The 57,671-nt window shown below is 68.1% G+C and carries 47 protein-coding genes (1 of these 47 running past the window's edge); 31 read left to right on the top strand and 16 right to left on the bottom strand.

Annotated elements, in window-relative coordinates:
- From NCO8_RS22750 to NCO8_RS22720, 6 genes are all read left to right on the top strand, one after another.
- Window positions 1–6,890, top strand: partial view of a hypothetical protein gene (locus NCO8_RS22750; RefSeq protein WP_157105046.1) — the 3' end only. 8,854 nt of this gene lie to the left of the window's left edge; only the last 6,890 of its 15,744 coding nucleotides appear in the window; its start codon lies off the left edge, out of view; the stop codon is at window positions 6,888–6,890.
- An 8-nt stretch (window positions 6,891–6,898) separates the two neighbouring features.
- Entirely contained in the window at window positions 6,899–8,806 is a 1,908-nt protein-coding gene (locus NCO8_RS22745) for a dynamin family protein (RefSeq protein ID WP_084457396.1), read from the top strand.
- A gap of 86 nt (window positions 8,807–8,892) precedes the next feature.
- Window positions 8,893–10,434: a dynamin family protein gene (locus NCO8_RS22740; RefSeq protein WP_084457395.1), complete on the top strand. Its 1,542-nt coding sequence runs from the start codon at window positions 8,893–8,895 to the stop codon at window positions 10,432–10,434.
- Window positions 10,435–10,500: 66 nt separating this feature from the next.
- A complete protein-coding gene (locus tag NCO8_RS22735) occupies window positions 10,501–10,818 on the top strand; it encodes a transposase (RefSeq protein WP_167353324.1) in 318 nt (105 codons plus the stop codon).
- A gap of 167 nt (window positions 10,819–10,985) precedes the next feature.
- Window positions 10,986–14,243 (top strand): IniB N-terminal domain-containing protein, encoded by a 3,258-nt coding sequence (locus NCO8_RS22725; RefSeq protein WP_176579733.1) that lies wholly within the window; start codon window positions 10,986–10,988, stop codon window positions 14,241–14,243.
- A 9-nt stretch (window positions 14,244–14,252) separates the two neighbouring features.
- The gene (locus NCO8_RS22720) at window positions 14,253–16,046 is read left to right on the top strand and encodes a dynamin family protein (protein ID WP_067642166.1); all 1,794 of its coding nucleotides are present in this window, start codon (window positions 14,253–14,255) and stop codon (window positions 16,044–16,046) included.
- A gap of 8 nt (window positions 16,047–16,054) precedes the next feature.
- On the opposite strand, the gene NCO8_RS22715 is transcribed toward NCO8_RS22720, so the two are convergent.
- Window positions 16,055–16,522, bottom strand: coding sequence for a MarR family winged helix-turn-helix transcriptional regulator (locus NCO8_RS22715; RefSeq protein ID WP_067642165.1), 468 nt, complete (start codon window positions 16,520–16,522; stop codon window positions 16,055–16,057).
- A gap of 84 nt (window positions 16,523–16,606) precedes the next feature.
- Between NCO8_RS22715 and NCO8_RS22710 the strand changes: the two genes are divergently transcribed.
- From NCO8_RS22710 to NCO8_RS22685, 6 genes are all read left to right on the top strand, one after another.
- Window positions 16,607–18,157 (top strand): DHA2 family efflux MFS transporter permease subunit, encoded by a 1,551-nt coding sequence (locus NCO8_RS22710; protein WP_067642164.1) that lies wholly within the window; start codon window positions 16,607–16,609, stop codon window positions 18,155–18,157.
- A 248-nt stretch (window positions 18,158–18,405) separates the two neighbouring features.
- Window positions 18,406–20,253 carry a molecular chaperone DnaK gene (dnaK, locus tag NCO8_RS22705; protein ID WP_067642163.1) on the top strand — a complete coding sequence of 616 codons (1,848 nt, stop codon included), beginning with the start codon at window positions 18,406–18,408 and terminating at the stop codon, window positions 20,251–20,253.
- The gene (grpE, locus tag NCO8_RS22700) at window positions 20,250–20,840 is read left to right on the top strand and encodes a nucleotide exchange factor GrpE (protein ID WP_067484265.1); all 591 of its coding nucleotides are present in this window, start codon (window positions 20,250–20,252) and stop codon (window positions 20,838–20,840) included. The genes dnaK and grpE overlap by 4 nt, the downstream gene beginning before the upstream one ends.
- Before the next feature lie 21 nt (window positions 20,841–20,861).
- Window positions 20,862–22,037, top strand: coding sequence for a molecular chaperone DnaJ (gene dnaJ / locus NCO8_RS22695; protein WP_067642162.1), 1,176 nt, complete (start codon window positions 20,862–20,864; stop codon window positions 22,035–22,037).
- Window positions 22,037–22,432 (top strand): heat shock protein transcriptional repressor HspR, encoded by a 396-nt coding sequence (locus NCO8_RS22690; protein ID WP_067484271.1) that lies wholly within the window; start codon window positions 22,037–22,039, stop codon window positions 22,430–22,432. Before dnaJ ends, NCO8_RS22690 begins: the two co-directional genes overlap by 1 nt.
- Window positions 22,433–22,840: 408 nt before the next feature.
- Window positions 22,841–24,010: a globin domain-containing protein gene (locus NCO8_RS22685; protein WP_067642161.1), complete on the top strand. Its 1,170-nt coding sequence runs from the start codon at window positions 22,841–22,843 to the stop codon at window positions 24,008–24,010.
- Window positions 24,011–24,017: 7 nt separating this feature from the next.
- On the opposite strand, the gene NCO8_RS30790 is transcribed toward NCO8_RS22685, so the two are convergent.
- The 4 genes from NCO8_RS30790 to NCO8_RS22665 all read right to left on the bottom strand — a co-directional run bounded on the left by NCO8_RS30790 (window position 24,018) and on the right by NCO8_RS22665 (window position 27,245).
- Window positions 24,018–24,716 (bottom strand): DUF4279 domain-containing protein, encoded by a 699-nt coding sequence (locus NCO8_RS30790; RefSeq protein ID WP_167353323.1) that lies wholly within the window; start codon window positions 24,714–24,716, stop codon window positions 24,018–24,020.
- Window positions 24,713–25,471 carry an FAD-binding oxidoreductase gene (locus NCO8_RS22675; RefSeq protein WP_067642159.1) on the bottom strand — a complete coding sequence of 253 codons (759 nt, stop codon included), beginning with the start codon at window positions 25,469–25,471 and terminating at the stop codon, window positions 24,713–24,715. Before NCO8_RS22675 ends, NCO8_RS30790 begins: the two co-directional genes overlap by 4 nt.
- A 17-nt stretch (window positions 25,472–25,488) precedes the next feature.
- Window positions 25,489–26,649, bottom strand: coding sequence for an FAD-binding oxidoreductase (locus tag NCO8_RS22670; protein WP_067484283.1), 1,161 nt, complete (start codon window positions 26,647–26,649; stop codon window positions 25,489–25,491).
- A gap of 158 nt (window positions 26,650–26,807) precedes the next feature.
- Complete coding sequence (locus NCO8_RS22665) at window positions 26,808–27,245, bottom strand: MarR family winged helix-turn-helix transcriptional regulator (protein WP_067642158.1); 438 nt, start codon at window positions 27,243–27,245, stop codon at window positions 26,808–26,810.
- A gap of 68 nt (window positions 27,246–27,313) precedes the next feature.
- On the opposite strand from NCO8_RS22665, the gene NCO8_RS22660 reads away from it, so the two are divergent.
- The 7 genes from NCO8_RS22660 (at window position 27,314) to NCO8_RS22630 (ending at window position 32,166) form a co-directional block, all read left to right on the top strand.
- Complete coding sequence (locus tag NCO8_RS22660; protein ID WP_067642157.1) at window positions 27,314–27,940, top strand: maleylpyruvate isomerase family mycothiol-dependent enzyme; 627 nt, start codon at window positions 27,314–27,316, stop codon at window positions 27,938–27,940.
- Window positions 27,941–28,045: 105 nt separating this feature from the next.
- Window positions 28,046–28,570, top strand: a complete 525-nt coding sequence (locus tag NCO8_RS22655) for a DUF3558 domain-containing protein (protein WP_084457399.1) — start codon at window positions 28,046–28,048, stop codon at window positions 28,568–28,570.
- 12 nt (window positions 28,571–28,582) lie between these two features.
- Window positions 28,583–28,963 (top strand): hypothetical protein, encoded by a 381-nt coding sequence (locus tag NCO8_RS22650; protein ID WP_067642155.1) that lies wholly within the window; start codon window positions 28,583–28,585, stop codon window positions 28,961–28,963.
- Entirely contained in the window at window positions 28,960–30,279 is a 1,320-nt protein-coding gene (locus NCO8_RS32795) for a hypothetical protein (protein ID WP_067642154.1), read from the top strand. The genes NCO8_RS22650 and NCO8_RS32795 overlap by 4 nt, the downstream gene beginning before the upstream one ends.
- Before the next feature lie 33 nt (window positions 30,280–30,312).
- The gene (locus tag NCO8_RS22640) at window positions 30,313–31,071 is read left to right on the top strand and encodes an ESX secretion-associated protein EspG (RefSeq protein ID WP_067642153.1); all 759 of its coding nucleotides are present in this window, start codon (window positions 30,313–30,315) and stop codon (window positions 31,069–31,071) included.
- A gap of 70 nt (window positions 31,072–31,141) precedes the next feature.
- Window positions 31,142–31,597, top strand: coding sequence for a helix-turn-helix domain-containing protein (locus tag NCO8_RS22635; protein ID WP_067642152.1), 456 nt, complete (start codon window positions 31,142–31,144; stop codon window positions 31,595–31,597).
- A 2-nt stretch (window positions 31,598–31,599) separates the two neighbouring features.
- Complete coding sequence (locus NCO8_RS22630) at window positions 31,600–32,166, top strand: PIN domain-containing protein (RefSeq protein WP_067642151.1); 567 nt, start codon at window positions 31,600–31,602, stop codon at window positions 32,164–32,166.
- Window positions 32,167–32,189: 23 nt separating this feature from the next.
- Here NCO8_RS22630 and NCO8_RS22625 read toward each other — a convergent pair whose 3' ends face one another.
- Entirely contained in the window at window positions 32,190–33,164 is a 975-nt protein-coding gene (locus tag NCO8_RS22625) for an NADP-dependent oxidoreductase (RefSeq protein WP_067642150.1), read from the bottom strand.
- A 183-nt stretch (window positions 33,165–33,347) separates the two neighbouring features.
- Between NCO8_RS22625 and clpB the strand changes: the two genes are divergently transcribed.
- The 7 genes from clpB (at window position 33,348) to NCO8_RS22590 (ending at window position 41,337) form a co-directional block, all read left to right on the top strand.
- On the top strand, window positions 33,348–35,921 hold the full coding sequence (gene clpB, locus NCO8_RS22620) for an ATP-dependent chaperone ClpB (protein WP_067642149.1): 2,574 nt from the start codon (window positions 33,348–33,350) through the stop codon (window positions 35,919–35,921).
- A gap of 61 nt (window positions 35,922–35,982) precedes the next feature.
- Window positions 35,983–36,774, top strand: a complete 792-nt coding sequence (locus tag NCO8_RS22615; protein WP_067642148.1) for a DUF5666 domain-containing protein — start codon at window positions 35,983–35,985, stop codon at window positions 36,772–36,774.
- A gap of 68 nt (window positions 36,775–36,842) precedes the next feature.
- On the top strand, window positions 36,843–37,976 hold the full coding sequence (locus NCO8_RS22610; protein WP_245655463.1) for a TtfA family protein: 1,134 nt from the start codon (window positions 36,843–36,845) through the stop codon (window positions 37,974–37,976).
- A gap of 48 nt (window positions 37,977–38,024) precedes the next feature.
- Window positions 38,025–38,831: an SDR family NAD(P)-dependent oxidoreductase gene (locus tag NCO8_RS22605; RefSeq protein ID WP_067642146.1), complete on the top strand. Its 807-nt coding sequence runs from the start codon at window positions 38,025–38,027 to the stop codon at window positions 38,829–38,831.
- A gap of 76 nt (window positions 38,832–38,907) precedes the next feature.
- Window positions 38,908–39,471 (top strand): orotate phosphoribosyltransferase, encoded by a 564-nt coding sequence (gene pyrE, locus NCO8_RS22600; RefSeq protein WP_067484319.1) that lies wholly within the window; start codon window positions 38,908–38,910, stop codon window positions 39,469–39,471.
- Window positions 39,472–39,538: 67 nt separating this feature from the next.
- On the top strand, window positions 39,539–40,597 hold the full coding sequence (locus NCO8_RS22595) for a beta-ketoacyl-ACP synthase 3 (RefSeq protein ID WP_067484322.1): 1,059 nt from the start codon (window positions 39,539–39,541) through the stop codon (window positions 40,595–40,597).
- Window positions 40,598–40,599: 2 nt separating this feature from the next.
- Window positions 40,600–41,337 carry a lysoplasmalogenase gene (locus NCO8_RS22590; protein ID WP_067642145.1) on the top strand — a complete coding sequence of 246 codons (738 nt, stop codon included), beginning with the start codon at window positions 40,600–40,602 and terminating at the stop codon, window positions 41,335–41,337.
- Here the strand turns inward: NCO8_RS22590 and NCO8_RS22585 are convergent.
- Both NCO8_RS22585 and fbaA read right to left on the bottom strand, forming a co-directional pair.
- On the bottom strand, window positions 41,291–42,409 hold the full coding sequence (locus NCO8_RS22585; protein ID WP_067642144.1) for a BTAD domain-containing putative transcriptional regulator: 1,119 nt from the start codon (window positions 42,407–42,409) through the stop codon (window positions 41,291–41,293). The two genes, NCO8_RS22590 and NCO8_RS22585, sit on opposite strands and share 47 nt — an antisense overlap.
- A gap of 31 nt (window positions 42,410–42,440) precedes the next feature.
- The gene (fbaA, locus tag NCO8_RS22580) at window positions 42,441–43,478 is read right to left on the bottom strand and encodes a class II fructose-bisphosphate aldolase (RefSeq protein WP_067484330.1); all 1,038 of its coding nucleotides are present in this window, start codon (window positions 43,476–43,478) and stop codon (window positions 42,441–42,443) included.
- Between the two features lie 172 nt (window positions 43,479–43,650).
- Here fbaA and NCO8_RS22575 point away from each other — a divergent pair, with 172 nt between their 5' ends.
- Window positions 43,651–44,352 carry a DedA family protein gene (locus tag NCO8_RS22575; RefSeq protein WP_371851925.1) on the top strand — a complete coding sequence of 234 codons (702 nt, stop codon included), beginning with the start codon at window positions 43,651–43,653 and terminating at the stop codon, window positions 44,350–44,352.
- A 5-nt stretch (window positions 44,353–44,357) separates the two neighbouring features.
- Entirely contained in the window at window positions 44,358–45,047 is a 690-nt protein-coding gene (locus NCO8_RS22570; protein WP_067484333.1) for a DedA family protein, read from the top strand.
- On the opposite strand, the gene NCO8_RS22565 is transcribed toward NCO8_RS22570, so the two are convergent.
- The 6 genes from NCO8_RS22565 to NCO8_RS22540 all read right to left on the bottom strand — a co-directional run bounded on the left by NCO8_RS22565 (window position 45,044) and on the right by NCO8_RS22540 (window position 50,048).
- Entirely contained in the window at window positions 45,044–46,132 is a 1,089-nt protein-coding gene (locus tag NCO8_RS22565; RefSeq protein ID WP_067642143.1) for a glycoside hydrolase family 76 protein, read from the bottom strand. The genes NCO8_RS22570 and NCO8_RS22565 overlap by 4 nt on opposite strands.
- A 181-nt stretch (window positions 46,133–46,313) precedes the next feature.
- Complete coding sequence (locus tag NCO8_RS22560; RefSeq protein WP_245655462.1) at window positions 46,314–46,994, bottom strand: TrmH family RNA methyltransferase; 681 nt, start codon at window positions 46,992–46,994, stop codon at window positions 46,314–46,316.
- A gap of 15 nt (window positions 46,995–47,009) precedes the next feature.
- Window positions 47,010–47,321 carry a DUF4190 domain-containing protein gene (locus tag NCO8_RS22555; protein WP_067642141.1) on the bottom strand — a complete coding sequence of 104 codons (312 nt, stop codon included), beginning with the start codon at window positions 47,319–47,321 and terminating at the stop codon, window positions 47,010–47,012.
- Between the two features lie 22 nt (window positions 47,322–47,343).
- On the bottom strand, window positions 47,344–48,300 hold the full coding sequence (locus NCO8_RS22550) for an alpha/beta fold hydrolase (RefSeq protein ID WP_067642140.1): 957 nt from the start codon (window positions 48,298–48,300) through the stop codon (window positions 47,344–47,346).
- Window positions 48,301–48,391: 91 nt separating this feature from the next.
- On the bottom strand, window positions 48,392–49,444 hold the full coding sequence (locus tag NCO8_RS22545; protein ID WP_067642139.1) for a fused (3R)-hydroxyacyl-ACP dehydratase subunits HadA/HadB: 1,053 nt from the start codon (window positions 49,442–49,444) through the stop codon (window positions 48,392–48,394).
- Between the two features lie 97 nt (window positions 49,445–49,541).
- Window positions 49,542–50,048, bottom strand: a complete 507-nt coding sequence (locus tag NCO8_RS22540) for an Rv0361 family membrane protein (RefSeq protein WP_067642138.1) — start codon at window positions 50,046–50,048, stop codon at window positions 49,542–49,544.
- A 2,976-nt stretch (window positions 50,049–53,024) separates the two neighbouring features.
- On the opposite strand from NCO8_RS22540, the gene NCO8_RS22535 reads away from it, so the two are divergent.
- Complete coding sequence (locus NCO8_RS22535) at window positions 53,025–53,459, top strand: DUF3151 domain-containing protein (RefSeq protein ID WP_067642176.1); 435 nt, start codon at window positions 53,025–53,027, stop codon at window positions 53,457–53,459.
- 67 nt (window positions 53,460–53,526) lie between these two features.
- On the top strand, window positions 53,527–54,636 hold the full coding sequence (locus NCO8_RS22530; protein ID WP_067642175.1) for an FUSC family protein: 1,110 nt from the start codon (window positions 53,527–53,529) through the stop codon (window positions 54,634–54,636).
- Window positions 54,637–54,645: 9 nt separating this feature from the next.
- Here the strand turns inward: NCO8_RS22530 and NCO8_RS22525 are convergent, their stop codons facing one another.
- Together NCO8_RS22525 and NCO8_RS22520 are read right to left on the bottom strand one after the other, a co-directional pair.
- Window positions 54,646–55,422 (bottom strand): site-2 protease family protein, encoded by a 777-nt coding sequence (locus NCO8_RS22525; protein WP_067642137.1) that lies wholly within the window; start codon window positions 55,420–55,422, stop codon window positions 54,646–54,648.
- Window positions 55,419–56,078: a hypothetical protein gene (locus NCO8_RS22520; protein WP_245655461.1), complete on the bottom strand. Its 660-nt coding sequence runs from the start codon at window positions 56,076–56,078 to the stop codon at window positions 55,419–55,421. The genes NCO8_RS22525 and NCO8_RS22520 overlap by 4 nt, the downstream gene beginning before the upstream one ends.
- 230 nt (window positions 56,079–56,308) lie before the next feature.
- On the opposite strand from NCO8_RS22520, the gene NCO8_RS22515 reads away from it, so the two are divergent.
- Window positions 56,309–57,598, top strand: coding sequence for an adenylosuccinate synthase (locus tag NCO8_RS22515; protein WP_067484365.1), 1,290 nt, complete (start codon window positions 56,309–56,311; stop codon window positions 57,596–57,598).
- Window positions 57,599–57,671: the final 73 nt, after the last annotated feature.

The raw sequence follows: 57,671 nt of genomic DNA, 5'->3' as shown, positions 1-57,671 counted from the left end.
ACGGTGGGCTGACCGGCATCGCGGGCGGGCTCATCAACGGCGACGTCACCGGCGACCTGCTCGACGTGACCGGCGGCCTGGCCAACGGTGACGTGACAGGTGACCTGGTCGACGGCGACATCACCGGCGTGGCAGGTGGCCTGATCTCCAACACGGGTGATATCGCCGGTGGCCTCGTGAACGGCGACTTGACCGGTGTCGCAGGTGATCTCACTGCCGGGCTGGTGAACGGCGACGTGGTCGGAGATGTCACAGGTGGCCTGGTGAACGGTGACGTCAGCGGTGATCTGCTCGACGTGGCCGGCGGCCTGGTCAACGGTGATGTGACCGGCATTGCGGGTGATCTCACCGCAGGCCTGGTGAACGGTGACCTGGTGGACGGCGATGTGACCGGCGACCTCATCGACGGCGGTCTCACCGGAATTGCCGGCGGCATTGTCAATGGTGATATCACCGGCGACCTTCTCGACAACTCCGGTGATATCGGCGGCCTGGTCGGCTCGATCACCGATAACGACATCATCGGTGTCGCAGGCGGACTCGTGAACGGCGACGTCGTCGATGACATCACCAGTGGCGATATCACCGGTGTCGCAGGCGATCTCACCGCTGGTCTCGTGAACGGCGATCTCGTCGGCGATGTGACAGGTGATCTGGTCGATGGTGATCTGACCGGTGTCGCCGGTGGAATCCTCAACGGGGACATCGTCGGTGACGTGACGGGCGACCTCGTCGACGGCGACATCACCGGCGGGCTGGTGAACGGCGACCTCGTCAACAACATCGGTGACGTGACCGGTGTGGCGGGCGGCCTGGTCAACGGCGACGTGGTCGGCGATGTGGTCGACGCGGGCGACATCACCGGTGATCTGGTCGATGGCGACCTGACTGGTATCGCGGGCGGAATTGTCAACGGGGACATCGTCGGTGACGTCACCGACAACGACATCACCGGCGACTTCCTCAACGATCTTTCGGCCGTCACCGGCGGCGTGGTCGACGGGGACGTGCTCAGCGACATCACCGGTGCCGCGGGTGGCGTGGTGAACGGCGACGTCACCGACAACGACATCGTCGCCGGTGTGGTGAACGGTGATGTGCTCAGTGGCATCACCGACAACGACGTCACCGGCGACCTCGTCGACAATGTGGGCAACGTGACCAACAACGGCGACGTGGCCAACCTGATCGGCCTTACCGGCCTGGCCGCCGCGGTCACCGGCATCGCGGGTGACGTGGGCACCGGCGACCTCATCGGAAACTTCGACCTGGCAGGCATGGCCGGCGACCTGTTCGACAATTCCGGCGACATCACCGGCGTCGCAGGCGGTCTCGTGAACGGCGACGTGGTCGGTGACGTCACCGGCAACGACGTGGTCGGCGGAATCCTCAACGGCGACATCACGAACACCGGCGACATCGGCAACCTGGTCGGCGACATCACCGGAGGCGACCTGACCGACGTCGGCAACATCACCGGCGACCTCGTCGACGGCGACCTCACCGGCATCGGCGCCATCGGCGACGTGACAGGCGATCTCGTGGACGGCTCGGTCGGTGACATCACCGGGGATCTGGTGGACGGGGGTCTGGTCGGCGACCTGACCGGCGTCGCAGGCGACCTCACCGGTGTCGGCTCGATCGGCGATGCAACCGGCGATCTCATCGACGGTTCGGTCGGCGACATCACCGGGGACCTGGTGGACGGCGGCCTCGTCGGCGACCTGACCGACGTCGGCAACATCACCGGCGACCTCGTCGATGGCGGCCTGGTCGGTGACCTGACCGGCGTCGCAGGTGATCTCAACGGCATCGGCGACATCACCGGTGATTTGGTCGACGGTGGTCTGGTCGGCGACCTGACGAACGTCGGCTCTATCGGCGACGTGACCGGCGGGCTCATCAACGGTGACGTGACGGGCGATCTTGTCGACGGTGGCCTGGTCGGTGACTTGACCGGGGTCGCCGGCGACCTGAACGGCATCGGCGACATCACGGGTGACTTGGTCGACGGCGGCGTCGTCGGAGATCTGACCGGGGTAGCAGGTGACCTGACCGGCGTCGCGGGCGATCTCAACGGCATCGGCGACATCACGGGCGACCTGGTGGACGGCGGAATCGTCGGCGACATCACCGACGTCGGCTCCATCGGTGACATCACCGGCGACCTGGTCGACAACGACTTCACCGACGTCGGCAATATCGCCGGAATCGTTGGTGATCTGACCGACGTGGGCAATGTCGGCGACGTCACCGGCGGCCTAGTCAACGGTGACGTGACCGGCGACCTGATCGACGGCAGCTTGGTCGGCGATATCACCGGAGACCTTGTCGACGGCGATATCACCGGCGATCTAATCGACAACGACTTCACCAACGTGGGCAACATCGCAGGCCTCGTAGGCGATCTGACCGACGTCGGTTCCGTCGGCGACGTCACCGGCGATCTCGTCGACACCGGTGACATCACCGGCGACCTGATCGACGGCAACCTCGTCGGTGACGTGGTCGGCGACCTGAACGACGTCGGTTCCGTCGGTGACATCACCGGCGATCTCATCGACACCGGCGATATCACCGGCAACCTGGTCGGCGATCTGACCGACGTCGGCTCCATCGGTGACATCACCGGCGACCTGATCGACGGCAACCTCGTCGGCGACGTGACCGGCGACCTCACCGACGTCGGCTCCATCACCGACTTCATCGACACAGGCGACATCACGGGCGACATCGTCGACAACGAACTCGTCGCCAATCTGACCGACATCGACGTGACCGGCGTTGCCGGTGACCTGACCAGCACGGTGGGCGACATGACCGGACCTTTGAGCGGTAACGACATCTCGGGCACGATCGGCGACATCCTCAGCGGCAATGGCGGCGGAGGCGGCGGGGGAGGTGGCGGCGGAACCGGTGACGTCACCTGGGTCGGCGACCTGGTGAGCATCACCGACTCGTTCAGCGACATCACGAATGTGTTCGGTGACTGGTCCAACATGATCGGCGACATCAGCGGCTCGTTCGGTGACCTGTCCGGCGCGTTCGAGAACCTGAACGTGAGCGACGTCTTCGGCGACGTGACCGGCGTGTCGGGCGATTGGTCCGCGATGATCGCCGGCCTGAGCGACAACGCGCTCGAGATCACCGGCTTCGGCAGCGGCGTGGTGAGCGAACTGGTGAACGTGTCCGGCGACTGGAACAACACGGTCGAGGGCATCACCGGCAGCTTCGGCGACGTGGTCGGCCTCGGCGGTGACGTGGTGAGCATCGGCGGCGACCTGGTCGGCTCGGTCGGAGGCATCGGCGGTTCGATCGGCGACGTCACCGGCTCGCTCACCGGCATCGGCGGTTCGGTCGGCGACATCACCGGCTCGCTCACCGGTGTCGCGGGCGACCTGACCGGTGTCGCGGGCGACCTGACCGGCGTCGCGGGCGACCTGACCGGCGTCGCGGGCGACCTGACCGGCGTGGCAGGCGACCTGACCGGCGTCGCGGGCGACATCACCGGCATCGGCGGCAACCTGTCCGATGTGTTCGGCGACGTGACCGGCTCCTTCGGCGACCTCACCGGCTTCGGTGGCGACGTCACCGGCTTCGTCGCCGACCTGACCGGCATCGGCGGTGACCTGACCGGCTCGGTCGGCGATCTCACCGCCTTCTTCGGAGACTTCACCGGTATCGCCGGTGACGTGGCCGCCTTCACGGGCGACCTGACCGGCACCTTCACCGGTGTCGGTGGCGACCTGATCGGCTCGGTCGGTGACCTCACCGGCGTCGGCGTGACCGGCGTCGTCGGCGAGGTGGTCGGCGATGTGACCGGCTCGTTCGGTGACATCACCGGCGCGACCGGACTGATCGGTGATCTGGATCTGGCGAACACGATCGGCGACGTGACCGGCTCGGTCGACGTCGGCGATATCGGTGGTGATGTGACCGGCGTCTTCGGTGACATCGCGGGAGATGTGACCGGAGTTGTCGGCGCGGTCGGCGACGTGACCGGGGTGGTAGGCGACCTTGACCTTGGAATTGGGGATGTGAGTGACATGGGTGACATCAATATCGGCGGCGAGAACAACATTTTCGGTGCGGGCCTCAACGATGTGAACGGCATCGGCGACAACTTCGGCGGCATCGCCGACAACTGGGAAGACGTGCAGATCCAGGGCATCGGCGGCCAGGTCGACGAATCGCTGAACAACTTCGGCGGCCTCGGCAACGGCGTGCTGGCAGGCGCTCTCGGCGAGGGCCTGGTCGGCGGCGACCTCACCGGAATCGGCGCCCACGATGTCACCGACGCGGTCGACGTCAACGACGTGTTCGACGGCGGTGTCGCCGGCGTGGCAGGCGGCGTCCTGAACGGCGAGGGCGGTCTGGCCGGCGCGGGCGGTCTGCTCAGCGGCAACGATGTCACCGATTTCGCCGACCTCACCGACATCACCACCAACGGCATCGGTGCCGCGATCGACGAGAGCTCGGTCCTCAACGACGTGGTCGACGGCGGCGTGGCCGGTGTGGCAGGCGGCGTCCTGAACGGCGAGGGCGGTCTGGCCGGCGCGGGCGGCGTCTTCAACGGCAACACCTTCGAGGACATCACCGCCAACGGCGTCGGCGCCGCGGTGGACGACGTGTCCGACGTGGTCGACGGCGGCATCCTGTCCGGCAACACCTTCGAAGACATCACCACCAGCGGCATCGGCGCGGCGATTGATGAGAGCTCGGTCCTCAACGATCTGGCGGCAGGCGACGGTATCGGCAACGGCAACGTGGTCGGCGGCATCGTCGGCGCGGTGACCGGCGACGGCGACGGCGGCTTGCTCGGCACCGGCGGCGTCCTCAACGGCGACGGTGGCCTGGCCGGTGCGGGCGGCGTCCTCAACGGTGACGGCGGCCTGCTCGGTGCGGCAGGCGTCGGCAACGACTTGCTGGCAGCTGACGGCGACGGCGGCCTGTTCGGCGGCGCCGAGGACACCACCATCAACGGCATCGGTGCCGCGATCGACGAGAGCGCGATCCTCAACAACGTGAACGTCGAGGACATCACCGGCATCGGCGGCAACGTCGACGACCTGGGCGGCGTCCTCAACGGCGGCCTGCTCGGCGGCGGTGACGGTGGCCTGCTCGGTGGCGTCACCAACACCGGCGACGTCACCGGCGTCGGCGATCTGGTCGACGGCGGCGTGGCCGGAGTGGACGACGGCATCCTCAACGGCGCGGTGTTCGAGGACATCACCACCAACGGCATCGGTGCCGCGATCGACGAGTCCAATGTGCTCAACAACATCAACGACGGCGGCATCGGTGGCCTCGTGAACGGTGACGGTGGGCTGGCCGACGGTCTCGCGAACGACGCCGACGTGACCGGTCTGGCGGGCGGTGTGCTGAGCGGCGACTTCGAGGACATCACCACCAACGGCATCGGCGCGGCGATCGATGAGTCGAACGTCCTCAACGACGTGGTCGACGACGGCATCCTCAGCGACACCCTCGACGGTGGAGTGGCAGGCAGCCTGCTCGGCAACGCGAACTTCAACGACATCACCGCGAATGGCATCGGTGCCGCGATCGACGAGTCGAACGTGCCGATCCTCAACGACGTGGTCGACGGCGGCGTCGCCTCCGGTCTCCTCGGTGGCGAAGGCGGCATCCTCGGCGCCGCGAACTTCGAGGACATCACCGCGAACGGCGTCGGCGCGGCGATCGATGAGTCGAACGTCCTCAACGACGTGGTCGACGACGGTGTGGTCGACGTCCTCGACGGCGCGGCCTTCCAGGACATCACCGCGAACGGCGTCGGCGCCGCGATCGACCAGAGCCCCATCGGCAACGACCTGGTGGACGGCCTGATCAACGGCTCGAACTTCGAGGACATCACCGGTGTCGGCGGCAATGTCGACAGTGTCGGCGGCGTCATGAACGGCATGACCGACGTGCTTAACCCGACCGCGGTGGCGGGCCTGTTCAGCAGCGGTCTGACGGGCAGCACCCACGAGAACACCGGTTCGACGAACTCCTCGCCGTACAGCAACGCCACCTCGGCGGCCTCGGACGGTGCGGCGTCGGCGGCGAACGCGGCCAGCGCGTTCACCGGTGCGGCGGCCTCGACCGCCGGCCTGGCCGGCCTCAGCGACGACGACCTCGGCTTCGACCTGGGCAACACCTTCGGCGACGCGGGCCTTACCGGCATCGCACCCGGTGAACCGAACCCCTCGGGCACCGGCCTGGAGACCGGCTTCGGCCCCCTCGACGCGGTTACCGGCGCGATCACCGGCGACGCGACCGGTGCCGGCCTGCTCGACAGTGCCCTGCCCGGTGACGACGCGCCCGGCGGACTCCTCGGCGGTGACCCGGGCGAGGTTCTCCCCGGTGGCGATGTGGTAGGCAACCTGGTCGACGAGGTGCTGCCGACCATGCACACCATGCCGTACGAGGACGGCAACCTGGTCGGCTCGGGCCTGGAGACCGGCTTCGGCGCGGTGGAAGGCCTCACCGGCGGCGGCCTCCTGGGCGACGTGCCCACCGAGGTGGTCGGCACGGGCGAACCGTTCGACACCCTCACCGGCGCCGGCTCGGCGGTCGGCGACGCGGTCGAAGCCCCGGTCCCCGGCTACGACTACACCCCGATGCCGACCACCGCACCGGACACCTCCGGCACCACCGGCGCGGCGACGGGCGGCCTGTCCGACACCACCGAGGCGGCGACCGGCGGGGTCTACGACACCACCGAGGCGGCCACGGGCGGTGTCACCGAAACCCTGGACAGCGTGGATGTGGGCGGCGCCTTCGGCCCGGGTCTCGGCGCCACCGACACCGGCCTGCTGGGCGACTCGTCGAGCACGACCACCCCGGAGGCCGACGACGGTGGCCTCCTCGGCGGCGGCCTCCTCTGAGGATCGTCATGACGACTCCGGCGAAGACGTCGGCCGCACCGTCGGCAGCCACCCCGCTGCTGACGGTGCTCGGCGACACGATCGAGGCGGCGCGCGCCGCCGACCGCGACGACCTGGTCGTCCGGTTGGAGGCGGTCGCGCAACGGGTCAGGGATCCGCGCAGGCGGATCGTGGTGACCGGTCAGCTGGAACAGGGCAAGAGCCGTTTCGTCAACGCGTTGCTCGGGCTGGATGTGTGCCGGGTCGGCGACGACCAGACCACGACCATCCCCCTGCAACTCGAATACGGTCCGGTCCCGCGGGCCGAACTGGTGCTCACCGCGCCGGGCGCGAGCGACATCCGCGTGGAGGTGCCGTTCGACGAGATCGGTTCCCTCGACGCCCGCAGCCCGTACGCGCAGGGCCGCCAGATCGCGCGGATCGAGGCGGCGGTGCCGAATCAGCTGCTCAGCGAGGGCATCGTGCTGGTCGACACCCCCGGCGTCGGCGGGCACAGCAGTGCGTATTCGGCGGCCGTGCTCGGCATGGTTCCGGCCGCCGACGCGGTGCTGCTGCTGAGCGATGCCTCCACCGAACTCACCGAGCCAGAGCTGTCGTTCCTGCGGCAGGTCAAGGAACTGTGTCCGACGGTCGCGGTGCTGCTCACCAAGGTGGACATGTATCCGCATTGGCGTCAAGTCGCCGAGGCCGATCGCGGGCACATCGCCCGCTCTGGGCTCGAGATCCCGATGCTTCCGGTGTCGTCGCTGCTGCGCGCGCACGCGTTGCGCACCAACAGTGCCCAGCTCGGTCGCGAGTCCGGTTTCGGTGCGCTGTTCGCGTTCCTGAAGGAACAGGTCGTCGCCCGCGACCAGGTGTCGACCAGGGCCGCGGTGGCACGCGAACTGCATTCGGCGGCCGAACATCTGGCCCTTGTCCTCGGCAGCGAACTGATCGCCCTGCGCGACCCGGAACGCTCCGACGACGCGATCCGCGAACTGCAACGCGCCCGCACCGCCGCCGAGGACCTGCGCCGCAGCTCCGGCTACTGGCAGCAGACCCTGCAGGACGGCATCACCGACCTGATGAGCGATATCGACCACGACCTGCGCGAACGCCTGCGCGCGGTGGCCCACACCGCCGAGGACTGGATCGACGAACACGATCCGGGCAGGCACTGGCAGGCCATCGCCGAGTGGCTCACCGGCACGGTCGACACCGCCCTCGGCGACAACCTGCTGTGGACGCACACCAGGGCCGAAACCCTGGCCGAGCGGGTCGCCGAACATTTCGGCAAGGCCAGCGCCGTCGACCTGCCCGATGTGGACAACGCGATGGATGCCGAGGGCACGGGCGCGGCGGCGGGCACCCTTGCCGGTCTCGAACCCGATATCAGCGTCACCAGCAAGGTCCTCGTCGGCTTGCGCGGCTCCTACGGTGGCGTGCTGATGGTCGGTCTCGCCTCCACACTGGCCGGCCTGGCGCTGCTGAATCCGCTGTCGATCGGCGCGGGTGTGCTGGTCGGCGGAAAGGCCTACAAGGACGACAAACAGTTGCGCCTGGCTCGCAAACGCGCCGAGGCCAAGGCTGCGGTGCGGCGGTTCGTCGACGATGTGGCGTTCCAGGCGGGCAAGGAGGCCAAGGACCGCATGCACCGCATCCACCGGGCCCTGCGCGACCACTTCACCGGTGTCGCCGAACGCAGCCTGCGCTCGATCGATGCCTCGCTGAAGGCCGCGCAGGATGCGGCGAATTCGGCGGTGAACAGCCGGTCGGGCCGGCGCGGCGAACTGGAGCACCAGTTGGTGCGGGTCGCCGAGCTGCGCCGCTACGCCGACGGCATGCTCGAGCTCACCTCGGCGCCGGGCAGGCAGCGTTCGTATTCGGCGCCGTCACCCGGTGTGCGGCCGGTGCCCGCCGAGGACGGACGCCGGTGAACGCCGTGTTCGCTCCGGCGCGCGAGGGTGTGTTTAAGTGAAGGAATGATGCTCGCCGCGTGGGTCGAAGCGGAGGCCGCGCGCCGATGAGACACTATCGGCCCGAATCCCCGCTTCCCGGCGGCGCACCCACCGCACCCACGACCGGCGAGGCGCACCGGCTCGTCAAGGCCGCCGCGCGGGAACTGCGCGACCCCGGCGCCCGGCAGTTGATCGACGAATGCGCCGAGCGGTTGCGTCAGCCGTTGCGGGTCGCGCTGGCCGGTTCGATCAAGGCGGGCAAGTCGACGCTGCTCAACGCCCTGGTCGGGCAGAGCATCGCCCCCACCGATGCCACCGAATGCACCCGCGTGGTCACCTGGTACCGCAGCGGAACCACCCCGACGGTGACGGCGTTCGCGGCCGACGGCGCGTCGGCGAACGTGGCGGTCCGCCGAGGGGCCGGGGCGCACGGTCTCACCTTCGAGCTGTCGGGTCTGCGCTGGCAGCCGGCCGGTACGCACGCCGTCGACCACCTGGAAGTGCGCTGGCCGACGGCCGAGTTGTCACGCACCACCATCATCGACACGCCGGGCACGTCGTCGCTGTCGCACGAGGTGTCCGAGCGAACCATGCGTCTGCTCACACCCGCTGATATCGAACCCGACGCCCTGCGCATCCCCGGCGCCGACGCCGTGGTCTACCTGCTGCGCCGCCTCGACGCCACCGACGTCCATTTCCTCGAACAGATCGGTTCCGGCGGTCCGGCCGGTCCGCTCGGTGTGGTCGGGGTGGTGTCGCGGGCCGACGAGATCAGCGCCGGCCACATCAACGCCCTGAATTCGGCGCGCGATGTGGCCACCCGCTTCGCCACCGAGCTGGAACGCACCGGGTTGTGCCAGGCGGTGATCCCCGTGGCGGGCCTGCTCGCTTTCGCCGCCGCCACCCTCACCCAGCCCGAGTTCGCCGCGTTCGCAGCCCTGGCCGGGCTGCCCGCCGACACCCTCGAACTGGCCCTGCTCTCGGCCGACCGGTTCTCGCGCCCCGATATCGACCTGCCGGTATCGCCGCTGGTCCGCGCCCAATTGCTGGACCGGTTCGGCATGTTCGGTGTGCGGATGGCCACCGAACTCGTGCGCACCGGCGTGCGTGACGCGGCGTCGCTGTCGGCCGAGCTGAGTGCCCGCAGCGGCATCGACGAGCTGCGCCGGGTCCTCGACGTGCAATTCGGTCAACGTGCCGAGCAGCTCAAAGCCCATTCCGCGCTCACCACCCTCGACCGGGTGATCACCGCCCACCCCGGCACCCCCGCCGACGAACTGCTGCCGCGCGTGCGGACCCTGCTCGCCGACGTGCACGGTTTCGCCGAGTTGCGCCTGCTCGGCCGGTTGCGCGCCGACGAGTTGCCACTGCCACCCGACGACCTCGCCGAACTGTTCCGCCTGGTCGGCGGCGCCGGCGTCGCCCCGCACGTGCGCCTGGGCCTACCCGCCGACACCGACCCCGCGACGATGCGCGCCCATGCCCTCGACGCGGCGCGCAAATGGCGCACCAGATCCCGGCATCCGCTCATCGACAAGACGACAGTCGAGGCGTGCCTGACCGCCGTACGCAGTGTCGAGGGAGCACTCTCGCAGCTACCGGGCTGATCCTGTCTCCCAATTATTTCGCCGATCGATTGGGCTTGTCGCTGCTCGATACGGCATGATTCCGCCGTGACCACGACGATCGGCGACCCCGTCCGGGTACTGACGGACGCGCAATGGGCGCTGCTCGAATTCCTGCTGCCCACCTCGGCGGGCCGTGCGGGCCGCGACTTCGCCAACAACCGTCTCGTGGTCGAGGGGATGCTGTTCTGGCTGCGTACCGGTATCGCGTGGCGTGAGCTGCCCGCCGAATTCGGTCCGTGGCAGACGGTCTGGAAACGGCAGCGCCGCTACCAGGCCGACGGCACATGGGATCGTCTGCTCACCGCCTTGGCCGCCATGGCCGACGACGCGGGCAACCTCGCCTGGGTGCGGCGAGATAGTTAGGAGACACCGATTTTTCGGCTCCGAAAAGGTCACACTCTTCATCGGTAACGATTTCGTTGCGGAATCGGACTAGCTTTCCGAACACTCGCATGGCCAAGCGTGAAAAGCACCCACCGACAGACGAGTACGGATCCGGCGCAAGTCCTGATCTGGAGGAGCTGACCCGAATGAACCCCACCGCGATCCTCGAGTTCATCCTGAACCTGCTGCGCGATCCCCAAGCCGCAGCAAACTATTGCGCCAACCCCGTCCATGTCCTCTGCGAAGCGGACATCCCCGCCACCCCCGCCGAGATCGCGGCCGCCGCCCCCACCATCGCCGCCACCCTCTCCACCGACTGCACCTCCACCCTCACCGCCCTCAACACCGCCGCCGCCTCGGTGACCACCGCCGCCACCACCTCGGTAGCCGCCACCACCGCCGCAGCCGTCACCACGGCCGCCGACATCGAGACCGGCCTGGAAACGACCGTCGACGTCGGCGCCACCGTGGGCACGGGCCTGACCGCTGCCGCTGATGTGTCTGCTGGTCTGGGCGCGTCTGTGGGTGCTGTCGCTGATGTGTCTGCTGGTTTGGGCGCGTCTGTAGGTGCCGGCCTGGATGCAGCCGCCGATTTGTCGGCTGGTTTGGGTGCGTCTTTGGGTGCTGTCGCTGAGGTTTCAGCCGGTCTCGGGGCGTCTGTGGGTGCTGGCGTGGGTGCTGTCGCTGATGCTTCCGCGGGTTTGGGCGCGTCTGTGGGTGCCGGGCTGGGTGCTGTCGCTGATGTGTCTGCTGGTTTGGGCGCGTCTGTAGGTGCCGGGCTGGATGCAGCCGCCGATTTGTCGGCTGGTTTGGGTGCGTCTTTGGGTGCTGTCGCTGAGGTTTCAGCCGGTCTCGGGGCGTCTGTGGGTGCTGGCCTGGGCGCTGCCGCTGACGTTTCCGCCGGTCTCGGGGCGTCTGTGGGTGCCAGCCTGGGTGCTGTCGCTGATGTGTCCGCCGGCTTGGGCGCGTCTGTGGGTGCCGGGCTGGGTGCCGCCAGTGACGCAACCACCGGTATCGGCGCGACCCTGAACCCCACCCTCGACGCGGCAACCGACGTAGCAGCGGGCGTCACAACAGGTCTGGGCGCTGGCGTGAACACAGGCCTCACAGCTGCCACCGACATCGCCGCCGACCTGGGCGCCATCAGCAGCGCCACAGCCGATCTGGGTGCGACCACTGACATCACCCTCGACGCGGTGACCACCGCAACTACCGACCTCGGAGCCACCCTCGAAGCCGCAACCGACGTAACCACTGACATCACAGCCGGTCTCGGTGCAAGCGCGGATGCCGCCGTCGACCTGGGTGCCGACCTCACCGCAGGTCTCGGGACGACCACAGGTCTCCTCGCCGACGCATCGGCAAACATCCACTCTGCCGTCACCACGACCACCGACACCACCGCAGACCTCGGCCTCGAACTGACCGCCGCCACGAATAGCGCGGTAGGCGAGAGCCTTTCGTTCGGACACGATTCGGTGATCGGTGCCGCCACCGGTCTCGATTCCGCCCTCGAGTCGGTGGCCGCCGCCGGTGCCGACCTCTCCGCAACGGCGGGAACCGACCTTGGAATCGGTGCCACCGTCGCAGGTGCACTCGACGCCACCACGGGTGTCGCCGCCGGCCTCGGCACGACTGTGAGCGGCCTGACGACAGCAACAACCGAGACCGACCTCGCCGTCTCCGCAGCACTCGGCGCCACCAACGCTGCCGCCGTCCAGTCGGCAATGTCCGCCAGCACCGCTGCGACTACCGGCCTCGAAACCGGCCTCACGACCGCAGGCTCGATCGGCACGAACGCTGCCGCCGACCTCACCGCCGGCGCCACGGCGGGCGTGGAATCCGCCGTTGGCGTCGATCTGACCTCTGGTCTTTCCGCCGCGGGTGCGCTGGACGCGGTAACGACGACGGCCGACCTCGCCGCGAATGCCGTTGCGGGCGTGGAGGCCGCTGTGGGCGCGGCTTCAGGTCTTTCGGCCGTGGGTGCGCTGGGCGTGGAAACCTCGGCCGACCTCGCCTCGAACGCCGCTGCCGGCGTGGAGGCCGCTGCGGACTTCGGCGCGACTTCGGGTCTCGCCGCCGGGGGTGCGCTGGATACTGTCGCCGATCTTGCCGCCAGCTCCACTGCGGGTCTTAACGCCGCCGCCCTGTCCGGGGCGGGTTCGTTGGGCTCGGGTTTCGATGCCAGTGCTTCCGGGTTGACCGAAGGCGTTGTGGGGCTGGGCACTTCCGTTGGTGGTGCGTTCGAGGCGGGTCTCGAAACAGGACTTTCGGGGACGGGTGGGGTCGGGATGCAGGTCGGTGCGGCCGCGAATGCCGGTGCTGCTGCGGCGACTTCGCTGACCGGTGCGGTCGCCTCGACCACGCAGATCGGCCTCACCGGTGCAGGCGCCGATCTCTCCGCCGGCCTCACGGGCGCCGCCGCGACAGCGGACCTCGGCACTCAAATCGCGGCAGGCCTGTCCACCGGGGCAGCCGCAACTCTCGGCGCTCCCTTTACCGCCGCCCCGGCCACCGGCCTCGAAACCGCCCTCAGCACAGCCTTCAACACCGATCTCGCCGCAGCCTCGACCGTCGACACCGCGGCCGAACTCGTGTCCACCTCGGCCTTCGATACCGCCCTGGTCGGCGCTGCGAACACCACCACCGCACTCCAGTCCAATCTCACCGGCGCAGTAGCGAACTCGACCGGCATCGCTACCGGCCTCGGCGGCATCGCCACCGCCGGAGCCCACGCTTCCGCAGACGCCGCCGCCAACGCAGCCGCATCTGCCGAAGCCGCAGCCGGTTTCGCTGCGAACGCCACAGCCGACCTCGGCGCGAACGCGGCAGCCGACTTTGCCGCGAACGCGGCAGCCGACTTTGCCGCGAACGCGGCGGCAGGCGCAGCCGGTGTGACGGGCACCGCCGCCGCACTGGACGCGGCAGCCACCGCGACCACCGGTGCCGGAGCCACGGCCACAGGCGCGTTCGACGCAACCGCCGACGTAACAACCTCCACCGCAACAGGTCTCGAACTCGGCCTCGGCACAACACCCGACTGGTCCACCGAAACCGGCGTAGCCGCAGGCCTCGGCTCGACCATCCAGTCCGAGCCGCAACTCGATTCCACCTTCACCACATCCACCGGCTTGGAATCCACCCTCGGGGCGACCAGCGGCTTCGAAACCGTGGCATCAACCGCCCTCACCTCGGAGACCTCCATGAACCTCACCGGCGAAGCCGCCACCGAACCCACCTCGACCATCGATTTCACCTCGGCCGCCGACACCTGGTCGACGGTCGACGTGGACAGCGCCTTCGGCCCGGCTCTCGACGATTCCCCGCTCTCCGGCGGAACGGGCCTGCTCGACACCTCGTTCACCGCCCCGGAGTCCCCGTTCGACACCCCTGAAGCGCTGTAGTTCAGGCCGATGGATTCGTTGCTGTCGGTTCTCGACAACACCGTCGCGGCGGCTCGTGCCGCGGGTCGTGACGACCTGGTCGCCCGCCTGGAAACGGCGGCGGTCCGGGTGCGCGACCCGCGGCGGCGGATCGTCGTCGCGGGCCAGCTCGATCAGGGCAAGAGCCGTTTCATCAACGCGCTGCTCAATGTCGAGATCTGTCCCGTGGGCGACGACGTCACCACCCGTTTCCCGATGCAGCTCGCCTACGCGCCGCAGCCGCGAGCTGAATTGGTGTTGGCTACAACATCTTCGGAGGAGGAGCGGGTCGAGTTCCCGATCGCCGATCTGCCGTCGATCGGTGACCGGTCCGTGGCGGGCAAACAGATCCTTCGCATCGAGGTGCACCTCCCCGCCGACCTGCTCGCCGACGGCATAGTCCTCATCGACACCCCCGGCATCGGCGCCCGAACCACGGCGGGCACCCTCGGTGTCCTGGAGATGCTTCCCGCGGCCGACGCCGTCCTTGTAATCTCCGACGCCTCAACCGAACTCACCGCCCCGGAACTCACCTTCCTGCGACAAGCAACCGAATTGTGCCCGGCCACAGCGGTTCTGATGTCGAAAACCGACCTCTACCCGCACTGGCGCCAGGTCTTCGAAGCCGACCGGGAGCACCTGCGCAAGGCGAACCTCGACCTCCCACTGCTCCCGATTTCGGCCCTGCTCCGCGCCCACGCCCTGCGCTTGCAAGACGCGCAGCTGGGCGCCGAGTCCGGTTACGGGCAGCTCTACCAATTCCTGCGCGAGCAGGTGGTCGCCCGTGACGAAGCCGCGACCCGCGCCGCCATCGCTCGTGAGATGTCCTCGGCCGCAGAGCATCTGGCACTGGCTCTGGGCAGCGAACTCGTCGCCCTACGCGATCCGCAACAAGCCGCGGCCGCGGTCGGCGAGCTGCAATCGGCCAAAGCCCGTGCACAGCAACTGCATCGCCGCACCGCGGCCTGGCAGCAAACCCTCGCCGACGGCATCACCGACCTGGCCGGTGACGTCGACCACGACCTGCGCGAACGCCTGCGCGAGATCGCCCGCACCGGCGAGGAGTGGATCGACGACCACGACCCCGGCCGCCACTGGGGAGCCATCTCCGAATGGCTCACGGGCACAGTCGATTCAGCCCTGGGCGACAACTTGCTCTGGGCGCACACCAGAGCGGAAGCCTTGGCAAACCAGGTAGCCGAACACTTCCTCGAGCTGGGCTCGGTAGACCTCCCTGCCGCCCTCGACCCCTCCGGCACCACCCACCGCACCGGCACTCTGGGCGACCTCGAACCCGATATCGGCGTCCTGTCGAAGGTCCTCGTCGGCATGCGCGGTTCCTACGGCGGCGTCCTGATGGTCGGTCTGGCAACGACTTTCGCGGGCCTGGCCCTGCTGAACCCCATTTCTCTCGGCGCAGGCGTGCTCGTGGGTGGCAAGGCGTACCGTGACGATAAGCAGGCCCGCCTCACCCGCCGCCGCGCCGAGGCCAAGAACGCCATCCGCCGCTTCCTCGACGACGTGGCCTTCCAGGCGGGCAAAGACTCCCGAGACCGCATCCACCGCATCCACCGCGTCCTACGCGACCACTACGCGGGCATCGCCGAACGCAGCCTCCGCTCCATCGACGAATCCCTCACCGCCGCCCAGGAAGCGGCCTCCATCCAGGCCAAACACCGCGCCGAACGAACAGCCGCCCTCGAACACCAGCTCACCGCCGTAGCCGCCCTGCGCAACCACGCCACCGCCCTCACGGCCCCCACCCGCATCCCGCTGCCGAAGTAGCCGCCGCTCTAGGTGGACGGCCTGTCCATCGTCGCGCGCAGTCGCGCGATCAGGGTCTCGAACTGCTCAAGCTGGTCGGCCGGGTATTCGGCCAGGATCGCGTCCTGCTCGGCATTGACCGTGTGGAAGAACTCGTCGGCGAGGCGGCGGGCCTGCGCGCTGCACCGCAGTGTCACCACCCGCCGGTCGGTGTGTTCGCGGCTGCGGGTGACGTATCCCGCCTGCTCCAGCCGGTTGATCAGGGTGGTCATCGCCCCCGAGGTGAGCGTGATCCGCTTGCTGAGCAGCGCGGGGGACAGCGGTGTGCCCGCCGCCTCGGCGGCGGCGATCTCCATCAGGGCGAACGCGTCGGTCGAGTGCACGCCGAGGGTCTCGGCGAACCGGCGGCCCAATTCGGTGAAACTCGCGCCGTAGCCGATGAGCCCGGCGGCGAGCCGCTGCCGCTGCCGTGCGACATCGCCGGATGTCTTCGCCATGTCGTCCTCTCGTTCGCCGCTCGATTGACAACCTACCGCCTGACAATTAACTTCATTATAAAGTCACTTGATGATGGAGGTAAATTGTCTACCGAAACCGAGACCCCACCGCTGCGGTTGTGGCTGGGGCTGATCGCCGTCTCGCTCGGCGTCGCATTGATCGTGGTCGACCTGACGATCGTGAACGTGATCGTCGCGCCGATCGTCGACGACCTGGCGATCACTTCGATTCAGGCGCAATGGATCCAGGAGTCCTACGCGATCGTCTTCGCGGCGCTGCTGCTGCTCACCGGCAGGCTCAGCGATCTGTACGGCGCACGCAGACTGTTCCTGATCGGCCTCGTCGTCTTCGGCGTGACGAGCCTGCTCGCCGCCCTCGCCCCGAGCGGCGGCCTCCTGATCCTTGCCCGATTCCTGCAGGGCATCGGCGGAGCGATGATCCTGCCGACCTCCCTGGCGCTGGTGAATTCCGCGTTCACCGGCAAGGCACGCGGACAGGCCTTCGCGATCTGGGGCTCCACGATCGGTGCGGCCGCGGCGGTCGGCCCACTGCTCGGTGGTTGGCTCGCCGACTTCTCCTGGCGCTGGGCCTTCGGCATCAACATCCCGATGGTCGCCCTGATCATGGTCGCAGTGCTCTGTTATCTCCCGGTGTCGCCGAGTTCCGTCGGCGAGGTGGATTGGCGAGGCGCCGCGCAGTCGGCACTCGGCCTCGGCCTCCTCGCCTTCGCCCTGATCGAGGGCCGCCACTACGGATGGCTGGTGGTCACCGAACCCCTGAGTATCGGCGGATTCGCCTGGCGCAGTGGACCTTCTCCGGTCCTCGTCGCACTTGCCGGTGCGGTCCTCGCGCTCGGCATGTTCTGGCGCAGGCAAGCCAGGATCGCCGATGGTCACCCCCTGCTCGATGTGCGGCTGTTCACCATCGACTCGTTTCGCAAGGGCAATGTGGTGACCCTGCTCGTCGGCCTCGGCGAATTCGGCATCATCGCGGTCCTACCGCTGTGGATGCAGTTCGCCCTCGACTACACCGCCCTGCAGGCGGGCCTGGCGCTGGTCCCACTCGCGGTCGGCAGTTTCGCCGCCAGCGGCGCGAGCTTCGCGATGACGGTTTCGGCGCTCGGCCAGGTCAGGATCGGCCTGTTGCTGGAAGCCGCCGGTCTCGCGCTGCTCGGCCTGTTCGCCGTCGCCGACGCCAGTTGGTGGTCGATCGCCGTGGCCCTGTTCGTCTACGGCATCGGTGTCGGCTTCGCCACGGCCCAGGTCACCAATGTCGTGCTCGCCGACGTCCCCGCCGAAAGCGCAGGCCAAGGCTCGGGAATCCAGAGTGCCGCACGCGAACTCGGCTCGGCCCTTGGTATCGCCGTCCTCACCACTGTCTTTTTCAGCACCCTCGGCTCCGGCCTTCGTGACCGCCTGGCCGACGCGAACATGCCCGAAGCCGAGGCCGATCAGTTGACATCGACAGTCACCGGCAGTGCCGGATCGGTGATCCCAGCCCTCCCCGCGGACGCCGCCGAAGCGGCCCGGGCGGCCATGGCGGCGGGTATCGAGGTGTCGAGCTACCTGTGCGCGGGCCTACTGGTGCTTGCCTTGGCGGCTACCGCCTTCGTCGAACCCGCGCGCAAGGCGTGAACGATCCGTCACGATCGCGCATCGGCCGCCGTGGTTGAGTGCGGTCGTGGCAAGAATGGCCAAGGGTGTCGGGAAGAATTTTCGGGTGGCGGGAATGAATCGCCGCAGGTGCTCGTTGTGCAGATCAACGATGTTGAGCGCATGTCACTCAAGTTCGGGTTGACGCCCGGCGGAGCCGACAGGCAGGATTGAGCGCATCACGCTCAGCGTTGCTGGGAGTTGTCGTCAATTATCAGGAGGAACCCACTATGGCTCGTGCGGTCGGAATCGACCTCGGGACCACGAACTCTGTCGTCTCCGTGCTGGAAGGCGGCGAGCCGGTCGTCGTCGCGAACTCGGAAGGCTCGCGCACCACTCCGTCGATCGTCGCGTTCGCGAAGAACGGTGAGGTTCTCGTCGGTCAGCCTGCCAAGAACCAGGCAGTCACCAACGTCGACCGCACCATCCGCTCGGTCAAGCGCCACATCGGCACCGACTGGACCGTGGAGATCGACGGCAAGAAGTACACCCCGCAGGAAATCTCCGCGCGCACGCTGATGAAGCTGAAGCGCGACGCCGAGGCCTACCTCGGTGAGGAGATCACCGACGCGGTCATCACCGTCCCGGCCTACTTCGAGGACGCCCAGCGTCAGGCCACCAAGGAAGCCGGTCAGATCGCCGGTCTGAACGTGCTGCGCATCGTCAACGAGCCCACCGCGGCCGCGCTGGCGTACGGCCTGGACAAGGGCGACAAAGAGCAGACCATCCTGGTCTTCGACCTCGGTGGCGGCACCTTCGACGTGTCGCTGCTGGAGATCGGCGAGGGCGTCGTCGAGGTCCGCGCCACCTCCGGTGACAACCACCTCGGTGGTGACGACTGGGACGAGCGCGTCGTCAACTGGCTCGTCGACAAGTTCAAGGCCAGCTCGGGCATCGACCTGACCAAGGACAAGATGGCCATGCAGCGTCTGCGCGAGGCCGCCGAGAAGGCGAAGATCGAGCTGTCCTCCAGCCAGAGCACCTCGATCAACCTGCCCTACATCACCGTCGACGCGGACAAGAACCCGCTGTTCCTCGACGAGCAGCTCACCCGCGCCGAGTTCCAGAAGATCACCTCCGATCTGCTGGACCGCACCCGCGCGCCGTTCCAGTCCGTCATCAAGGACGCCGGCATCAACGTGGCCGACATCGACCACGTCGTGCTCGTCGGTGGCTCCACCCGTATGCCCGCCGTCTCCGACCTGGTCAAGGAACTGACCGGTGGCCGTGAGCCGAACAAGGGCGTGAACCCGGACGAGGTCGTCGCCGTCGGCGCCGCCCTGCAGGCCGGTGTGCTCAAGGGTGAGGTCAAGGACGTCCTGCTGCTCGATGTCACCCCGCTGTCGCTGGGTATCGAGACCAAGGGCGGCGTGATGACCAAGCTCATCGAGCGCAACACCACCATCCCGACCAAGCGCTCGGAGACCTTCACCACGGCCGACGACAACCAGCCGTCGGTGCAGATCCAGGTGTTCCAGGGTGAGCGCGAGATCGCCTCGCACAACAAGCTGCTCGGCTCCTTCGAGCTGACCGGCCTGCCCCCGGCCCCGCGCGGCGTGCCGCAGATCGAGGTCACCTTCGACATCGACGCGAACGGCATCGTCCACGTCACCGCGAAGGACAAGGGCACCGGCAAGGAGAACAAGATCAAGATCCAGGACGGCTCCGGCCTGTCCAAGGAAGAGATCGACCGGATGGTCAAGGACGCCGAGGCGCACGCCGCCGAGGACAAGGCCCGCCGTGAGGAGGCCGAGACCCGCAACCAGGCCGAGTCGCTGGTGCACCAGACCGAGAAGTTCATCAAGGACAACGAGGACAAGGTCCCGGCCGACACCAAGTCGAAGGTCGAAGAGGCCATCGCCGACGCCAAGAAGGCGCTCGAGGGCACCGATATCGCCGCCGTGAAGTCGGCGGTGGAGAAGCTGGCCGCCGAGTCGCAGGCTCTCGGCCAGGCGCTCTACGAGGCCAGCGCCGCCGAAGGCCAGGCCACCGACGGTGCGGGCCCCAACACCGCGGCCGACGACCAGGTCGTCGACGCCGAGGTTGTCGACGAGCCGGTTGATACGGAGAAGAAGTGACCGAGGCCAACTCCGAACAGGAATTGATCGAGGAGACCGCCGCCGAAGCCCCCGAGGCGGACGCGGCACCGGATCAGGACTCCGCCCCCGAGGCGGAGTCCGCCCCGGAACCCGAGGTCGAGGCAGCCCCGGAGAGCGACGAGCTCGCCGAGCGCACCGCCGACCTGCAGCGGTTGACCGCGGAGTACGCGAACTACCGCCGCCGGGTGGAGCGCGATCGCCAGGCCAATATCGACGCGGCCAAGGCGAGCGTGGTCACCGAATTGCTCGGTGTACTCGACGATCTGGACCGCGCCAGGGCGCACGGCGACCTGGATTCCGGCCCGTTGAAGTCGGTGGCCGACAAGCTGGAGACCGCGCTCACCAAGCAGGGCCTGGTCGAATTCGGTGCTGTCGGTGACCCGTTCGACCCGACGCTGCACGAGGCCGTGCAGCACGAGGGTTCGGGTTCGGAGCCGGTGATCGGCGTGGTCATGCGCAAGGGCTATCGGTTCGGCGATCGGGTGCTTCGGCACGCGATGGTCGGGGTAACCGATCCCGAGACCGTGGGGGCATCGGATTCGGATGCCGACGCCGATAACGAATAGCGTGAGAGGAGGAGATGCCCGGTGAGTCAACGGGAGTGGATCGAGAAGGACTTCTACAAGGAGCTGGGTGTCTCCTCCGGCGCGTCGCAGGACGAGATCAAGAAGGCCTACCGCAAACTCGCGCGTGACCTGCACCCGGACTCCAACCCGGGTGACACGAAGGCCGAGGAGCGGTTCAAGGCCGTCAGCGAAGCGAATGCGGTGCTGTCTGATCCGGCCAAGCGCAAGGAGTACGACGAGACGCGGCGCCTGTTCGCCGGTGGTGGCGGTCGCGGCTACGGCGGCGGCTTCACTCCCGGTGGTGGCGGCGGGTTCTCGCAGGAGTTCAACCTGGGCGACATCTTCGGCCAGCCGGGTGGTCCCGGTGCGGGCGACGGTGGCCTCGGTGACATCCTCGGTGGCCTGTTCAACCGGGGCGGGCGCGCGTCGAGCCGTCCGCGCCGTGGCGCCGATGTGGAAACCGAGACCACGCTGGGCTTCCGTGAGGCGGCCCAGGGTGTCACCGTTCCGCTGCGGATGACGAGCCCGTCACCGTGCACCACGTGTCACGGCAGCGGCGCCAAGCCGGGCACCAGCCCGCGCGTGTGCCCGCATTGCAACGGCGCGGGTGTGGTGAGCCGCAATCAGGGTGCGTTCGGTTTCAGCGAACCGTGCGACGACTGCCGCGGTACCGGCTCGATCATCGACGACCCGTGCACCGACTGCGCGGGCACCGGCATCCAGAACCGCACTCGCACTATCACCGTCCGCATCCCACCGGGTGTCAGCGACGGGCAGAAGATCCGGCTCGCCGGTCAGGGTGAGGCGGGCCTGCGTGGCGCGCCGTCGGGTGACCTGTATGTCACGGTGCACGTGAGCCAGGACAAGGTCTTCGGCCGTCAGGGCGACGACCTCACCCTTGTGCTGCCGGTGAGCTATGCCGAATTGGTGCTCGGGACAACCGTTTCGGTGCCCACGCTGGAGGGCCGGGTCGGTGTGAAGGTGCCCCCGGGTACCGCCGACGGGCGTATCCTGCGGGTACGCGGCCGGGGTGTGCCCAAGCGCGGTCCGGCCGGTGGTGCAGGTGACCTGCTGGTGACGGTGAAGGTCGCGGTTCCGCAGGCTCTCGATGCCGACGCGACCGAGGCCCTGAAGCGGTACCAGGAGGCGGAGAAGGCGAGCGGTTTCGATCCGCGTGCAGGATGGGCAGGTGCTTGATGTCCGATGATCCGAAGTCTGCGGGATCCTCGCGTGCCGAGTTCTTCATGATCTCGGTGGCGGCTCAGCTGGCGGGGATGCACGCGCAGACGTTGCGTACCTACGACCGGCTGGGTTTGGTCACCCCTCAACGTACTTCGGGTGGCGGACGCCGTTACTCGGCTCGCGATGTGGAGCTGTTGCGCGAAGTGCAGCGGCTGTCGCAGGACGAGGGCGTCAACCTGGCGGGCATCAAACGCATTATCGAGCTCACCAATCAGGTGGAGGCTCTGCAGCAGCGGGTGGATGAGATGAGCGCGGAGCTGGAGCGGTTGCGGGCTGGTTACCGGCCCGATCTGTCTCCGCCGCAACGCAGTACCGCGCTCGTGGTGTGGCAGCCACGTCATCGCCGCTGAGGCACTCGTTTCACCGAGCCCCCGATTCGCTTGTCCGCCACGGCGGTCGCGGATCGGGGGCTCTGTCGTGTGCTGGTCAATCCCCGGCGATCGGCTGGTGACTATCCAGCAACTCATTTATTTTCGATCTTGCCGTCCGGAAGTAGAAGCGCGCGGCGAGGACGTCCGAATTCCGGGCCCAATCGGTCACGTCCACGCCTCATTCACGGGCTCCAGGTCTGTTTCTTTGGCGCGCCACCGGGACTGTATCCAGTTTTGTCAGAATTACATGCGTGATGTTTAAGAGTACGATTCCTAAGCTGGCAAACCTCGCCTAGACTTCTCGCATCGGCTGCTGACGAGTGTCCTCCCAGCCCGTCACTCGCCGGCGCGACAAGCGTTCGATGGCGAAACGAGGTTGTGACACATATGGATTCGCGGACTGTCGCTTTGATCCGTACCACGTTCAAGGCGGTTGCTGCGGAAGAGGGTGGGTCCGAGACACTGGCGAGGTCGTTCTACTCGATCCTGTTCACGGACTACCCCGGTGTCCGTGACTTCTTCCCAGCCGCCATGGATGCCCAGCGCGACCGCCTCGTCCATGCGATCTCCTACGCGCTGGACCGGCTCGAAGAACCCGACAAGCTGTTGCCGTTCCTCGCGCAGCTCGGGCGCGACCATCGCAAGTACGGCGTGCAACCGGCGCACTATGTGGCGGTGGCCAATTCGCTGAAGTCGGCGATCCGCGGGTGTGTGGGCGACGAGATGTGGACCGACGAGGTCGCCGCCGCCTGGGACGAGGGCCTGGCCAATATCAGCGGCGCGATGATCGGTGCCGCCGACAAAGAAACCAGTCCCGCCGCGTGGACCGCCACCGTCGTCGAGTGCCGCGAGGTGTTGCGCAACCTGTCGATCGTCCGGGTCCAGCTCGAACATCCGATGGAGTACGCGGCGGGCCAGTACATCAGTGTGCAGGTGCCCTCGCGTCCGCGTATGTGGCGATACCTGTCACCCGCCAATCCCGCGAACAGCAACGGCGAGATCGAATTCCACATCCGCAGTGTGCTCGGCGGCTGGGTGAGTCCGGCGATCGTGTCGCACACCACCGTCGGTGACCAGTGGTTACTCGGCGCCCCCCTGGGCGGTCTCGGCGTGCCGCGCAACACCAAGCGCAAGATGCTGATGATCGGCTGCGGCACCGGCATCGCCCCCCTGCGCGCCCAGATCATGGCGATGGCTCAGCGCCGGGTGAACCCGAAGGTCCACCTGTTCGTCGGCGGCCACCACCCCTGCGACCTCTACGACCTCCAGGTCCTGAGCCAACTGGCCGTCGCCAACAAGTGGCTCACCGTCACCCCCGTCACCGAACACGAAGAAAACCCCTGGTGGTACTACGATTCCGGCGAACCCCAGGTCGAACTCCCCGGCCTGGAACCCCGCATGACCGGCCAGATCGGCAAGGTCGTAGCCGCCTTCGGCCCCTGGGCCGACCGCGACGTCCAAATAGTCGGCTCCCCCTCCATGGTCCAAACCACCAAGTTCCGCCTCATGGCCGCAGGCACCCAAGCCAAATCCATCCGCCACGATCCGCTGTTCTGAGCCGATCTCAGGTTGTGCGCGGACAGGTCTCGATCCGCAGCGACATCGCGGTCGAGGCAAGGCGGGCGAGCAGGTGCGGGTGGAAGTACATGGAAGGAAAGCTTCCCACTGACATTTCGGCTTGCACCAAGATTTCGCCGCCAGGACGGTCTTGCGAAGCCATCGACCTGTCAGGCCATTCGTCCAGAAATGCGCTGACCGCATCTTCAGCGCACCAGCTCACGACCGTCCGATGGAAAGGCCCATCCGGATGCCCGGTCGATGCGGCTTGTATGACCGGAGTGGCCGGGTCTGGATTGTCGGTCGCCCCCGAGACGACATCCACATCCAAGGATAGTCCGGAAGCTGCCAGCAGCCTCAGCGCCGCAGCCGAAAGGGCGATGACCGGCCTGCCCTGCCCGTCGGTGTCGACCGCGACGCACAGACACCCGGACGTCTCTCGCGCCGAGAGAGTATGCCGCAATCGGTCACTGATCGGCGCGAGTTCGTCGAGGGCTCGGTCCACCTGCTCGCCGACGTGACCGGCGCCGGCAGCCGATTCGAGCACCCAACCATCGGAACGCCTACGCAGTTTGGGTGCAGGCCCTGCCTGTCCGGCTCGCCACTGATCGGTCGGCACTCGGCATAGCGCCGCCGTGATCTCCTCGGGGTCGAAAGTGCCGGTCAGGCGCAGTGAAGCGACAACCTCGAAAAGGGCGATGGTCAAGCACCTTCGGAGGTGATGTTGGCCGGGGGTGTCCCGCCGGCGACGAGGCGGTCGGTGGTGGTGGCGACCATGGCGGGGGAGCCGCAGATCAGGACCTGGTGTCGGTCGAAGGGGCCGTGGGCGGCGGCTACGTCGGCGAGGGTGCCGTGCAGCATTTCCGAGGGGGCGAAGCCGATGTCGACGCGGGTCTGTTCGTGCCATTCGTCGCGGATCGGCGGGTCGTCGGGGCTTTCGACCACGGGAATCACCGTGAGCCAGGGCAATTCACCCGACAGCAGGTACAGCATGTCGGCGGCGTAGAGGTCGCGCGGACTGCGGCCGCCGAAGAAGAGGTAGGTGCGTGGCGGGTTTTCGCGGCGGGCCAGGTCGAGGATCTGGGCGCGCATCGGTGCCAGCCCGGTGCCGCCCGCGATCATCACCACCTCGGTCGCGTCGGGGTCGACGGCGAACACGGTGTGCGGTGCGTTGATTCGCCATTGATCACCCGGCTGGGTGTCGGCCACGATCGACCCCGAGCACCACCCGCCCGGCACCGTCCGTACATGGAATTCGAGTTTGCCGTCCAGCGAGGGCGGCAGCGCGGGCGACAACCGCCGCCGCACCCCCGGATGCTGCGGCACCTCCACCTCCACCGACCCGCCCGCGGCGAACGGCACGAAGTCACCGATCAACCGGATCACGGCCAGATCGTTGCGCAGCCGATGATGACCGACAACGGTCGCCGTCCAGGCCGGGTGGGGAAACTCGGTGCTCATCAGTCACTTTCGCGCGGTCAGCCGACGGGATCGGCCGCGATGATATCGGTCGGGGTGCCTGCCCGGATGAGGGCGCGGCGGGTGTCGTCGATCATCTTGGCGGATCCGGCGATCTGGATCTGCCGATCGGCCCAGGCGCCGAAACTGGTGACCACCGCGCCGAGGTTGCCGGTGAGCCTGCGGTGCATGCCCGGCGGCGGCTCGGACGGGGTGGGCGGATACCACCACGGGTTCTCGGGCTCCTCGCACACCGGCACGATCGTGAGCCACGGATTCGATTGCGACAGCTGCCACATGTTGTTCACGTCGTACAGGTCGCCGGGGAAGCGTCCGCCGATGAAGAAGTGCACGCGCGGGTTGATGCCGCGCTGACTCATCTCGATCAGCTGCGCGCGCAACGGCGCGATCCCGGTGCCCGAGCCGATCATCAGCACGTCTCGCCCGGATTCGCGGTCCACCTGCAGCCCGCCGAGCGGTCCGGCGATCTTCCACCGGTCGCCCACCTTGGTGTCGTTCACGATCGCCGGGCTCACCCAGCCGCCGCTCACCCGCCGCACATGGAATTCGATCTCGCCGTACGGGTTGGCGGGGATGGCGGGGGAGAGGTAACGCCACATGTTCGGCCGCTGCGGCACCGCGATTGGCACGTACTGGCCCGCCTTGAACGGGATCGGGCTGTCGGCCTGCAGCCGTACGATCGCCAGATCGTCGAGCACCCGGCGATGACCCACCACCGTCGCGTCCCAGTACGGCTGCGATTTGTCCTGGTTGGCGCCGATCGCCATGGCCGCCGAGATCACGATGGTGACGTCGCGCCAGCCCTCGTCGAGCTCCCGGTTCCAGCGGTTGCCGTGGTAGGTGCGCAGCGCACCGAGCAACGCGAGCCCCGCCATGTCGTAGTGGTCGGCCTCGACCCCGTACTTGCGGTGGTCGCGCGCCAATTGCTCGAGGAACCGCTGAGCGCGGTCGAAGTCGTCGAGATGTTCGAGGACGAACTGCACCGCCGTGGTCAGCCGCTTGGGCTGCATGTCCATGGTGGGCGGAAAGAGATCACGCAATCTTGGGTCCTGTGCGAACAGGTGCCCGTAAAAAGCCCTGGTCAGCCGCTCGGGGCCGCCCGGTGCCTCCATCACTCCGCGAAAATCGGCGCGGACCAGCGCAAGCGAACGCGCATCCACGTCGTCAAGCTCCCTTTCCTAGAATTGTTGCCCGGTGGCCCCGCCCCCACGGCGGGCGCCGTCTCAAGTATCCCCCGAAAACGCCAGCTCGGTGCAGGGATGCTCATCACGCCTCGCGGATCGTATGCCCAGCGCTGCCGCGCGTCCGCGAGTTCGTGTCATCGATATGGGTCGGTGATCTTCCGCAGTTCCTCGAGCGCCCCACGCAGCGCGGTCGACCGTCGCGGCCCGAGGTGGGCGAGCCATTCCGACTCCACCTGGCGCGCCGCTTGATTCGCGACGTCGACGGCCCGTGTCCCTTTGTCCGACAGCTGCAGCAGCCGCGCGCGGCCGTCGCTGGGGTCGGGTTCGCGGCGCAGGTATCCGGCGCGCACCAGCTGGTCGACGAGCACCCCCGCCGTCTGCTTGGTGACCTGCGCCTGGGCGGCCAGGTCGGTCAGGCGCGACCCGTCCGACCCGATCCGTGCGACCAGTCGGGCCTGGGCCTGGGTCAGGTCGTCGAAGCCGCCGTCGTTCAGCGCGTCGAGCACCCGCCGCTCCATCTCCCGGTACGGAATGAAGAGCAGAACTCCGAGATTGAGCTCGTCAGCGGGCATGACACTCCTTGATTCGGTCAGTAACGCTGACTATATTAGTCAGAAAGGTTGACTACAAGGAGTCGAGCATGGACCCCGATCAGTACTGGCGAACCATCACCGACCAGCGCCGCGCCATCGCCGGGCTCCTGGCCGAGCTCACTCCGGCCGAACTCGACGCCCCCTCGCTGTGTGCGGGCTGGCGCGTCCGCGATGTCGCCGCGCATGTCGCGCTGGCGCCCCAGCCGCCCGGCCCGCTCGCCATGCTGCGCGAGGCCGCCCGCGCCCACGGCAGCTTCCACCGCCTCAACCACGACCTGGCCGTCCGCTACGCCGACACCACCCCCGACCTCGCCACCGCCCTCGCGAGCCTGGCCGATTCCCGCGACCTGCCCGTGGTCACCAACCACCGCAACATCCACTTCGACGTGATCGTCCACGCCCAGGACATCGCCCGCCCGCTCTCGCGCACGATCGAAGTCGACGCGCAGGCGTGCGCGGTTGCCGCACAGCGTGTCTGGACGATGGGCTGGCCGTTCTGGGCCCGCCGCCGGCTACGCGGTGTGTCCCTCGTGGCCGACGACTCCGCATGGACCGTTGGTAGTGGTCCCGAAATCCGCGGCTCCACGCTGGATCTGCTCCTACTTCTCACCGGAAGACCGAGCGTTCTGCCCGCCCTGACGGGTGCGGGTGTGGAGTCGCTGACCGCACGATGAGCGACCGGCTGCTACCGGTTTGCCCGCCGCTCGAACCCGGTTCCGTGTCCGAGGCCCGTGCTAATCTCCCTGGTCAAAGCAGTGGACCGGCGAGAAGGGGTGGGGATGAAACGGGCGGGGATCGCGCTAGTGCTCGCAGGTCTGGCGGTTGTCGGGGCAGCCGGATGCGAGGAGGGGAAGTCGACGTCTTCGGGGACGACTACGACGGCCAAGCCGGTGTTGTGGAATCCGTGTACGGAGATTCCTGATGCGTTGTTGACGGAGGTCGGGGTCGACCCGGCGACGGAGGAGAAGGGGGTTGCGGGGGTTCCGCAATCGGGGTGGGAGATCTGTGGCTGGGAAGGCCCGAATTACTCACTCACCGTGTACACGACCAGTAAGAAGGTCGAGGAGTTCGAACAGAAGCCGGGGAACGTCGATTTCCGTGACGTGACCATTGCCGGTCGATCAGGCCGCGAGTTCCGGGTCGCTGGTGCCTCGAAGCACCTCGACTGTGACGTCGTCTTCCCGAGCTCGCAGGGTGTGGTCCAACTGCAGGTACTCGGCTCCCCATTGATCGACGACCTCGAGGACCCGTGCACGACTCTGGCGACGGTGGGCGAGGTTCTAGTGCCCACGTTCCCGAAGTAGGCAGGTCGCGCGATGGCCGAAGCGAACCCGTACGACAACCTGCTGAGCCAAGCCAAGGCCGGTGCGGTCTATCTGAATGACGAAGCCGCCGCCTACCACATGTTCAAAGCCTGCGACGTGCGCCTGAACGACCTCCGCGGATTACGCGACTCTGTGCGACGAACACAGGCTGTGAGCGGCTTCGGTGATTTCCAGATCGCGAAGGACCTCGAAAAGAAGTTTCTCCTCCAAGCGACGGGGGAGGAGAACTCGATCGACAATGTCATCCTCAAAGACATCGAAGCCGTGCAGCGATTGCGCGAAGTCTTCGCCCTCTCGTTCAAACGTCTCACCGGAACCGACATCGAAAACGCCAACGCCATGGACTACCTCTCCGAGCAGGTGACCCCATGACCGGCATGCAGAGCATCAACGGCCTCGACCTCTACGGCAAACTGCGCGACCTGGTCTCCTTCTCCGGCGACGACGGCGAACTCGACAGTTCCGAAATCGCCGACATCCAGGACGAATACAACGACCAGCGCGCAGTAACCCGGCAGAAGGCGAGCCAGCTCGGTTTCGACGGCGAATTCCGCCCGCAAACGGTGGTCGAGAACAACCTGTTCGCCGGGACCGTCGCCGAGCTTCGCGCCAAGGTCGACAAGATCGATCTCGATGCCGTGAACGATCTGATCGGCGCGTGGACCGAGATCTCCACCCGCAACGCCACTTCCCTCGACGAGTTCCGCAAGCAGATTTCGCGTGGGATGTCGCCCGATGTCTGGTCGGGTTCGGCCGCGAACGCCGCCGCGCAGACCGTCGCGGCCTACGACGCCACGGGCAAACGGGTCACCACCGCGGCCGCCCTCACCAGCAACAAACTGGTCGAGTTGCGAACGGGCCTGGAACCGACGAAACGTCTTGTGCCCCATCAACCCGAGCACCGCAGCGGCGTCGACAACTTCACCGGCCTGTTCACCGGCCGAGCGTGGCGCGATGACGATGTGGCGGAGGAGAATGCGCGGGTCGAGGCGGTGCGTGTGCTCCAAACCGTCTATGCGCCGGTCATTTACGAGTCGGACACGAATGTTCCGGTCATTCCGATCCCCAAGGCTGTGGACAACGGTGGGGATCCCGAAATCCCCGGCGGCGGTGCGCGTCGCGGCGATCAAGGCTCGCCGACCAGTCAGCCCGCGGCGACGCCGAGCACGCCCGCGGCCGTCACCCCGACGACCGACCCAGGCGAAACGCCCGGCGACACCTCCGCCGACGACGATGACCAGAATTCTTCCGAGGACGACACCCCACAGACCACCGATCCCTCATCGACCACCCCGGCCTCGACGACTCCCGCCGCGACGACCCCGCAGTCGACCTCGCCGGGATCTCCCGGAAGTCCGAGCAGCACAGGCCTTCCCGGTGGCGGCTCTCCAGGCTCAGGCGGGCCGGGTGCCGGTTCCCCCGGCGCTAGTTCGCCGGGGGCGGGTGCGGCGGTCCCCGGCAACCCCGCGTCGGCCGGCGCAGGGGCGAACCGTGGCGGCGGAGCGGGCACTGCGGGCCGCTCCGGGATGCCCGGCATGATGGGCCCGGGCGCGGGACGTGGCGGCGGCAAGGACGACGAGTCGACCAAGGGCATCCCCGACTACCTCGTCACGCAGGAGAACGGCGAGGAGCTCACCGGTCTGGACAGCCTGCCCAAGATGGTCCCGCCCGTCATCGGCGCCGACTGAGTGCCGATCTCGATGGAACAGAGTAGATTTCCCGTGCGCACCTGGCATCTCACCGCCCTCGACTTCCGCACCCTGTGGGAAGCCGCGGGGCGCGACGTCCTCCCGTACCCCTTACAGCACCAGTACACCGACGTCGAGACCTACGCCGAGGTCCTCCGCCAGCGTCGCAAGGCCGCCGAGAACCTGATGGCCGAATTCGACTCCGACCTCGACCGCGCCATGGCCGCCCTGCTCGCACCTCACGCCCGCGTCGAGGTGGCGGGTGCCTCCCGCGGCGTGCGAACCATCCGCGCCCACGGCGGCACCCGCGACACCTACGCCTCCCTCGCCGTCCAGGCCCCCGGCGACACCCGCAACCCCGGCGACATCACCCTGCACCTGATGACCCCCAACACCCTGGCCGCCGCCGTCCTCTCCACCCTCCCCAAAGTCTCCCCCGGCCGAGGCCGCGAAATCCGCGTCACCGCAGCCGAACTCGCGGCCCCCCGCCCCCACACCCGCGACCGCTGGAACCCCACCCCCCGAGAACAACTCGAATCCTTCCTCGCCAAACCCACCGACACCCTCACCCACATCGGCGTCTACGCCCACGCCAGCGTCGACAACCGCCACACCGAAGGCCGCGACGACTTCCAGCTCCACGACCTCCCCGGCGACGGCCGCTACGTCTTCTACGGCGAAACCACCTTCACCGTAAAACCCACCACCCCCACCCGAATCCACAAAACCCTCACCACCATCCTCGAATCCACCGCGACCAAAGCCCGCACCGGCACCTACCGCCCCGCCTGAGCCCGCGACCACCCTTCAGGCGTTTCGTTTGTTTCGGATATTGCGTATACTTCGTTTGGAGGAGGCAGTCATGGTCGGAATCCAAGCCAAGCGCATCGAGCCAGGCGAGATCGACGCCGAAGTGGCCGATCGCGCGCTGCGCCGTGTCCGGGACTACCTGACGAATCACCCCACCGACCAGGTAATTCAGGTCGCGGGCGAAACCGGCGCGGAGAATGCGTTGATTCTTCCGCGTTCGGTCGTGAACATGGTGGCTTTCATTCTCGCTCAGGCCGCGGATGGCCAAGGCGTGTCCATCGTGCCCTCCCATGCAGAGTTGACCACCCAGCAGGCCGCAGATCTGCTCAACGTCTCGCGTCCGTACGTCGTCGGCCTGCTGGAAGCCGGTGAGATCCCCTTCCGCCTGGTAGGGACGCACCGACGCATCCGATACGACGACCTCAAGGACTATCAGCGGCGAAGCGCGGCCCGCAGTCGCGTAGCCGCAGACGAACTCGCCGACCTCGGACAGGAACTCGGCATCTGACCATGGCCTTCACCGTGTTGTACGACGCGAATGTGCTGTACGGAAACGCCATGCGGGATATTCTGATTCGGCTTGCACGAGCGGGCCTCGTGCAAGCGAAATGGACCGACGCCATTCTCGACGAGATGACCTCCAATCTGGCGGCGAAGCGGCCTGATATCGCGTCGACCAAGTTGAGTCGCTTGCGGGAGTTGATGATCGAGGCCGTTCCCGACTGTATGGTCGGCGGCTTCGAGCCGCTGATCGAGGGATTGAAACTTCCCGATCTCGATGATCGCCATGTACTCGCGGCCGCCATCAAGGTCGGTGCGCAGGTGATCGTCACCGCGAACCTTCGTGACTTCCCCGCGGACGTACTGGCGGATTGGAACATGGAGGCGAAGAGCCCTGACGAGTTCGTCCTGGACCAGATCGCCCTCGACGACCGGATCGTGTGGGCATGCGTTCAGCAGATAGCCGATTCGCGGCGCAACCCACCCGAGACCGTCGAGGACGTCCTCGATGCGCTTGAAAGCGCTGGATTGGTTGCTTCGGTAGCTGCGCTGCGAACCGGTCGCCGTTGGCTGTAGACCCTGGAGTCGATGCGGTTGGATCAGATTGCCAGGACGGTCTTTCCACGTGCACTCCCCGCGCCGAGTACGGCGGGAGCGGTTTCCAGCGGCACCGTCATCTGCACCGGGACCACCACATCCCCTGCCGCCACACGCCCGAGCAAGCGGCTCAGTTCCGGACCGCGTCCTTTGGATTCGAAGTTGCCGCCGGTGATGCCGCGCTCGGTGAGTGCCTGCTCGTCGGCGGCCCAGACGGTGGTGTAGGCGTGGCCGCCGCGCCGGACGAGGGTGGCGTGGTCGGCGAAGGCGGGTGCGGTGCTGACCAGGTCGAACAGGACGTCGATGCCGTCGGGGTGGGTGGCGCGCACGGCGTCGACGATGTTCGAGTCGACCTGGGTGGACGGGTCGTGCGGGTCGGGGCGGGCCTGGGTGTAGTCGACGGTTTCGGCGGCGCCGAGGCGGGCGACCTGGTCGGTGGCGTCGGCGCGGGCGGTCGCGATCACGTGGGCGCCCGCGATATTGGCCAGCTGTACAAGGAAGGAACCGACACCGCCGGTGGCGCCGACGATCAGCACGGTCTGGCCGGGCTGGATGTGGGCGGCGTCGACCAGGTCCTGGGCGGTGAGCCCGGCGATGGGCAGGGCGGCGGCGGCGACCGTGGTGATGCCGTCGGGGATCTTCACCAGCGTGGCGTCTTCGGGGACCGTCGCGTACTGGGCCCAGCTGCCGTGGCCTGCGGGGGCGGTCAGGAATTTGCCGACCACCTTGTCGCCAACGGCGAACGAGGTGACGCCCGACCCGACCGCCGACACGGTGCCCGCGCCGTCCACGCCGAGGATCATCGGGAAGTCGGTCGGCATTTTTCCTTCGAGCAGCCCGTCGGCCATCTTCAGGTCGAACGGGTTCACCCCCGCGGCGTCCAAGGCGACCTGCACTTCACCCGGACCGGGTTCGGGCACCGGCATATCGGCGAGTTCGGGCGTGGCACCGAACTTGTGAACCACGATGGCGCGCATGGTCGACAACTCCTCGTATCGGGGGTGATCCAGGCACCGCAATCCTAGGCTGAGGGGGCTCCGACATGCGGCGTAGCGTGAGGCGGCGTGGCGAACCGGCGAGAAAAAGATTAAGTTGAGCGGAACAGACTCAACTTTGCCGACGTTGAACAAGTCGATACCGGAATTACCCCGAGGAGACCAGTGGACTCGTTCAATCCCACCACCAAGACCCAGGCGGCCCTGACGGCCGCCCTGCAGGCCGCGTCGGCGGCGGGCAACCCGGAGATCCGTCCGGCGCACTTGCTGGTGGCGTTGCTGGATCAGACCGATGGCATCGCCGCCCCGCTGCTCAAGGCCATCGGTGTCGACCCCGCGACCGTCGAACGGGAAGCGGGCGACCTCGTCGACCGGCTGCCGCGCGCCACCGGCGCCACGACCACCCCTCAGCTCGGCCGCGAGGCGCTGGCCGCGATCACCGCCGCGCAAAGACTGGCCACCGAACTCGGCGACGAATATGTCTCCACCGAGAACCTGCTGGTCGGCCTGGCCGACGGCAGCGGCGAGGTCGCCGAGCTGCTGCGCAGGCACGGCGCCACCCCCGAGGCGTTGCGTGACGCCTTCACCACGGTGCGCGGCAGTGCGCGGGTCACCAATCCCGACCCCGAAGCCTCCTACCAGGCACTCGAGAAGTACTCGACCGACCTCACCGAGGCCGCCCGCACCGGCAAGCTCGACCCGGTGATCGGCCGCGACACCGAGATCCGCCGTGTGGTGCAGGTACTTTCGCGGCGCACCAAGAACAACCCGGTGCTCATCGGTGAACCGGGCGTCGGCAAGACCGCCATCGTCGAGGGCCTCGCCAAGCGCATCGTCGACGGTGACGTGCCGGAGTCGTTGCGCGGCAAGAAGGTCATCTCGCTCGACCTCGGCGCGATGGTCGCGGGCGCGAAGTATCGCGGCGAGTTCGAGGAGCGGCTCAAGGCCGTGCTCGACGACATCAAGAACAGCGCGGGCGAGATCATCACCTTCATCGACGAGCTGCACACCATCGTCGGCGCGGGCAGCACCGGCGACTCGTCGATGGACGCGGGCAACATGATCAAACCGCTGCTCGCGCGCGGTGAGCTGCGCTTGGTCGGCGCGACGACGCTCGACGAGTACCGCAAGTACATCGAGAAGGACGCCGCACTGGAACGCCGCTTCCAGCAGGTGCTGGTCGGCGAGCCGACGGTGGCCGACACCATCGGCATCCTGCGCGGCATCAAGGAACGCTACGAGGTGCACCACGGTGTGCGGATCACCGACTCCGCGCTGGTGGCGGCCGCGACGCTGTCGGACCGCTACATCACCTCCCGCTTCCTGCCGGACAAGGCGATCGACCTGATCGACGAGTCGGCGTCGCGGCTGCGCATGGAAATCGACTCGCGCCCGGTCGAAATCGACGAGGTGGAGCGCGCGGTGCGGCGCCTCGAGATCGAGGAGGTCGCGCTCGAGAAGGAAACCGACGAGGCGTCCAAGCAGCGCCTGGAGAAACTGCGCCAGGAGCTCGCCGACGACCGCGAGAAGCTCAACCAGCTCACCACCCGCTGGCAGAACGAGAAGAACGCCATCGACTCGGTGCGCGGGCTCAAGGAGGAGCTCGAGCGCCTGCGTGGCGAATCCGAACGCGCCGAACGCGACGGTGATCTCGGCAAGGCCGCCGAGCTGCGCTACGGCCGCATCCCGGCGCTGGAGAAGCAGCTGGCCGCGGCCGAAGAGGCCAGCGGTGCCGCCGCGAGCGGTGAGGTGATGCTCAACGAGGAGGTCACTCCGGACGACATCGCCGATGTGGTGTCGTCGTGGACCGGTGTGCCGGTGGGGCGGATGCTCGAGGGTGAGACCGCCAAGCTGCTGCGCATGGAGACCGAGCTCGCCGGGCGGGTCGTCGGGCAGCAGGAGGCTGTGCAGGCGGTGTCCGACGCGGTGCGCCGCTCGCGTGCGGGGGTGGCCGACCCGAACCGGCCGACGGGCTCGTTCATGTTCGTCGGGCCGACCGGTGTCGGTAAGACCGAGCTGGCCAAGTCGCTGGCGGAGTTCCTGTTCGCCGACGAACGCGCCATGGTCCGCATCGATATGAGCGAGTACAGCGAGAAGCACTCGGTGGCTCGCCTGGTCGGTGCGCCGCCCGGTTACGTCGGGTACGACCAGGGTGGTCAGCTCACCGAAGCGGTGCGCAGGCGGCCGTATTCGGTGGTGCTGTTCGACGAGATCGAGAAGGCACACCCGGACGTGTTCGACATCCTGCTGCAGGTGCTCGACGAGGGCAGGCTCACCGACAGCCAGGGCCGCACGGTCGATTTCCGCAACACCATCCTCATCCTCACCTCCAACCTGGGTGCCGGTGGCACCAAGGACCAGGTGATGGACGCGGTGCGCCGAGCGTTCAAGCCGGAGTTCCTCAACCGGCTCGACGACGTGGTGATGTTCCACGCGCTCGACGCGAAACAGCTGGAGTCGATCGTCGACATCAACCTGCGTCAGCTGCAGAAGCGGTTGTCGCAGCGCAGGCTCACCCTCGATGTCACCGAGGAGGCCAAGCAGTGGCTCGCGGTGCGCGGTTACGACCCCGCCTACGGCGCGCGCCCGCTGCGCAGGCTGATCCAGCAGGCCATCGGCGACAGCCTGGCCAAGGAACTGCTCTCCGGCACGGTCACCGATGGCGACACGGTGTCGGTGAGTGTGGACGACGCCGCCGACAAGCTGGTCGTCGGACGCGAAGTTGTCCACAGTTCATGATTTATCCACAGCCCGGTGCGTAGGACCCTCTCTACGCGCCGGGCTGACCTACGCTGGGGACATGACGAATCCGAACGATCCGTGGGGACAACGCCCGGAGGATTCGCCGACGGAACGGCTGGGTTCGCCAGGGAACGAAACCACACGGCCGTACGGCGGTGGGTTCGACGAGTGGGGACAACCGTCGAACCCCACCCAGGCACTACCGCCGCACGACGCTCAATGGGGACCGTATGAAAGTGGTTATCCCGCAGAGCAACCCGCGCCCCAACCGGCCTACGGGCAGGGATACCCGCCCGCCCCGCCGCCGGGCTACGGGCCGCAACAGCAGCCCGAATATCCACCGCGCCCACAGGACGGCGACCAGGAACCGCCCAAGAAGCACACCGGACTGTGGATCGCGCTCGGCCTGGCCGTCGTGGCGCTCATCGCCTTCGGCGGCATCCTGGCCGGTCTGATGCTCACCGGTGGCGACGGTTCCGACAACGACACCGCCGCCGCACCACCCACCACCCAGACCCTGCAACCACCGACCAGGCAAACCACGCCGACCGCGCCGCCGAGCGCGAGCGGCCTGCCCGGCTTACCCGGCCTCGGTGGCACCGAAGACCTCGGCGCCACCATGGGCAGCATCACCGCCAACACCGGCTCCGAGATCACCATGAGCACCCTCGGCGGGTCGAGTGTGCGGGTGCTGATCGACGAGGCCACGCAGGTGATCTCGCTGACCACCACCAAGGCGAGCGAACTTCCGGTGGGTGACATGGTTATGGTGCAGGGCGACAAGAACCCAGACGGGTCGATCCGCGCCAAGATCATCATCAGCACGGCGCTCCCGAGCGGCCCCCGATGAGCGACCCGCGCGTCGAATCCCCGGTGCTACCGGGCAATCACGGCGACGGCTGGATAGGCTAGGCGACGATGACGGCTATGTGGTTCGGCTTGGCGGCGATCGCACTCGTTGGTGCGGTCGTACTGCTGTATTTCGATCGGGTCCAGCGACAGCGCACCGGACACGCCCGCCAGGTGTGGGCGAAGTCCCAGGGCTATACCTATGTGTCGGTGGAGCCCGCCCTCGCCTCGACATGGCGGCGCGGCGCGCTGACCAAGCTCGGGTACCTGTCCGCGGTCGACGTGGTCTCCGGCATCCGTAAGGGCGAGAAGTTCGTGCTCTTCGACCTGGAAGACGCCGCAACCCTGGTGGCCGTGCGCCGCCAGATCGGGTCCGAGATCGATGTCGACATGCGGCTCAAGACCGCGTCGCCGCCCAAGGACCACGATCTGGAACTGCTCGGCGCCATCGGCGACCGGGTCGTGTTCGCCACCGACCCCGAGATCGCCCGGCACGCCGTCGACCAGCGGATGGTCGGCTTCATCGAATCCCTGTCCGACACCGTGCAGATGCTGTGGAGCGAGGGCAACTGGACCCTCGGCATGCTCCCGGTCGGCAGCGGATCCAAGGACTGGGAGACCGCGATCGACGCCGTGCTCCGCCTGTCGGGTCTGCTGCATGTGCTGCCGCCGGTGGCCGAGCCGAACGAATACACCCGTCCCCGTTCGGGAATCGGCGAACCGTCGCCCGATGGTTTCCGCGACGAGTACGACGACGACTACGCTCCGGCCGCCCGCGTGCCCGATACCGACGGCCGCGCCCGCTTCCCCGGTCCCGACGACGAAACCGATGTCGACGACCACTACGGCCGCGCCGCCGAACCGCTGTTCCCCGCGCGCCCCGCCCAGGCACCCGACGACGACTACGACCGTCTGCCGCCGCGCAAACCCGCCTTCGCGGCCGACCCGGATTTCGATCCCGACCTCGACGACCCGGATTTCGAGGACCAGCCCGCACCCGGCCGCCGCCCGCTCGGCGAACCGCCGAAGCGCCCGTCGCTCGCCGTCGTCCCGGAACCGCGCCCGCGCGTGGAGCCGCCGCGTCCGCGCACGGAGGAACCGCGTCCGCGCGGAGAAGAAGAGCGCGCCGACGACGATTCCGACCAGCCCGGCGGCCCCTTCCACCCCGGCTTCCGCCCCTACCAGGGCCCCGTCCCGAAGTGATCCCGATGCCGTGACACGGCATCACCCGTCGACCCGAATCGACCAGCTATGACCGATATCCCCGCGCGCCTGCCCGGTGCGTCCCGACCCGTCGCCCTGATCACCGGCCCCACCTCCGGCATCGGCCTCGGCTTCGCCCACCGCCTCGCCGCGCTCGGCTACGACCTGGTGCTCGTCGCCAGGAACGAGGTGCGGTTGCGTGGCCTGGCCGACGAACTCGGCCGCCGGTACGCCACCTCCGCCGAGGTCCTCGTCGCCGACCTGGCCGATGACGACGACCGCGCCCGCGTCGCCGAACGTGCCGAGGCCGGCCTCCAATTCCTGGTCAACAACGCCGGTTTCGCGCATTCGGGGGAGTTCTGGACCCTCGAGCCCGCCGAGCTGCAGGCCCAGCTCGATGTGAACGTCACCTCGGTCGTGCAGCTCACCAGGGCCGCGCTGCCCGCGATGATCGCGGCCGCGAACGGTTCGATCGTGAATGTGGCCAGCGTGGCGGGACTTGTTCCCGGCCGCGGGTCCACCTATTCGGCGTCGAAGGCTTACGTCGTCGCCTTCACCGAAGGTCTCGCGGGCGGGCTGTCGGGCACCGGTGTGCGCATCCAGGCCCTGTGCCCCGGCTTCGTGCACACCGAGTTCCACGAGCGAGCCGGCATCGAGATGAGTTCGCTGCCCAAGGCGCTGTGGCTCGAGGTGGATCAGGTGGTCGACGGCTGCCTGCACGACCTGGAAGCGGGCCGGGTCATCAGCGTTCCCGGCCTGCAGTACAAGGTCATCACCACGGTGGCGGGGATGGTTCCGCGCACCCTCATCACACGGCTCAATCGCGGCCTGTTCAACGCACGCGGTAGGACCTAGGGCATGGCGTGGGCCCCGGCGGCGGCAGCGTAGCGTAATCGCGCAGGGCCCACGCAGATGACCGAAAGGAAACCGCATGATCGACCAGGCACGTCAGGCGCTCACCGAAGCCGATCGCGACCAGTTGGCCGCGCTCGTGCGCGAGCTCGCGGTCGTGCACGGCAAGGTGACTCTGTCCTCGGGCAAGGAGGCCGACTACTACGTCGACCTGCGCCGCGCGACGCTGCACCACCAGGCCGCCCCGCTGATCGGGTCGCTGCTGCGTGAGCTGGTCGCCGACTGGGACTTCGACGCCGTCGGCGGGCTCACCATGGGCGCCGATCCCGTCGCGATGGCCGTCATGCACGCGCCCGGTCGCCCGATCGATGCCTTCGTCGTCCGCAAGGCCGCCAAGGCCCACGGCATGCAGCGCCAGATCGAAGGCCCCAATGTCGTCGGCAAGCGCGTGCTGGTGGTCGAGGACACCACAACCACCGGCAATTCGCCGCTCACCGCCGTGCGCGCGCTGCGTGACGCGGGCGCCATCGTGGTTGGTGTAGCCACCGTCGTGGACCGCGAAACCGGTGCTGACCAGGTGATCGCCGCCGAGGGGCTGGAATACCGGTCCATCCTCGGTCTCGACGACTTGGCTCTGAGTTAGCCTGAACGTCAGAAAACTCGGACGGCGACGAAGCCGTCCGGCAGTGAGAAGGACGTGTGAGTCACCCGTGGTGAGCATTGCAATCAACAAAGGTCGCGACAATGTCGCGATGCTCGGGATCGGTGCGTACCGCCCGCAGCGCATCGTCAGCAATGCCGAGGTGTGTGAGGTTCTCGACTCGACGCCAGACTGGATCTACGAACGCACCGGCATCCACAACCGGCGCTGGATCAGCGGTGACGAGACCATCCGCTCGATCGCGGCGGCCGCGGGCGAGCGCGCGCTGAAGAACAGCCCGGTCGACCGCGCCAAGATCGGCGCGGTCCTGCTGTGCACCTCGAGCTGGCTCAAGCTCACCCCGCACGGTGCGCCGTCGGTGGCCTACGACCTCGGCCTCAACGGTGTCGCCGCGTTCGACCTCACCTCCGGCTGCGGCGGTTTCGGCTACGGCCTCGGCGTCGCCGCCGACCTGATCCGCGCCGGTTCGGCCGAATACGTGCTGGTGATCGGCGCCGAGACCATGACCGTCGGTCTCGACCCGACCGACCGCGGCACCGCGATGATCTTCGGTGACGGCGCGGGCGCCGTCGTCGTCGGCCCGGCCGAGGAGAACGGCATCTCGCCGACGGTGTGGGGCAGCGACGGCGAGAACGCCGAGGCCATTGCCCAGGACGTCGACTTCCTCGCCTACATGAACAAGGCCCAGGCCATGCAGGGCACCGATCCCGAGGTGGAGCCGATCGGCCGGATGTCGCTGCACATGGAGGGCCCCAAGGTCTTCCGGTGGGCCGCGGTCACCCTGCCGCGCGCCCTGTCGGCGGCGCTCGACGCCTCCGGTGTGGCCAAGGAGGACATCGAGGTGTTCATCCCGCACCAGGCCAATGCCCGCATCAACGAGCTGATGAAGAAGAACCTCGGCCTCGCCGAGAACATCCCGATGGCCAACGACATCGAGAACACCGGCAACACCTCGGCCGCCTCGATCCCGCTGGCCATGGAGGAGATGCTGGTGACCGGCAAGGCCAAGGGCGGTCAGCTGGCGCTGCTGCTCGGCTTCGGCGCGGGACTGAGCTACGCGGGCCAGGTCGTCACCCTGCCGCCCGCCCCGAAGGAACCGAGCTTCTGACGATGCGTCCGTTGCGAGCGGGCTATCTCGCGGCGGCGGCGGTCACCGTTTTCGGTGCCGTCACCGGCCGCGAACGCCTGCAATGGGTGGCCAAGCCGCTGCTGATGCCGTTGCTCGCGGCCGACGCGGTGACCGGCGGCGCCGTTGACCCGGCCGAGCGCCGGATCCTGCTCGGCTCGCTGGCCGCCGCCACCGTGGGCGACGTCCTGCTCATCGACCCGGACGACGACCGCCGTCTCATCGCGGGCGCGTCGTCGTTCGCGGTGATGCAGACGGGCTACTCGCTGCTGTGGTGGCAGCGTGGGGCCCGCCCCCGTCCCGAGATCGCCGTGCCGCGTCTGCTCGCCTGGGCGGGCGCGGCCGCGCTGCTCCGCGCCAAGGCGCCTGCCCTGGCTCTGCCGCTCACCGCGTACGGCGCGACTCTCGGAACCGCCGCGACCCTCGCGTCGGATCCTGCCCTGGCCCCCGACGCGAAAAACATTGCCGGGCTGAACATTCCGAACGAGGACCCGCGTAGTCGCTACGGCTTGGGCGCGCTGCTGTTCACCGTCTCCGACGGCCTGATCGTCCTGCGCCGCCTCTTCGCGAAGTCCGAAAGATCACGCCGCCTCACCGAGGGCGTCATTCTCGCGACTTATGCGGCGGCCCAGTACCACCTCACCGTCGCACCGCCGACAGCCGCCGACCCGCTGGTCAGCTCACCGCCAGGAACGTCAGGACGGTCGCACCGATCCGGATGATGTCCCCATCGCCCAGCAAAGCCCCACTGTCGATGGGCAATTCGTTCACATAGACACCGTTGGCCGAATGCAGATCTTTGATCAGCAGACCGGCGCGGCTGGGCATGATGTGGGCGTGGTAGCGGCTCGCCTTGGGGTCGTCGAGGACCAGTTCGTTGTCGGTCATGCGCCCGATTCGCAAGCCGCCGTGCGGAATCGGGATGGTGCGGCCGTCGGCGAAGCGGAGGTTGCCGTTGCGGATCGAGCGCGGCACCTCGGTGACGGTCTCCGTCATCGCCGCCGCGACCTGCTCGGATCGCTTGAAGGCCTGCACATTCAGCGGTTCCTGGCGAAGAACACGCTGCTCGAGTTCGATCAGCGCCGCGCCCGGATCGATGCCGAGTTCCTCGGCGAGGACGGTACGCACCCGGCGGCACGCCTCGAGCGCGTCGGCCTGACGACCGGACAGGTACAGCGCGGTGATGAGCTGACCCCACAGCGGTTCACGCAGCGGATTCTCGTTGGTCATGGTGACCAACTCGCCGATCACCGAAGACGAACGCCCACAGGCGATTTCGGCATCGATGCGGGCCGAGGCGGCGAGCAGCCGCTCCTCGTTCATCGCGGTGGCGAACCCGTCGGCGAACTGCAGGCCGGCCAGATCGGCCAGGGCACGCCCCGACCACTCCCGCAGCGCCGCGCCGAACAGGTTGGCCGCACCGGGATGGTCACCGGCGTCGAGGCAGCGCGAACCGGCCTCGCGCGCGTTCTCGAAACGGCCGAGATCGCACGCGGTGTCGGGGATTTCGAGCCGATACCCGGCGCCCTCGGTGCGCAGCACCTGTGCGGAATCGATCCCGGCGTTGCGCAGCGCCTTGCGGATATTGGAGACGAACACCTGCAGGCTCGCCGCGTACGAGTCGGGCGGATCCTCGTTCCACACCATCTCGGCGAGCACAGCCGACGACACCGCGCGCCGCCGGTTGACGGTGAGCGCGGCAAGCAGCGCGCGCGGCTTGGGCCCGCCGACCGCCACCGGCTCACCGCCGACGAGCAGTCGAACGGGCCCGAGCACACGGACATCAAGACTCATGAGCTCGGGCCCCGTTTGTTCGATACTTCGATCAGGAACCGCTGACGGAGCGACCGGCCGACTTGAGGTCGTTGCAGGCCTCGAGCACGCGCGCGGCCATCGAGGACTCGGCCTTCTTCAGGTAGCTGCGCGGGTCGTAGGTCTTCTTGTTGCCGACCTCGCCGTCGATCTTGAGCACACCGTCGTAGTTGGTGAACATGTGCCCGGCGACGGGACGGGTGAAGGCGTACTGGGTGTCGGTGTCGACGTTCATCTTCACCACGCCGTAGCGCAGGGAGTCCTCGATCTCCGACTTCAGTGAGCCCGAACCGCCGTGGAACACGAAGTCGAACGGCTGCGCGTCCGCACCAAGGCCCAGCTTGGCAGCGGCGACGCGCTGGCCCTCGGCCAGCACCTCCGGCTTGAGCACCACGTTGCCCGGCTTGTACACACCGTGCACGTTGCCGAAGGTGGCGGCGAGCAGGTACTTGCCGTTCTCGCCCGCGCCGAGCGCGTCGATGGTCTTCTCGAAGTCCTCGGGCGAGGTGTAGAGCTTGTCGTTGATCTCGGCCTCTACGCCGTCCTCTTCACCGCCGACGACGCCGATCTCGACCTCGAGGATGATGTTGGCGGCCTTCGAGAGCTTGAGCAGCTCCTTGGCGATCTCGAGGTTCTCGTCGATCGGGATGGCCGAGCCGTCCCACATATGCGACTGGAACAGCGGGTTCAGGCCGTTGTTCACGCGCTCCTGGGAGATGGCGAGCAGCGGACGCACGTAGGTGTCCAGCTTGTCCTTGGGGCAGTGGTCGGTGTGCAGCGCGATCGTCACATCGTACTTCGCGGCGACCACGTGCGCGAACTCGGCCAGCGCCACCGCGCCGGTGACCATGTCCTTCACACCCTGGCCCGAAGCGAACTCGGCGCCACCGGTGGAGAACTGGATGATGCCGTCGCTCCCGGCCTCCGCGAAGCCCTTGATGGCGGCGTTGATCGTCTCCGACGAAGTGCAGTTGATAGCCGGGAATGCGAACGAGTGCGCCTTGGCCCGGCCGAGCATCTCGGCGTAGACCTCCGGAGTCGCGATAGGCACAGCAGTGACCTCCGTCTGTGGGGAGCAAAAAACCAATTCTGTCAGGCCACACCCTAGGTTAGGAAGTGATCGATGAGTTCACCGGCTGGTTTCCGCCAGGTCGCCCACACCCATTCACTTCACAGCCACGACCGGTACTGTGGGGCCCGTGACTTTGCTGGCGGTTTCCGATGTGATGACGCACAACCTCGCGTTGACCCAGTTGCTGGACCCGATGTATCTGCTCCAGGACACGTGGCTGAAGAACGCGGTGCTACCCGCCATCCTGGCGATTGTCTTCATCGAGACCGGTCTGCTGTTCCCGTTGCTGCCCGGTGACTCGCTGCTGTTCACCGGTGGCATGCTGGCCGCGCAGGGCAGCCCGAACATCTGGGTGCTCGTCCCGCTGGTGATCGTGACCGCGTTCGCGGGCGACCAGTGCGCGTACTGGATCGGGCGAAAAATCGGGCCCGCGATCTTCCGCAAGGAGGACAGCCGCTTCTTCAAGAAGCAGTACGTCGTCGAGACCCACGAGTTCTTCGAGAAGCACGGCCCCAAGACGATCATCCTGGCCAGGTTCGTGCCGATCGTCCGCACGTTCATGCCGGTGCTCGCCGGTGTGTCGAAGATGAGCTACCGCAAGTACGTGGCGTTCGACATCGTCGGCGCCGTGCTGTGGGGCGGCGGCGTGACGATCATCGGTTACTTCCTCGGCAATGTGCCCTTCATTCGCGACCATGTGGAAGCGATCTTCCTGCTGATCGTGTTCGTCTCGATCCTGCCCGCCATCATCACAGTCGGTAAGAAGGTGCTCGCGCGCCGCGCTCTGCCCGTGGTGCCCGTGGTGCCCGCCGAGCCTGCCGAGCTGGCCGTCTCGACGAACAAGACGCTCTGATCGACGTGACAGCGGGACCATCCACCTACGCCGTCGGCAGCTTCGATCCGCTGGTCTCGGCCGGGCCCGCTGTGGTCTGCACGGTCGTGCTGGTGTTCGTGTTCCTGGAATGCGCGTTCATCATCGGGCTGTTCCTGCCCGGCGATTCGATGCTGATCACCGCGGGTATCGTGCTCGCCTCCCACGCCAACGGCGAAGCGCAGGTGTGGGGGCTGTCCGTCGGCACCATGCTGGCGGCGATCGCCGGGAACCAAGTGGGGTATCTGGTCGGCCAACGCACCGGCCATCGTGTGGTCGCGCGCAAGAACGGCCGCTATATCAATACCGAGAACCTGGCGAAGGTGACGCATCTGCTGGAACGGCACGGGTTCTTCGCGGTGATGATCGCCCGCTGGATCCCGTGGGTGCGCACGCTGTGCCCGATGGTCGCGGGCGCGGCCGGGATGGATCACCGCAAGTACACGATCGCCAGCACCATCGGTGCGATCATCTGGGCGCCGGTGCTGCTGCTCATCGGCTATTACGCGGGTGAGTTCCTCGAGCGGGTGTCGTGGTTGATGCCTGCGGTGATCGGCACCCTCGTCGTCGGCCTGATCATCGGCACGGTGATCGGCATCCGGCACTACCGTCAGGAAATGGCCAAGCCCGCCGAGGACTACGAAGTCGAGTGCGAGGCGAGCGTCGGCGAGCGCTAGAGGCCCGCGGCGCTCACCTGGTAGGCGGCTTCCATCAGCATCCAGCCCGACAGCTGCACCGACAGGTCGCGTTCGGGAACCACCGACGCGGTCACCGAACCGCCCGCGGTGAACTTGCCCGCGCCCGCCGAACCGCCCGGCAGGCGGGCCGGTTTGCTCCAGTCGTAGCCGAACAGCGGTTCGCCCTCCACCTCGAGGCGGTTGCTCCAGGCGGCGGTGGCCGAGGTCTTCACAATGGCCGCGGCGATGCGGCGCGCGGCCTCGGGGCGTTTGCCCTCGCCCGGCAGCATCAGCGCGACGACGGCCAGGTAGCGGGCGAGGATGCCGTTGAACAGGCCGCCGTCGCCGCCGCCGCCGCCGGAGATCACCAGCCGGTGGGTCATGTGGTCTTCCACCGCGTCGACCAGGTCGACGGCGCGGTCGATGTGCCGGTCGTCGTCGGTGTGTACCGCCAGCTCGGCCTCCAGGCCGAGCACCACCCCCTGGCAGTAGGTGAACGTGGGCCGTTCGATCTCGCCGGAGGGCAGATGGATGCCGTCGAGGACGAGACCGGTCTGCGGGTCGCGCAGGGTGTCGTGCAGCCAGTCGGCCATCTGCTGCGCGCGTTCGACCTGGCCCAGTCGCAACAGCGCGATGCCCGCGGGGCCGTTCGCCGGTGCGTTGTAGAAGTCGGATCGCACCCGCCACGGGATGCCGCCGCCGACCCCCGGGTTCCACGCGCTGTAGAGCTGCTGTTCCAGGGCGAGCAGACCGCCGCGCGCCGCGCTGAGTTCCTGGGTGCGTTCGGCGCGTTCGAGGGCGATGGCCAGCCAGGCCATGTCGTCGTAGTAGCGGTTGGTCCAGCCGGTGATGTTGCGCATGCGGTGCGAGCGCGCGATGGCGGCGATGCGCCTGCGCCGGGCCGGTGTCGGTACCCGGTTCGCGGCGTCGATCGCGCAGTCGAGCAGATGCGCCTGCCACCAGTAGTGCCAGCTGCCGAACAGGCGCTCGCGGCGGGTGGCAGGCCAGCCGACGACGCCCAATTCCGTTCCGGGACAACCCCACAGGGCGCGCAGGTGGCGCGAGATGATGGCCGACTCGGCCATGTCGGCACGTTCGGACCACAGCGCAGGGGTCGGTACGGATCCGGTATCAGTCGGCTGCGGGCGCCGGCCCCCACGCGAGGTCATGGGGTCCATGTTGCCAGGTCGGTGTGCATGCGGGGCAAGGAAATTGTGGTCTGTGGCGACCGGTGTGGCGTGGCAGACCTGATGTGACGCGCGGGATTCAGGTGATCGGCCAGGCCAGCGACAGATCCGCGTGCTGACGGATCCAGGTGTGCATGGCGATGCCCGCCGCGACCCCCGCGTTGATGCTGCGGGTCGAACCGAACTGCGAGATCGAAACCGTGAGGGCGGCAGCGTCTTTCGCGTCGTCGCTCACGCCGGGTCCCTCCTGGCCGAACAGCAGGAGGCAGTCGCGCGGCAACTGGGCGGTTTCGAGCGGCACCGAGCCGGGCACATTGTCGACGGCCACCACGGTGAGTCCTTCGCGGGCGGCGTAGTCGCGCAGCTCGGTCAGGTCGGTGTGGTGGACGAGGTGCTGGTAGCGGTCGGTGACCATGGCGCCGCGCCGGTTCCAGCGGCGCCGGCCGACGATGTGCACCGCGGCGGCGGCGAAGGCGTTGGCGGTGCGGACCACGGTCCCGATATTGGCGTCGTGACCGAAGTTCTCGATGGCCACGTGGAAGGGGAAGCGGCGGGCGTCGATGTCGGCGACGATCGCCTCACGCTTCCAGTAGCGGTAGGCGTCGACCACATTGCGGCGGTCGCCCTCGGCGAGCAGCACCGGGTCGTAGCGCTCGTCGGTGGGGACGGGCGTGCCGTACTCCTGCTCCCACGGGCCGAGACCGTGTGGATGTTCACCCCACTCGGTCGGTCCCGCGACGTCGGCCTCTGGTTCGATCACCCGCAGGATGCTAGCTCAGTAGGTGGATGTGTCCGCCGACGCACCGATCACCATGAGTACCACCGCGAGCACGAGGAACAGCAGCATGATGCCGAGCATCGCGGAGCCGATGATGCCCATGATGTAGCCCGCGTACACCTGCGAACGGCCGCCGATCGTGCCGTTGGACGCGTCGATCTCGGCCAGCGCCGACTTGGCCTTCAGCCAGGCGAACGGCGCGGTGAGACCGCAGAACGACACCCCGATCACCCCGAGCACCAGCACGAGGGTCGACTCCGGGTGGTCCGGCGGACGGTAGTAGCCCTGCGGCGGCAGCGGGTAACTCATAGGCCGCATGGTAGCCGGGGCATCAGCCCTGCTCGGTCATCATCGGGGGATCCGGCTCCGGGGTGGGCAGCGCGACGAGGGGGCTGCCCCGGCGCAGGGTGCGCTGCCAGCGCAGCGGATCGTAGGCGGCCGGTTCGGTTTCCTCGATGAACTGCCGGATGAGCGTCACGAAGCGGTCCGGATCGAAGTGGTGCGGGAAATGCCCTGCGCCGGTGAATATTTCGATGCGACTGCCGGGGAAGGCGCGATGCGCGCGGGTGGCGTGTCCGGAGGGGATGACTGTGTCGCGCGTGCCGCCGATGACCAGGGTGGGCAGGTGGGCGGCGAGATAGCCGCGATCGAGCATGGTGATGGTCTGCCCGCGCCGGTCGGCTGCCGCGCGGATGGTCCGGAGGAAGGCGTTGCGGGCGCCCGATTCGGCCAGGCCGCCGTAGAGGCGGAGCACGTATTCGGCGTCGGGTCCGAGGCCCAACCCGCCGACCGCCGTGACCAGCGGTATCACGGCACGCACCGCCGTGCGCACCGGCCAACTGGTGACGGCCATCAGCGCGGGACCGGCGCCCGCGATCGTGGCCAGCCGGAACGCCGGGTGCACGCCCGCGCCCATGCCGGCCGGGCACACCAGCGCGATCCGCTCCACCTTCTCCGGAAACTGGTAGGCGAACTGCATGGCGATACCGCCGCCGAGCGAGTGCCCGACCACGGTTGCCCGTTCGATGCCGAGCACGCTGAGCAGGTCGCGCATGCCGTTGGCATAGGCGGCCACCGCGTAATCGGCGCGCGGCTTCGCGGATTCACCGTGCCCGAGCAGGTCGGGTGCGATCACGGTGTGGTGCTCGGCGAGCGCGTCGAACACGGGCGCCCAGGTACCGGAGCTGTCGGTGATGCCGTGAATGAGCAGCACCGGCGGACCTGTCCCGGCCATCCGATACGCACGCCGATACCCGTGCACCTCGATGAACCGCACATTCCCGTTCATCAACGAAGCGTGCGCGCGGGGTGTTGCGGCACGACAACACGCAGGTAAGCGACATGTGACACCGCGTATCAGCTACGCGGTGCGGCTTCGGTCAGGTCAGGCGGATCTCCGCGGCGGCGCGGCCGAAGAGCTTGCGGCCCTCCGAGGTTCCGCTCAGCAGCACGGTCGCCGCGCGGCGGTCGGTATCGATCGACTTGATCTTGCCGGAGAACTGGATCTCGCCCGCCGCGGTCGGTGGGACCGGGACGAAACCGGAGAAACGCACGGCCAGCTTCTCGATAGCGGTCGGGTCGCCCAGCCAGTCCGTGAGGTACTGGGCGGCCAGGCCCATGGTGAGCAGGCCGTGGGCGACGACGGTCGGCAGGCCGGCCAGTTCGGCGGCGCGGTCGCTGAAGTGGATCGGGTTCGGGTCGCCCGAGACGCCCGCGTAGTTGGCGAGATCACCGCGGGTGACGCGCGCCGTGGCGACCGGCAGCTCCATACCCTTGGTCAGCGATTCGAACGCCGGGCCGGTGTGCACGGGCACGAACTCGCGCGGCGGCACGGCGGGCGCGGGACCGGTGCGGCGGATCAGCAGGTCGTCGGCGATGCCGGTGTCGCCGGGACGCGGGTGCATGCTGATGTTCTCGACGGCCTCGACGATATTGGGGTCGACCTCCACGCCGCGGCGCGCGACGATGGTCGTCGTTCCCTGTACCGCCACCTCGTCGTGCTGGTTCACCAGCTTGAACCCGACATTGACGAAGTCGTTGTCGGCGAACTGGCGGATCGACTCGATCTCGATCTCCGTGCGGATCCGGTCGCCTGCCAGCATCGGGTGGAAGATTTCGAAGACCTGGTCGGTCTGCAGCACCTGCGACAGGTCGTACTCGGTGAGTACGCCGTCGAGCAGGGCGCGGGTAGCGCTCATGCCGATCACCGAGGCGAAGGTCGGCGGCGCGATCACCGCGTCGTAGCCGAGCTTGCGGGCGTCGACTTCGTTCTGGTGCGCGAGGTGCGTGTTCTGCACCGCCCGGGCGAATTCGCGGATCTTCTCGCGCCCCACCTCGTAGTGATCGCGGAATCCGAAGCGCTGGCCCACCAGCGCCGCCTCCGGGACCACAGCATCGATGTCCGGCTGCGACGTTGTGTGTTCCGTGCTCATGATCCGAAAAATGATACTGGGTGCACAGTGCCCGATACCAGTTATGTGTGACCCGTCATAGCACCTCTGACCGGCGCTACGACAGGTCATCACCGGTTCAGGGTGCCGCCGTGGGGTCGCACACCTTCCAGCCGCCGTCGGTCTTCTGCAGGTCGAAGGTGCGTGCGGTGCGCTTGGACTCCGCCGCCGTGTACACCGTGGCCTCGGCCAGCGCCGTGTCGTCGGTGATCCGCACCGCGTCCACGCTGTCGACCACCGGAATGGAGCCCTGCTCGGTCGAGAGCTGATGCACGCCCTGGAACTGTTCGGTACTGATGCCCTGGTAGAAGTCGTGCAGCTGTCCACAGGTGGTGGACCGCAGGGTTTCGAGATCACCCTCACGCAGCGCGTCGGTGTACTCACCGATCACCGCCCGCACCTGCCCCTCCGGCGAATTGTCACCCGTCGTCATCAGCACGAAGCCCACGATCAACGCGACGACGAGCACCGCCGCACCCGCCGCCGCCAACACCAACCGCTTCGACCGACCCGCCCCGCCGGCGTTCGCCTGCTGCTGCGGTGCGGCGCCTTGCTGACCCGGCTCGATCCGCTGCGGAGGTGCCACCTGCCGCTGCCCATCCGCCAGGTGATGCGCGGGCCGCGTCGGCTGGATATCAGCAGGGGAAGGTGCCCCCGGCCCTTGGCCACGAGCGATACCCGCTCCTTGCGCACCATGCTGCGCCGACGGGCGCGTCTCCTCGATCCCCTGTCCCTGCGGTCCGCGAGGAGCTCCTGGCCCTTGCGGACCCTGGGGTGCAGACGGGCGGATCTCCTCGGCCCCTGGTTTTTGCAGTCCGCGCGGAGCTCCCGGACCTTGAGGTGCCGATGGCCGTGCGTCTTCGGCCCGCGGTCCTTGCGGCCCGCGAGACGATCCCGGTCCTTGCGGTCCTTGCGGTCCTTGCGGTCCGCGCGGACCTTGTGATGCGGATGGCCGTGTGTCTTCGACGCCGGCTCCCTGCGGTCCGCGTGGAGCGCCTGGCCCCTGGGGTCCTTGGGGTGCGGACGGCCGTCTGTCTTCGGCCCCGGCCCCGCGGCCACCCTGCGGTCCCGACGGGCGCGCGTCCTCGACACCGGGCCCCTGCGCTCCCTGCTGCCCTGCCTGCCTCGGCCCCGCAGGACCCCGCGGCGTGCTGGGCGGCGGCGTTACAGCCCGTCCACCGACAACCCGATCCGTCCCCCGCTGCACCGGAAAAGTGGTAGTAGGCGCATCCGCGGGATTGACCACGCGCATAGCAACGGTCTGATCCTCCGACCCGGATTCGCCCGTGCCGGAAGAACTCTCGCCCTTCTTCGACAACCCGCCGACCCCGGCAGCAGCCCCAGCCGCAGCGGCCGCAGCTCCAGTCACGCCGCCGCGAGTCCTATCGTCGCTCCCGCCCGCCTGGTCCTGCGCCCGGGAACTTCCGCCCTGCTGCCCGGAACTCGTGGAGAACTTCTCCGTCGCATCCGAGCCCTGCGAATCACCCTCACGCACAGCGGATTCAGAGCCAACAGGCCGAGGCTGGCCCGCATCGTTCCCGCCGGCTTCCGCTCCGCCGACACCACCTTGCCCGGTGTTCGCCCCGCCGACACCACCTCGACCGCTGTTCGCGCTGCCGGCACCAGCCTGTCCGGTGTTCGCGCCGCTCGCACCAGCTTGCGGGTCGTTCGCACTGCCGACGCCACCCTGGCCCTCGGAACGCGAATCCGCCCTGGCAGTCCCGAACCGCGCGGTTGCCGCGTCGGCGCCGCCCTGTTCACCGCGCGAATCATCCAGTGCGCCACGGAACTCGGCGTCTCGGACGCCCGCGCCGTTCTCGCTGCGCGTCTCTTCTCGCATACCACGGGCGTCAGGTGCTCCAGCCCGCTCACTCTCGCGTGCGGCCTGCTCCCTGCGCGAATCACCTTGTGTGCCTGGAGTATTCGCGATTATCGCTCGTTCGTCCGCATTTGGACCCTGCTCGCCACGCTGCTCATCAACCCCCGAGTGATCCACGGGCTCCGCGTCGCCTCGGCTCCCCGCCGAAACGCCGGCGTTTGCTGCGGAAGCATCACGGTTGGTGGACGCACCGGAGGATTCGATCGAATCGCTTGTGCCGGGACCGGATCCACGCGCGTCAGTGGGCGCACCCTGCTGCCCGGCGGTGGGACGATCACCCGGCTCCATCCCGACGGTCGGCACATCTGCCGCAGCCTGCTCGCCTCGATCGGCAGACGTCGACGGTCCGCGTCCGGGGATGCGCATCGCGGTAGTCGGCGCATCGGCCCCTCCGAGGCCTGCGGGATCAGGCTGTACCGGGGAATTGTCTTCGCCGCCAGTCGGTTCCCCGGGCAGTCCCTTCGACAACCCTGCCAACGGCGATCCGCCCGCCGCCGCTGCCGAGCCCTGCTTTCCGCCCGGCTCGCGTTCTTGCCCGGCAGCCGGGCCCTGCCCACTGCCACGTCCGACGGCCGCACCCGGCGCATTCGACGGCCGGTCACCACGCTGCTGCGATCCGGCTCCACGCTCCGCGCCGCCCCCACCACTACCGCCGCGAGTATCACCCTCGTCGCCACCGGGGTGGCCACCCTGATTAGGCCGATTCGCGGGCGCCCCGCCCGCAGAGCTCTGCTGACTCTCGACAACGCCTCCGGGGCGACCTCGACCGTCCTGTTCAACCGGAGGACGCTGTGCAGCAGGGCCATTCGTTGCCCGCGCGACCGGCGCCGCACGTCCTGGCGCCTGCTGCGGGCCGGGCCGACCTCCTTGTGGTGCGCCAGAAGCGTTGGGCCCGTTCGGCCCTGGCGCGTTCCCCGGTCGCCCGCCTGCAGCCCTGGGGTCACCGGACCCTGGTGCGCCCGATCGATCGTTCGGGGGCCCACTCGCTGGTCGCCCGACCGATCCAGCTCCGGGCCCGTTCACGGGACGCCCAGCCGCCCCGGACGCGCTTCCCGGACCGTTCGCCCCTGGAGCGCTACCGGGACCGTTGGCCCCCGGCGCATCGACCGGCCGCCCGGCGGCGCCGGGGTTGTTCGGACCACGGCCCGCCGCGCTGCCCGCTCCCGGCGGCATCGGATTCCCACCCTGGGGAGGACGATTTCCCGGACCGGCGGGACGCTGAGAACCGGGCCCCTGAGGACCACCCACCCGCGGCCCGGCCGGACCCTGCGGCGCACCAGGACCCTGCGGCGCACCGGTCCCACCGGCAGGTCTGAACCCGGGCCCGTAAGAACGTCCCGCACCCTGATCGCCCGGCAGCTCACTACGCCGGATGACAACAGTCTCCGAGGTCCCGGCGGTCGCGCGCTCCGGCTCGGTCACCGCGTGCGGCACCGATTTCGGCGCTTCGGAACCCGGGCGGGTCGACTCGTCGGGCGACGGGTCGGCGTCATGGTGTGTCCCGGCCGCACCGGGACCACGGTCCTCGGCTGCTGGGTTGTTCTCGTCGGTCGGGTCGGACACCTAGTACCCCTCGCTCAGGCTCGAACGTTGAACTCCCGCCCAGCCTAATGTGCGGCGCGCGGGGGAGTTCGTCGATCACCCGTGGCGGGGTGGGCGGGCGTGGCGGTGCACAATGAACCCATGACCTCCTTCGGTGACCTGCTCGGACCGCAGCCGGTCCTCCTCCCTGAACTGATCGACGCCGAAGACGCCATCGCGGCGGGCACCGACCCGGTGAAGGTCGCCGCCGATCATCCGGCCGCGTCGATCGCGTGGGCCCAGCTCGCCGAGGCGGCGCTCGAGCGCAGCAACGGCGAGGTCGATCACGACACCGTCGCCGCCTACGCCTTCGCCCGCACCGGCTACCACCGCGGCCTCGACCTGCTGCGCCGCAACGGCTGGAAGGGTTTCGGCCCGGTGCCGTGGTCGCACGAACCCAACCAGGGTTTCCTGCGCAGCGTCGGCGCGCTGGCCAGGGCCGCGCAGGTGATCGGTGAGACCGAGGAATACGCCCGCTGCCTCGACCTGCTCGAGGACTGCGACCCCAACGCCGCCACCGAACTCGGTCTCGACTAGCCGTTCGCAGGTGAGCGAGCACAGGCCGTTCGTCGAGGTCGCTACGCCCGTCGTAGCGGCCGCGAAGGTGAGTACGGTCGGCCGGTTCCGGCAATCGGTCGAGCGGTTGCGGCTGTCGGCGATCCCGATCATCCAGTGCGCGCTGGGGGCCGCGCTGGCCTGGTTCATCGCCCACGACGTGATCGGCCATATCGAGCCGTTCTTCGCCCCGACGGCGGCCGTGGTGTCGATCGGCATCTCGTTCGGCGCACGGATCCGCCGCTCGGTGGAGCTGGTTGTCGGTGTCGCGGTCGGCATCGGTATCGGTGACCTGTTCATCGCCCAGGTGGGCACCGGTGTGTGGCAGGTGGCGCTGGTCGTCGGCGGTGCGATGGCGGTGTCGGTGTTCCTCGACTCCGGGGCCATCATGACGATTCAGGCGGCGGGTTCGGCCGTGCTCGTCTCCACGTTGAACCAGGCTCCGGGCGCGGGTCCGTCCCGCATGATCGACGCGCTCGTCGGTGGCCTCGTCGGGGTGTTGATGGTGGCCGCCATCCCGCTGCATCCGGTTCGTCGCGCGCGTGAGCACGCCGCACAGGTGCTGGACGTGATGAGCAAATCCGTGACCGAGTGCGCCGACGGCCTGCTCGAGCAGAGTGCGGACAAGGTGCACGACGCGCTCACCGCCGTGCGCGCCACCCAGAGCCAGATCGACGGACTCCGCTCCGCGCTCGAGGGTGGCCGCGAGGTGAGCCGCATCTCCCCGCTGTACTGGAATTCGCGAAAACGCCTCGCCCGCATCCGGGCCACCGCCGACCCGCTCGACAACGCCGTGCGCAACACCCGCGTGCTGCTGCGCCGTTCGCTCACCCTCGTCCGCGACGACGAGGTGCTCGATCCGCGCCTGATCGACCTGCTCCGCCAGCTCGGCGGCGCCACCGACGTGGTGCGCAAGATGATGCTCGCCGACCCGGGCGAGCAACCCGACCAGGCCGAGGCGGCCCGCTGCCTGCGCAGCGTCGCCAAGAACGCGCGCCCGGAACTCGTTGTGGGCGCCGGCCTTTCAGCGCATGTGGTGTTCGCCCAGATCCGTTCGATCGTGGTCGACCTGATGGTGGTGTGCGGAATGCAACGCATTTCCGCGATCGCGCTACTCCCGCCGACCGTGCCGAATCCGTACGTCCCGCCGGAGGACTGACCCGGGCTGTCAGTACCAGAAGCGCGTCAACCGGCTACCGTTGCCCGCCCAATACTGCGGGATGCCGGAAATATCGAACAGTAAGTACACGGCCTCGAAGAACACCCGGCTGAGCGGGGTGAAAAAGATGACGGCGAAAAGAATCAACATGCCGTACGGCTTGAACTGGTCGAGCGAGCGCCGCGTCTGGTAGCTCAGCGACGGCTCGATGATCCCGTACCCGTCGAGGCCCGGCACCGGAAGGATGTTCAGCAGGAATGCTGTGAGTTGCAGGAATGCCAGGAAACTCAGCCCGAACCAGAAGGCGGCGTGTTCGGTGGACGAGCCCATCGCACGGATCACGATCAGCAGCACGATCGCGCACAGCAGATTCGAGAACGGGCCGACCGCGCTCACCAAACGCTGTATGCCCGAACGGAATCGGGTGGTGTCCAGGTAAACCGCGCCACCCGGCAGACCGATCCCGCCGAGCGCGATGAACAGCAACGGTAAGACGATCGACAACACCGGATGGCTGTATTTCAGCGGATTCAGCGTGAGATAACCACGCGCCTCCACATCGTGATCACCGGCCCGCCACGCCACATAGGCGTGCGCGAATTCGTGCAGGCACAAACTCACGATCCAGCCGAACACCACAAGCACGAACACGCCGACCTTGGCGCGCACCGAGGTCACGTCGGCGTCCCACGCCAGCGCGCCACCCAGCACGGTGACAGCCACGATCAGCAGAAAGACCGGACTCGGGCGCACCGCGCCCCGAGTGCTGGGAAAGGAGTAACTCATCGCACCAATAGCCAGGGTTGTTCGAAGCGGTAGAAGGTCGAGCGGGGGACGGTGCGTTCGGCGGTGATCCCGTCGCGGGTCACGACCGCACCCGGCGTACCCAGCTGGGCGGCGCGCCCGCCGACCCAGCCGCGTTTGCGCAGACCCTTGCGCACCCGCGCACGCACACCCGGCATCGCCATCGTCGGGGAGATCAGCATGGTCGTCACCGTGCCGGTGAACAGCAAGGTGTCGTCGACATAGGCCTCGCCCTCCAGCTTGGCGCCCTCGACGCCGGTGATACTCGCCCGGCCCACCAGCACCGTGCCCGTGTCGTCGCGGATCAGCGGCGTCTCGACGGCCCGGCCTTCCAGTGCGGTCTTGGCGGCCGCGTTGCCGGTGCCGGTCTGATAGACCCGCGAGGCATAAGTGGTCTCGACCGGCACGTAGCCGATCTCCACGTGCAGCCGTTCGGTGCGCATCAGATGGGTGAGCACGGACGCCAGGCCCGCGTCGTCGCCCAGCACGATCAAGCGGGGCAGGCTGTCGGCGGCCAGCACCGGCAGCAGCTCGTCGATCACCCCGACATCGGGTAACCGCTCGGTCTGCGTGGTGGGGAGTGAGGCGAGAGCGATCGGGACCGGCAGGTCACCACATCGGAGAACGTGGGTACTCAAACTGCGGTACACCCTCCTCGGTCGGGTCGACGGTGTGTCGCCCATGAGCGCGGCAATCCCCCTGCCGGCAAGTAACCGTAACCGATGATGGCACGCCCGCCGGGCGCGGGTCGGGGCGCTGGACAGGGCACGCGAGTGCCGTCGGCTAGACTGTGTCTCCGGCCACCGCCTCAGTACGGCAGGTAGCTGCAGTACAAGCGTGCTGCTGTCGATCTGTAGGAGACTCCGAAATGCCGGCTATCGTCCTCATCGGCGCCCAGTGGGGCGACGAGGGTAAGGGCAAAGCTACCGATCTGCTCGGTGAGCGGTTGCAGTGGGTAGTCCGTTATCAGGGCGGCAACAACGCCGGACATACGGTGGTGCTCCCCAACGGTGACAAGTTCGCGCTGCACCTGATCCCGTCCGGCATTCTCACCCCCGGTGTGAAGAACGTCATCGGCAACGGCGTCGTCGTCGATCCCGGTGTGCTGCTCGAGGAACTCGCCGGGCTCGAGGAGCGCGGTGTCGACACCTCCGGCCTGCTGCTCTCGGCCGACGCGCACCTGATCATGCCGTACCACGTGGCCATCGATAAGGTCACCGAACGCTTCCTCGGCAACCGCAAGATCGGCACCACCGGTCGCGGCATCGGCCCCTGCTACCAGGACAAGGTCGCCCGCGTCGGCGTGCGCGTCGCGGATGTGCTCGACGAGAAGATCCTCACCCAGAAGGTCGAGGCCGCACTGGAATTCAAGAACCAGGTGCTGGTGAAGATCTACAACCGCCGCGCTCTCGACCCGCAGCAGGTGGTGGACGAGGTGCTCGCGCAGGCCGAGTCGTTCAAGCACCGCATCTCCGACACCCGCCTCGAGCTGAACCTGGCGCTCGAGCGGGGCGAAACCGTGCTGCTGGAAGGCTCGCAGGGCACCCTGCTCGACGTCGACCACGGCACCTACCCGTTCGTCACCTCCTCGAACCCGACCGCGGGCGGTGCCGCGGTGGGTTCGGGCATCGGCCCGAACAAGATCGACACGGTGCTCGGCATCCTCAAGTGCTACACCACCCGCGTCGGCTCCGGTCCCTTCCCGACCGAACTGTTCGACAACTTCGGCGAGTTCCTCGCCAAGAACGGCGGCGAGGTGGGTGTCACCACCGGTCGCGCCCGCCGCTGTGGTTGGTTCGACGCCGTGATCAGCCGGTACGCCACCCGCGTCAACGGCGTCACCGACTACTTCCTCACCAAACTGGACGTGCTGTCCGGGCTGGACACGGTGCCGATCTGCGTGGCGTACGAGATCGATGGCGAGCGGGTCGAGCAGATGCCGACCACGCAGACCGAGTTCCACCACGCCAAGCCGATCTACGAGGAGATGCCGGGTTGGTGGGAGGACATCTCCGCCGCCCGCACGTTCGAGGATCTGCCGGCCAATGCGCAGGCGTATGTGCTTCGGCTGGAAGAGCTCTCGGGCGCGCGGATCTCGTGCATCGGCGTCGGGCCCGGCCGCGACCAGACGATCGTTCGGCACGACGTGCTGGCTTGAGTTCGGTTTGAAGGGTCCGGCGCCACTTCGGTGGTGCCGGGCCCTTTTTGTCTTGCGCCCAGACAGTATTGGG

This window comes from Nocardia coubleae NBRC 108252 (genome assembly GCF_001612805.1).
GTDB classification, from domain to species: domain Bacteria; phylum Actinomycetota; class Actinomycetes; order Mycobacteriales; family Mycobacteriaceae; genus Nocardia; species Nocardia coubleae.
Note: the sequence above shows the minus strand (reverse complement) of the source record. Positions and strands in the feature narration are given on the sequence as shown.

Coding starts and splice junctions, on each gene's coding strand:
- NCO8_RS22740 (WP_084457395.1), top strand. CDS start 8,893: ATGAGACACTATCGGCCCGAATCCCCGCTTCCCGGCGGCGCACCCACC.
- NCO8_RS22545 (WP_067642139.1), bottom strand. CDS start 49,444: ATGAGCACGGAACACACAACGTCGCAGCCGGACATCGATGCTGTGGTC.
- NCO8_RS22745 (WP_084457396.1), top strand. CDS start 6,899: ATGACGACTCCGGCGAAGACGTCGGCCGCACCGTCGGCAGCCACCCCG.
- NCO8_RS22715 (WP_067642165.1), bottom strand. CDS start 16,522: ATGGCGAAGACATCCGGCGATGTCGCACGGCAGCGGCAGCGGCTCGCC.
- NCO8_RS22660 (WP_067642157.1), top strand. CDS start 27,314: ATGGACCCCGATCAGTACTGGCGAACCATCACCGACCAGCGCCGCGCC.
- NCO8_RS22690 (WP_067484271.1), top strand. CDS start 22,037: ATGTCCGATGATCCGAAGTCTGCGGGATCCTCGCGTGCCGAGTTCTTC.
- NCO8_RS22625 (WP_067642150.1), bottom strand. CDS start 33,164: ATGCGCGCCATCGTGGTTCACAAGTTCGGTGCCACGCCCGAACTCGCC.
- NCO8_RS22725 (WP_176579733.1), top strand. CDS start 10,986: ATGAACCCCACCGCGATCCTCGAGTTCATCCTGAACCTGCTGCGCGAT.
- NCO8_RS22550 (WP_067642140.1), bottom strand. CDS start 48,300: ATGAACGGGAATGTGCGGTTCATCGAGGTGCACGGGTATCGGCGTGCG.
- dnaK (WP_067642163.1), top strand. CDS start 18,406: ATGGCTCGTGCGGTCGGAATCGACCTCGGGACCACGAACTCTGTCGTC.
- NCO8_RS22555 (WP_067642141.1), bottom strand. CDS start 47,321: ATGAGTTACCCGCTGCCGCCGCAGGGCTACTACCGTCCGCCGGACCAC.
- NCO8_RS22590 (WP_067642145.1), top strand. CDS start 40,600: ATGCGTCCGTTGCGAGCGGGCTATCTCGCGGCGGCGGCGGTCACCGTT.
- NCO8_RS22630 (WP_067642151.1), top strand. CDS start 31,600: ATGGCCTTCACCGTGTTGTACGACGCGAATGTGCTGTACGGAAACGCC.
- NCO8_RS32795 (WP_067642154.1), top strand. CDS start 28,960: ATGACCGGCATGCAGAGCATCAACGGCCTCGACCTCTACGGCAAACTG.
- pyrE (WP_067484319.1), top strand. CDS start 38,908: ATGATCGACCAGGCACGTCAGGCGCTCACCGAAGCCGATCGCGACCAG.
- NCO8_RS22635 (WP_067642152.1), top strand. CDS start 31,142: ATGGTCGGAATCCAAGCCAAGCGCATCGAGCCAGGCGAGATCGACGCC.
- NCO8_RS22585 (WP_067642144.1), bottom strand. CDS start 42,409: ATGAGTCTTGATGTCCGTGTGCTCGGGCCCGTTCGACTGCTCGTCGGC.
- NCO8_RS22665 (WP_067642158.1), bottom strand. CDS start 27,245: ATGCCCGCTGACGAGCTCAATCTCGGAGTTCTGCTCTTCATTCCGTAC.
- NCO8_RS22565 (WP_067642143.1), bottom strand. CDS start 46,132: ATGGCCGAGTCGGCCATCATCTCGCGCCACCTGCGCGCCCTGTGGGGT.
- NCO8_RS22655 (WP_084457399.1), top strand. CDS start 28,046: ATGAAACGGGCGGGGATCGCGCTAGTGCTCGCAGGTCTGGCGGTTGTC.
- NCO8_RS22650 (WP_067642155.1), top strand. CDS start 28,583: ATGGCCGAAGCGAACCCGTACGACAACCTGCTGAGCCAAGCCAAGGCC.
- NCO8_RS22515 (WP_067484365.1), top strand. CDS start 56,309: ATGCCGGCTATCGTCCTCATCGGCGCCCAGTGGGGCGACGAGGGTAAG.
- NCO8_RS22610 (WP_245655463.1), top strand. CDS start 36,843: ATGACGGCTATGTGGTTCGGCTTGGCGGCGATCGCACTCGTTGGTGCG.
- NCO8_RS22675 (WP_067642159.1), bottom strand. CDS start 25,471: ATGAGCACCGAGTTTCCCCACCCGGCCTGGACGGCGACCGTTGTCGGT.
- NCO8_RS22525 (WP_067642137.1), bottom strand. CDS start 55,422: ATGAGTTACTCCTTTCCCAGCACTCGGGGCGCGGTGCGCCCGAGTCCG.
- NCO8_RS22615 (WP_067642148.1), top strand. CDS start 35,983: ATGACGAATCCGAACGATCCGTGGGGACAACGCCCGGAGGATTCGCCG.
- NCO8_RS22685 (WP_067642161.1), top strand. CDS start 22,841: ATGGATTCGCGGACTGTCGCTTTGATCCGTACCACGTTCAAGGCGGTT.
- NCO8_RS22605 (WP_067642146.1), top strand. CDS start 38,025: ATGACCGATATCCCCGCGCGCCTGCCCGGTGCGTCCCGACCCGTCGCC.
- NCO8_RS22720 (WP_067642166.1), top strand. CDS start 14,253: ATGGATTCGTTGCTGTCGGTTCTCGACAACACCGTCGCGGCGGCTCGT.
- NCO8_RS22535 (WP_067642176.1), top strand. CDS start 53,025: ATGACCTCCTTCGGTGACCTGCTCGGACCGCAGCCGGTCCTCCTCCCT.